This window comes from Kluyvera sp. CHPC 1.251 (genome assembly GCF_036759945.1).
GTDB classification, from domain to species: Bacteria; Pseudomonadota; Gammaproteobacteria; order Enterobacterales; family Enterobacteriaceae; genus Kluyvera; species Kluyvera sichuanensis.
On sequence record NZ_JAPKIC010000003.1, the window covers coordinates 228,543 to 286,213 of the forward strand.

The 57,671-nt window shown below is 55.3% G+C and carries 47 protein-coding genes and 1 tRNA gene (1 of these 48 only partly in view); 32 read left to right on the top strand and 16 right to left on the bottom strand.

Features of this window, described 5'->3' with window-relative positions; genetic code table 11:
- Window positions 1–74: 74 nt before the first annotated feature.
- Window positions 75–929, top strand: coding sequence for a protein bax (locus V6940_RS07880; protein WP_333495472.1), 855 nt, complete (start codon window positions 75–77; stop codon window positions 927–929).
- 57 nt (window positions 930–986) lie between these two features.
- Here V6940_RS07880 and xylR read toward each other — a convergent pair whose 3' ends face one another.
- From xylR to xylF, 4 genes are all read right to left on the bottom strand, one after another.
- On the bottom strand, window positions 987–2,171 hold the full coding sequence (xylR, locus tag V6940_RS07885; RefSeq protein WP_185667445.1) for a D-xylose utilization transcriptional activator XylR: 1,185 nt from the start codon (window positions 2,169–2,171) through the stop codon (window positions 987–989).
- Between the two features lie 70 nt (window positions 2,172–2,241).
- Window positions 2,242–3,423 carry a xylose ABC transporter permease XylH gene (gene xylH, locus V6940_RS07890; protein WP_333495473.1) on the bottom strand — a complete coding sequence of 394 codons (1,182 nt, stop codon included), beginning with the start codon at window positions 3,421–3,423 and terminating at the stop codon, window positions 2,242–2,244.
- Window positions 3,401–4,942, bottom strand: coding sequence for a xylose ABC transporter ATP-binding protein (locus V6940_RS07895; RefSeq protein WP_333495474.1), 1,542 nt, complete (start codon window positions 4,940–4,942; stop codon window positions 3,401–3,403). The genes xylH and V6940_RS07895 overlap by 23 nt, the downstream gene beginning before the upstream one ends.
- A 57-nt stretch (window positions 4,943–4,999) precedes the next feature.
- Entirely contained in the window at window positions 5,000–5,992 is a 993-nt protein-coding gene (gene xylF, locus V6940_RS07900) for a D-xylose ABC transporter substrate-binding protein (RefSeq protein WP_333495475.1), read from the bottom strand.
- Between the two features lie 358 nt (window positions 5,993–6,350).
- Between xylF and xylA the strand changes: the two genes are divergently transcribed.
- The 3 genes from xylA to yiaB all read left to right on the top strand — a co-directional run bounded on the left by xylA (window position 6,351) and on the right by yiaB (window position 9,753).
- A complete protein-coding gene (xylA, locus tag V6940_RS07905; RefSeq protein ID WP_185667441.1) occupies window positions 6,351–7,673 on the top strand; it encodes a xylose isomerase in 1,323 nt (440 codons plus the stop codon).
- An 80-nt stretch (window positions 7,674–7,753) separates the two neighbouring features.
- Entirely contained in the window at window positions 7,754–9,208 is a 1,455-nt protein-coding gene (gene xylB / locus V6940_RS07910) for a xylulokinase (protein WP_333495476.1), read from the top strand.
- A gap of 167 nt (window positions 9,209–9,375) precedes the next feature.
- On the top strand, window positions 9,376–9,753 hold the full coding sequence (gene yiaB / locus V6940_RS07915) for an inner membrane protein YiaB (protein WP_333495477.1): 378 nt from the start codon (window positions 9,376–9,378) through the stop codon (window positions 9,751–9,753).
- Here yiaB and V6940_RS07920 read toward each other — a convergent pair.
- On the bottom strand, window positions 9,718–10,713 hold the full coding sequence (locus V6940_RS07920; protein ID WP_333495478.1) for an acyltransferase: 996 nt from the start codon (window positions 10,711–10,713) through the stop codon (window positions 9,718–9,720). The two genes, yiaB and V6940_RS07920, sit on opposite strands and share 36 nt — an antisense overlap.
- Before the next feature lie 170 nt (window positions 10,714–10,883).
- On the opposite strand from V6940_RS07920, the gene V6940_RS07925 reads away from it, so the two are divergent.
- The 5 genes from V6940_RS07925 to V6940_RS07945 all read left to right on the top strand — a co-directional run bounded on the left by V6940_RS07925 (window position 10,884) and on the right by V6940_RS07945 (window position 16,720).
- Complete coding sequence (locus V6940_RS07925; protein ID WP_333495479.1) at window positions 10,884–11,189, top strand: YsaB family lipoprotein; 306 nt, start codon at window positions 10,884–10,886, stop codon at window positions 11,187–11,189.
- A 138-nt stretch (window positions 11,190–11,327) separates the two neighbouring features.
- Window positions 11,328–12,239, top strand: a complete 912-nt coding sequence (gene glyQ / locus V6940_RS07930; RefSeq protein WP_035893112.1) for a glycine--tRNA ligase subunit alpha — start codon at window positions 11,328–11,330, stop codon at window positions 12,237–12,239.
- Between the two features lie 9 nt (window positions 12,240–12,248).
- Window positions 12,249–14,318 carry a glycine--tRNA ligase subunit beta gene (glyS, locus tag V6940_RS07935; RefSeq protein WP_185667436.1) on the top strand — a complete coding sequence of 690 codons (2,070 nt, stop codon included), beginning with the start codon at window positions 12,249–12,251 and terminating at the stop codon, window positions 14,316–14,318.
- A 328-nt stretch (window positions 14,319–14,646) separates the two neighbouring features.
- Entirely contained in the window at window positions 14,647–14,799 is a 153-nt protein-coding gene (gene hokA / locus V6940_RS07940; protein WP_333495480.1) for a type I toxin-antitoxin system toxin HokA, read from the top strand.
- 301 nt (window positions 14,800–15,100) lie between these two features.
- Window positions 15,101–16,720: an ABC-F family ATP-binding cassette domain-containing protein gene (locus V6940_RS07945; RefSeq protein ID WP_333495481.1), complete on the top strand. Its 1,620-nt coding sequence runs from the start codon at window positions 15,101–15,103 to the stop codon at window positions 16,718–16,720.
- A gap of 54 nt (window positions 16,721–16,774) precedes the next feature.
- Here the strand turns inward: V6940_RS07945 and cspE are convergent, their stop codons facing one another.
- On the bottom strand, window positions 16,775–16,987 hold the full coding sequence (gene cspE / locus V6940_RS07950; protein ID WP_035893107.1) for a transcription antiterminator/RNA stability regulator CspE: 213 nt from the start codon (window positions 16,985–16,987) through the stop codon (window positions 16,775–16,777).
- Between the two features lie 339 nt (window positions 16,988–17,326).
- Complete coding sequence (locus tag V6940_RS07955; RefSeq protein ID WP_333495482.1) at window positions 17,327–18,700, bottom strand: MFS transporter; 1,374 nt, start codon at window positions 18,698–18,700, stop codon at window positions 17,327–17,329.
- Window positions 18,701–19,120: 420 nt separating this feature from the next.
- Here V6940_RS07955 and V6940_RS07960 point away from each other — a divergent pair, with 420 nt between their 5' ends.
- A complete protein-coding gene (locus V6940_RS07960) occupies window positions 19,121–19,831 on the top strand; it encodes a DUF3053 domain-containing protein (RefSeq protein WP_333495483.1) in 711 nt (236 codons plus the stop codon).
- Window positions 19,832–19,869: 38 nt separating this feature from the next.
- Here the strand turns inward: V6940_RS07960 and ghrB are convergent, their stop codons facing one another.
- Both ghrB and V6940_RS07970 read right to left on the bottom strand, forming a co-directional pair.
- Entirely contained in the window at window positions 19,870–20,844 is a 975-nt protein-coding gene (gene ghrB / locus V6940_RS07965; protein WP_333495484.1) for a glyoxylate/hydroxypyruvate reductase GhrB, read from the bottom strand.
- Window positions 20,845–20,981: 137 nt separating this feature from the next.
- Entirely contained in the window at window positions 20,982–21,641 is a 660-nt protein-coding gene (locus tag V6940_RS07970) for an OmpA family lipoprotein (protein WP_035893103.1), read from the bottom strand.
- A gap of 166 nt (window positions 21,642–21,807) precedes the next feature.
- On the opposite strand from V6940_RS07970, the gene V6940_RS07975 reads away from it, so the two are divergent.
- Window positions 21,808–24,141 carry a molybdopterin guanine dinucleotide-containing S/N-oxide reductase gene (locus V6940_RS07975; protein ID WP_333495485.1) on the top strand — a complete coding sequence of 778 codons (2,334 nt, stop codon included), beginning with the start codon at window positions 21,808–21,810 and terminating at the stop codon, window positions 24,139–24,141.
- On the opposite strand, the gene V6940_RS07980 is transcribed toward V6940_RS07975, so the two are convergent.
- The 3 genes from V6940_RS07980 to V6940_RS07990 are packed head-to-tail and all read right to left on the bottom strand — an operon-like array spanning window position 24,104 to window position 25,345.
- Entirely contained in the window at window positions 24,104–24,550 is a 447-nt protein-coding gene (locus V6940_RS07980) for an N-acetyltransferase (RefSeq protein WP_333495486.1), read from the bottom strand. The genes V6940_RS07975 and V6940_RS07980 overlap by 38 nt on opposite strands.
- Entirely contained in the window at window positions 24,528–25,109 is a 582-nt protein-coding gene (gene tag / locus V6940_RS07985) for a DNA-3-methyladenine glycosylase I (RefSeq protein ID WP_333495487.1), read from the bottom strand. The genes V6940_RS07980 and tag overlap by 23 nt, the downstream gene beginning before the upstream one ends.
- The gene (locus V6940_RS07990) at window positions 25,088–25,345 is read right to left on the bottom strand and encodes a hypothetical protein (RefSeq protein WP_333495628.1); all 258 of its coding nucleotides are present in this window, start codon (window positions 25,343–25,345) and stop codon (window positions 25,088–25,090) included. Before V6940_RS07990 ends, tag begins: the two co-directional genes overlap by 22 nt.
- On the opposite strand from V6940_RS07990, the gene V6940_RS07995 reads away from it, so the two are divergent.
- The 11 genes from V6940_RS07995 (at window position 25,267) to V6940_RS08045 (ending at window position 36,764) form a co-directional block, all read left to right on the top strand.
- Window positions 25,267–25,974, top strand: a complete 708-nt coding sequence (locus tag V6940_RS07995; RefSeq protein ID WP_333495488.1) for an autotransporter outer membrane beta-barrel domain-containing protein — start codon at window positions 25,267–25,269, stop codon at window positions 25,972–25,974. The genes V6940_RS07990 and V6940_RS07995 overlap by 79 nt on opposite strands.
- Window positions 25,975–26,145: 171 nt before the next feature.
- Complete coding sequence (locus tag V6940_RS08000) at window positions 26,146–27,348, top strand: L-lactate MFS transporter (RefSeq protein ID WP_220440671.1); 1,203 nt, start codon at window positions 26,146–26,148, stop codon at window positions 27,346–27,348.
- Window positions 27,349–27,560: 212 nt separating this feature from the next.
- Window positions 27,561–29,252: a kdo(2)-lipid A phosphoethanolamine 7''-transferase gene (gene eptB, locus V6940_RS08005; RefSeq protein WP_333495489.1), complete on the top strand. Its 1,692-nt coding sequence runs from the start codon at window positions 27,561–27,563 to the stop codon at window positions 29,250–29,252.
- Window positions 29,253–29,332: 80 nt separating this feature from the next.
- Window positions 29,333–29,409, top strand: a tRNA-Pro gene (locus V6940_RS08010).
- Window positions 29,410–30,054: 645 nt separating this feature from the next.
- Window positions 30,055–31,662 (top strand): dipeptide ABC transporter periplasmic-binding protein DppA, encoded by a 1,608-nt coding sequence (gene dppA, locus V6940_RS08015; protein WP_333495490.1) that lies wholly within the window; start codon window positions 30,055–30,057, stop codon window positions 31,660–31,662.
- 160 nt (window positions 31,663–31,822) lie between these two features.
- Window positions 31,823–32,842, top strand: a complete 1,020-nt coding sequence (gene dppB / locus V6940_RS08020) for a dipeptide ABC transporter permease DppB (RefSeq protein WP_333495491.1) — start codon at window positions 31,823–31,825, stop codon at window positions 32,840–32,842.
- Between the two features lie 9 nt (window positions 32,843–32,851).
- Window positions 32,852–33,745: a dipeptide ABC transporter permease DppC gene (gene dppC / locus V6940_RS08025; protein WP_333495492.1), complete on the top strand. Its 894-nt coding sequence runs from the start codon at window positions 32,852–32,854 to the stop codon at window positions 33,743–33,745.
- Window positions 33,746–33,755: 10 nt separating this feature from the next.
- Window positions 33,756–34,739, top strand: coding sequence for a dipeptide ABC transporter ATP-binding protein (gene dppD, locus V6940_RS08030; protein WP_185667422.1), 984 nt, complete (start codon window positions 33,756–33,758; stop codon window positions 34,737–34,739).
- A complete protein-coding gene (dppF, locus tag V6940_RS08035; protein WP_333495493.1) occupies window positions 34,736–35,746 on the top strand; it encodes a dipeptide ABC transporter ATP-binding subunit DppF in 1,011 nt (336 codons plus the stop codon). Before dppD ends, dppF begins: the two co-directional genes overlap by 4 nt.
- Before the next feature lie 365 nt (window positions 35,747–36,111).
- Window positions 36,112–36,219, top strand: a complete 108-nt coding sequence (locus tag V6940_RS08040) for a type I toxin-antitoxin system toxin Ldr family protein (RefSeq protein WP_115073682.1) — start codon at window positions 36,112–36,114, stop codon at window positions 36,217–36,219.
- 437 nt (window positions 36,220–36,656) lie between these two features.
- Window positions 36,657–36,764, top strand: coding sequence for a type I toxin-antitoxin system toxin Ldr family protein (locus tag V6940_RS08045; RefSeq protein WP_115073682.1), 108 nt, complete (start codon window positions 36,657–36,659; stop codon window positions 36,762–36,764).
- 86 nt (window positions 36,765–36,850) lie between these two features.
- On the opposite strand, the gene bcsG is transcribed toward V6940_RS08045, so the two are convergent.
- From bcsG to bcsE, 3 genes are read right to left on the bottom strand one after another with little or no spacing between them, the layout of a single operon-like run.
- Window positions 36,851–38,524 (bottom strand): cellulose biosynthesis protein BcsG, encoded by a 1,674-nt coding sequence (gene bcsG, locus V6940_RS08050; protein ID WP_333495494.1) that lies wholly within the window; start codon window positions 38,522–38,524, stop codon window positions 36,851–36,853.
- The gene (gene bcsF, locus V6940_RS08055) at window positions 38,517–38,714 is read right to left on the bottom strand and encodes a cellulose biosynthesis protein BcsF (protein ID WP_185667419.1); all 198 of its coding nucleotides are present in this window, start codon (window positions 38,712–38,714) and stop codon (window positions 38,517–38,519) included. Before bcsF ends, bcsG begins: the two co-directional genes overlap by 8 nt.
- A complete protein-coding gene (gene bcsE, locus V6940_RS08060; RefSeq protein ID WP_333495495.1) occupies window positions 38,711–40,270 on the bottom strand; it encodes a cellulose biosynthesis protein BcsE in 1,560 nt (519 codons plus the stop codon). The genes bcsF and bcsE overlap by 4 nt, the downstream gene beginning before the upstream one ends.
- Before the next feature lie 300 nt (window positions 40,271–40,570).
- On the opposite strand from bcsE, the gene bcsR reads away from it, so the two are divergent.
- The 9 genes from bcsR to V6940_RS08105 all read left to right on the top strand — a co-directional run bounded on the left by bcsR (window position 40,571) and on the right by V6940_RS08105 (window position 56,218).
- Entirely contained in the window at window positions 40,571–40,771 is a 201-nt protein-coding gene (gene bcsR, locus V6940_RS08065) for a cellulose biosynthesis protein BcsR (RefSeq protein ID WP_185667417.1), read from the top strand.
- A 10-nt stretch (window positions 40,772–40,781) separates the two neighbouring features.
- Entirely contained in the window at window positions 40,782–41,534 is a 753-nt protein-coding gene (bcsQ, locus tag V6940_RS08070; RefSeq protein WP_333495496.1) for a cellulose biosynthesis protein BcsQ, read from the top strand.
- Window positions 41,531–44,149 (top strand): UDP-forming cellulose synthase catalytic subunit, encoded by a 2,619-nt coding sequence (gene bcsA, locus V6940_RS08075; RefSeq protein WP_333495497.1) that lies wholly within the window; start codon window positions 41,531–41,533, stop codon window positions 44,147–44,149. Before bcsQ ends, bcsA begins: the two co-directional genes overlap by 4 nt.
- A gap of 13 nt (window positions 44,150–44,162) precedes the next feature.
- A complete protein-coding gene (bcsB, locus tag V6940_RS08080) occupies window positions 44,163–46,478 on the top strand; it encodes a cellulose biosynthesis cyclic di-GMP-binding regulatory protein BcsB (protein WP_333495498.1) in 2,316 nt (771 codons plus the stop codon).
- A 3-nt stretch (window positions 46,479–46,481) separates the two neighbouring features.
- The gene (gene bcsZ, locus V6940_RS08085; protein ID WP_333495499.1) at window positions 46,482–47,582 is read left to right on the top strand and encodes a cellulose synthase complex periplasmic endoglucanase BcsZ; all 1,101 of its coding nucleotides are present in this window, start codon (window positions 46,482–46,484) and stop codon (window positions 47,580–47,582) included.
- Complete coding sequence (gene bcsC / locus V6940_RS08090) at window positions 47,564–50,872, top strand: cellulose synthase complex outer membrane protein BcsC (protein ID WP_333495500.1); 3,309 nt, start codon at window positions 47,564–47,566, stop codon at window positions 50,870–50,872. Before bcsZ ends, bcsC begins: the two co-directional genes overlap by 19 nt.
- A gap of 148 nt (window positions 50,873–51,020) precedes the next feature.
- A complete protein-coding gene (hmsP, locus tag V6940_RS08095; RefSeq protein ID WP_333495501.1) occupies window positions 51,021–53,036 on the top strand; it encodes a biofilm formation regulator HmsP in 2,016 nt (671 codons plus the stop codon).
- 145 nt (window positions 53,037–53,181) lie between these two features.
- On the top strand, window positions 53,182–54,468 hold the full coding sequence (locus tag V6940_RS08100; protein WP_185667410.1) for a dicarboxylate/amino acid:cation symporter: 1,287 nt from the start codon (window positions 53,182–53,184) through the stop codon (window positions 54,466–54,468).
- A gap of 259 nt (window positions 54,469–54,727) precedes the next feature.
- Window positions 54,728–56,218 (top strand): M16 family metallopeptidase, encoded by a 1,491-nt coding sequence (locus tag V6940_RS08105; protein WP_333495502.1) that lies wholly within the window; start codon window positions 54,728–54,730, stop codon window positions 56,216–56,218.
- A gap of 170 nt (window positions 56,219–56,388) precedes the next feature.
- Here the strand turns inward: V6940_RS08105 and V6940_RS08110 are convergent, their stop codons facing one another.
- Window positions 56,389–57,318: a sugar kinase gene (locus tag V6940_RS08110; RefSeq protein WP_333495503.1), complete on the bottom strand. Its 930-nt coding sequence runs from the start codon at window positions 57,316–57,318 to the stop codon at window positions 56,389–56,391.
- Between the two features lie 227 nt (window positions 57,319–57,545).
- Between V6940_RS08110 and pdeH the strand changes: the two genes are divergently transcribed.
- Window positions 57,546–57,671, top strand: the 5' portion of a protein-coding gene (gene pdeH / locus V6940_RS08115) for a cyclic-guanylate-specific phosphodiesterase (RefSeq protein ID WP_185667407.1). The gene runs 648 nt beyond the window's last position; 126 of the gene's 774 nt are visible here — the first part of the coding sequence; its start codon is at window positions 57,546–57,548; its stop codon lies beyond the right edge, outside the window.

The following is a 57,671-nucleotide window of genomic DNA, read 5'->3' on the forward strand; positions in this document are numbered from 1 at the left end:
ATAATTTGAGATTCAGCTCTCAATTTTTTGAAATAATAAGGCGTTGGAATGATTAAATCCGACCAGGAGACCTAATGATATCGACTCCCATTCGACGATATGGGGCCGCGATACTTATGTTACTCATCTGGACTTTTTCAGGTGGGGTGTTTGCAACAACACACACGGTAACGAAGCATCAAAAAGCCTCGGTAACAAAACATACGAAGGCGACGGCACCAAAAGCAACAAAGGCAAGTTATAGCAAGGCAAGCAGTAAACAAGAGTATTCTCGCAATAGTGTAAAGAGCAGTTCACTTCCTGATTTGCGAAAATACCCTTCCGGAACCCCAAGGAAAAGAGCGTTTCTCCGGACGGTAATGCCTTATATCACAAGCCAAAATGCGGCTATTACTGCCGATCGTAACTGGCTGGTTTCTAAGCAGTACGAAGGCCGTTGGTCGCCATCTGAACGTGCGCGCCTGAAAGATATCGCTGCACGCTACAAAGTCAGCTGGAACGGCAATACCCGTAAGGTGCCGTGGAACTCGCTGCTTGAGCGTGTCGACATTATTCCAGGCAGCATGGTCGCAACGATGGCAGCTGCAGAGAGCGGCTGGGGTACCTCCAAACTGGCGCGTGCCAATAACAACCTGTTCGGCATGAAATGCGGGAAAGGCTGTAAAAATGGCTCAGGTTCAGTGAATGGTTACACCAAGTTTGATTCCGTAAAGGAGTCTGTTCAGGCCTACGCAGCTAACCTGAATACGCACCCGGCTTATGCCTCGTTCCGTAAATCTCGCGCCCAGATGCGTAAGTCGGATCAGGAACTCACCGCCACGGCGATGATTCATAAGCTGAAAGGGTATTCGACCAAGGGTTCTAGCTATAACGATTACCTGTTCGCGATGTACCAGGACAACCAGCGTCTGATTGCTGCACATATGTAATCGATGCTGTATTGAAAAAAGGCCTTCCAGTGGAAGGCCTTTTTTTATGTCTTTGGCTTAGGTCTGAATCAAGGATTCACTGTGCTGCTCGCGATACTCTTTTGGCGTGGTGTCGTACTCTTTCTTAAACACCGAATAGAAGTACTGCAGCGAGGGATATCCGCACATCTGCGAGATTTCGTTAATGGATAGCGAGGTTGAAACCAGCAGGCTACGGGCTTTTTCCAGCTTTTCGCTGTGGATCACCGCATGAATCGTTTCCCCTACCTCTTCTTTAAAACGCTTCTCAAGGTTTGAACGAGAAATCCCCACCGAGTCCAGCACCTGTTCGACTTTAATGCCCTTACAGGCGTTATTGCGAATGTAGTGCATTGCCTGAATGACCGCCGGATCGTTCAATGAGCGGTAGTCGGTGGATCGTCGCTCCATCACCCGCATCGGAGGGACCAGCACGCGCTGAAGCGGCAGGACTTCGTTATCGAGCAGTCGCTGCATCAGTTTTGCTGCCTGATACCCCATTTGCCTGGCCCCTTGCGCCACGGAGGAGAGGGCCACGCGCGAGAGGTAGCGGGTCAACTCTTCGTTATCGATGCCAATCACGCACAGCTTCTCCGGTACCGGAATATGCAGATGCTCGCAGGCTTGCAGGACATGGCGGGCGCGGGAGTCGGTAACAGCAATAATGCCGGTTTGTGGCGGGAGGGTTTGCAGCCAATCGGCCAGCCGATTTTGCGCATGCTGCCAGTTTTCCGGCGCGGTCTGCTGGCCCTGGTAGATGACGCCGCGATATTTCTCTTTGGCGACAATCTGGCTAAAGGCATATTCACGCTCCTCGGCCCAGCGTTTACCGCTAGCGGAGGGCAGCCCGTAAAACGCAAAGCGATGCACCCCTTTTTCCTTCAGATGCAGAAAGGCGCTTTCAACCAGCGCATAGTTATCGGTGGCGATATAGTGAACGGGAGGATACTGCTCCTGACGGTGATAGGATCCGCCTACGCCGACGATGGGGACGTTGACGTCGGTCAGGAGCGCTTCGATGGTCGGGTCGTCGTAGTCGGCGATAACGCCATCGCCCAGCCACTCTTTGATGTTTTCGATACGTGCGCGGAAGTCTTCTTCTATGAAGATATCCCACTCAGATTGCGACGCCTGTAAGTATTCACCCACGCCTTCAACCACCTGACGGTCAAAGGCTTTATTGGCATTGAATAGCAGCGTCACGCGGTGACGTTTTCCAAACATGGTTCAGGGTTCCTCGTGAATCATGAGGGGTGTTGCCGTCATGGGGAACGGCAACACCACGGCTGGGCAATCAAGCACGCCGTTTGGTTGCGGAATCCATCCAGACGGCAAGTAATAAAATTGCACCTTTGACGATATATTGCCAGAAAGTGGGCACGTCCATCATACTCATTCCGTTGTCGAGTGAAGCCATAATAAATGCCCCCATCACCGCGCCGGCAACGCTGCCGACACCACCCGCCAGGCTGGTTCCACCGATAACGCAGGCGGCAATGGCATCCAGTTCGGCAATGTTCCCGGCAGAGGGCGAACCCGCGCCCAGACGTGAGCTAAGGATCAGCCCGGCAATCGCGACCATCAGGCCATTAATGGCGAAGACCGCAAGCTTGTTGCGCTCAACGTTAATACCGGAGAGTCGCGCCGCTTCGATATTGCCGCCGATGGCGTAAATGCGCCGACCAAAGGCGGTGCGGGTTGCCATAAACATCCCTGCTAATAGCAGCAGTGTGAGCAGAAGTACCGGAGTTGGGACGCCGCGATAATCGTTGAGCAACCAGATGGCACCCAGCACAATCACCGCTGTCAGCGCCTGACGCCCCACCACGCCGCTGGATGCTGGTGTACCGAGCCCCATCGACTGGCGGCGCATCCGCCCGCGCCATTGCCAGGCAACAAACGCCATCAGCCCGATGGCGCCAAAGGTAAAGCCGATGCCGTTTGGCAGGTAGCTTTGACCTATCTGCGACATCGCCGAACTGGTGGGGGAAACGGTGGTACCGTTAGTGATGCCAATCAGAATGCCGCGGAAGGCGAGCATCCCGGCCAGGGTGACAATAAACGACGGCACTTTGCGATAGGCCACCCACCACCCGTTCCAGGCGCCGAGCACCAGGCCCATCGCCAGCGTAACGACAATGGTCAGCGGCAGCGGCCAGCCCAGCCAGACGTCAAAGATGGCGGCAGCTCCACCCAGTAAGCCCATCATGGAGCCGACGGAGAGGTCGATTTCGGCGGAGATAATCACAAACACCATGCCGACGGCGAGAATGCCGGTGATGGCAGTCTGGCGCAGCAGGTTTGAGACGTTTCGCGCACTGAGGTAAGCGCCCTCGGTGGTCCAGGTGAAGAACAGCATAATCACAATAATGGCCGCGATCATGACGAAGACCTGCAGGTTAAGCGATTTTAGCCGCAATGCAGGGGCGGATGTAGGGGCCGCCAGTTTGATTTCAGACGGGTTGTTTTTCGACATGACGTTCACTCCTTAAGGCGGCTTCCATCACTTGTTCCTGGGTCAGGTTGTCATTGACCAGGTTGGCTTTTAACTTCCCTTCATGCATCACCAGCACCCGGTCGCTCAGACCCAGCACCTCCGGCAGTTCAGAAGAGATAACGATGACGGCAATCCCTTGCTGCACCAGTTGATTGATTAGCTTGTAGATTTCGTATTTGGCGCCGATATCGATACCGCGCGTGGGTTCATCCAGAATGAGGATGCGTGGATTGAGCAGCAGACAGCGCGCCAGAATGGCTTTTTGTTGGTTGCCGCCGCTAAGGCGACCAATGGCGAGATCCGGTGAAGAGGTTTTGACCTTCAGGCGTTGAATGGATTGCAAAATGCACTGCTGCTCTTTGGCATCATCCAGGCTGCTGAGCGCGCCGCTGAAGTCGCCTAGCGCTGCGAGCGTAATGTTTTTACCGACCGCCATCACCGGTACGATACCGTCTTTTTTGCGGTCTTCTGGCACCATCGCAATGCCGTGGGCGATGGCCTGCTGGCAGTTGCGGATATCTACCTGCATGCCATCAATAAAGATTTTTCCCTCCCAGCGCCCGCGCCATACGCCAAATAGACACTGTACTGCCTCGGTTCTGCCGGCGCCGACCAGACCAGCGATACCGAGGATCTCTCCGCGTTTGAGGCTAAAGGAGATGTCGTTAACGCGTTTAATGTGACGGTTCACGGGGTGCCAGGCGGTGAGGTGTTCCACACGCAGAATTTCATTGCCGGCGGTGTGAGGTTCGCTAGGGTAAAGCGCGGTGAGTTCGCGCCCAACCATCATGGTGATGATGTCATCTTCGGTCATGTTGGTGGCATCGCGGGTGCCAATGTGCTGGCCGTCGCGGATCACGCAGATGGTGTCTGAGATGGCTTTGACTTCGTTGAGTTTGTGGGAGATGTAGACGCAGGCGATGCCGTGGTTTTGCAGATCGCGAATAATCCCCAGCAGCACGCCGGTTTCCTGTTCGGTTAACGACGCGGTGGGTTCGTCGAGGATCAGCAGTCGCACCTGTTTATTCAGCGCTTTGGCAATTTCAACCAGTTGCTGTTGCCCGAGACCTAAATCTCCCACTCGCGTATCCGGCGAAATGGCCAGGTTAACCTGCGCGAGCAGCTTTTCGCAGCGCAGCGTCATGGTGTCGTAATCCAGCACGCCGTGGCGGCTAATTTCCGCACCGAGGAAAATGTTCTCCAGCACGGTCAGATGCTTAACCAGCGCCAGCTCCTGGTGAATAATGGCAATGCCTTTACGCTCGGTGTCGCGAATATGCGTCGGCCGTAGCGTCTCACCGGCAAAAACGATTTCCCCTTCATAACTGCCATGCGGGTAAATACCGCATAACACCTTCATTAAAGTCGATTTCCCTGAGCCATTTTCGCCGCACAGGGAAACCACCTCGCCGGGGTTTAATCGCAGGCTGACATGATCAATCGCCTTCACCACCCCGAAGGTTTTGGTGATGTTTTTCATTTCGAGTAAATACGGCATAAGTGCTTGTGCTCCGAGTAAGCCAGGCTGCCCCAGCGCAAGGCCGGGGCGGGCCGTTTAGAGTTCGCTCTTCTTATGGAAACCGTCTTTCACTACGGTCTCGTCAATATTGGTTTTATTGACTTCAATCGGGGTCAGCAGGCGGGATGGCACATCTTTCAGCCCGTTATTCAGCGTGGCGTCGGCTTTAGGCTGCTTTCCGTTACCGAGTTCGACGGCAATCTCTGCCGCACTGTTGGCCAGTAGCGTAATCGGCTTATACACGGTCATGGTCTGTGTGCCGTTGATAATGCGCTTCACGCCTGCCAGATCGGCATCCTGGCCTGAAATGGCCACTTTGCCAGCCAGACCCTGGGCGCTAAGTGCCTGAATGGCGCCGCCTGCGGTGGCATCGTTAGAGGCGACCACGGCATCCACTTTGTTATTGTTGGCGGTGAGGGCATTTTCCATAATTTTCAGCGCATTTTCCGGCAACCAGCCGTCAACCCATTGATCGCCGACGACTTTAATCTTGCCGTCATCAATATAAGGTTTTAATACTTTCATCTGTCCGGCACGGAACAACTTGGCATTATTATCAACCGGCGAGCCGCCCATCAGGAAATAATTTCCCTGAGGGACCTGGTTGACCAGACTTTGTGCCTGCATTTCACCGACTTTTTCATTGTCGAAGGAAATATAAAAATCAATGTCCGCGTTATTAATCATGCGGTCATATGCTAATACTTTAATGCCTTCTTGTTTGGCTTCTTTAATTACGTTGCTAAGTACTTGCCCGTTATAAGGAATAATAACAAGGACATCCACGCCGCGATTGATCATATTTTCAATCTGCGACATTTGCGTCTCTTCATTGCCGTTGGCGGACTGCACGAAGACCTGTGCGCCCAGCTGTTCGGCTTTGTTCACGAAGATATCGCGGTCTTTCTGCCAGCGCTCCAGGCGCAGGTCATCAATAGCCATACCGATTTTGACTTCTTTAGCACTGCTCACCATGCTGGTGAGAAGTAGCGATGCGCAGAGTGTGAGGCAAAGGTTCTTTATCTTCATAATCGTAATGCCTTCTGTAGGGATAGGAGATGAGATTGGCGATAAAAGAAACAGAGATGACTTAACACGCAGCAAATTTTTAACATGTATACGCCAACTGGCAATTACAGATTTTTATCTTCCCATTACGATATTTCGTTTAATTGTCAATTTTTGACCGCGATCTGATTTTAAAATTACCGTATGCAAAATTTACTCACATAAAGCGAGGCTGATTCCTATTTATTTTGCGAGCCAGCGCACATTTGTGGATTCTCTTAATAGCAGTGTGAAATAACGTAATTGAGCTACCGCAAATCAGAATTCAGTATTACAACACGAAGTATTCCTCGCCGCGTGTCAGATTATGGAGTTCATTATGCAAGCTTATTTCGACCAACTGGATCGTGTTCGTTTCGAAGGCCCAAAAACCGAAAACCCGCTGGCTTTCCGCCACTACAACCCAGATGAACTCGTGCTGGGCAAACGTATGGAAGACCACCTGCGCTTTGCAGCCTGCTACTGGCATACCTTCTGCTGGAACGGCGCGGATATGTTTGGTGTTGGCTCATTCGATCGCCCGTGGCAGCAGCCAGGCGAAGCCATTGAACGCGCGAAACGCAAAGCTGACGTGGCGTTTGAATTTTTCCACAAACTGAACGTGCCTTACTACTGCTTCCACGATGTGGATGTCTCTCCAGAAGGTGCCAACCTGAAAGAGTACCTGAATAACTTTGCTCAGATGGTGGACGTGCTGGCTGAAAAACAGCAGCAAAGCGGCGTGAAGTTGCTATGGGGTACCGCAAACTGCTTCACCAACCCACGCTACGGCGCGGGTGCAGCGACTAACCCAGACCCAGAAGTCTTTAGCTGGGCGGCGACTCAGGTGTTCACCGCCATGAATGCAACCCATAAACTGGGTGGCGAAAATTATGTGCTGTGGGGCGGACGTGAAGGCTATGAATCACTGTTGAATACCGACCTGCGTCAGGAACGTGAGCAGATTGGCCGTTTCATGCAGATGGTGGTTGAGCATAAACACAAAATTGGTTTCCAGGGGACGCTGCTTATCGAGCCGAAACCTCAGGAACCGACCAAGCACCAGTATGATTACGATGCATCAACGGTTTATGGCTTCCTGAAGCAGTTCGGTCTGGAAAAAGAGATTAAGCTCAACATTGAAGCGAACCACGCTACGCTGGCGGGTCACTCTTTCCATCACGAAATTGCGACTGCCATTGCGCTGGGCCTGTTTGGTTCCGTTGATGCAAACCGCGGCGACCCGCAGCTGGGTTGGGACACCGACCAGTTCCCGAACAGCGTAGAAGAAAATGCGCTGGTGATGTACGAAATCCTGAAAGCGGGCGGTTTCACTACCGGTGGCCTGAACTTCGATGCGAAAGTTCGTCGTCAAAGCACCGATAAATATGACCTGTTCTACGGCCATATTGGCGCGATGGACACGATGGCACTGTCCCTGAAAGTGGCGGCCCGTATGATTGAAGGCGGCGAGCTGGATAAACGTGTGGCAAAACGCTATGCGGGTTGGAACGGCGAACTGGGTCAGCAGATCCTCAAAGGTCAGATGTCACTGCAGGATCTGGCGAAATATGCTGAACAGCACCAACTGGCTCCGCAGCACCAGAGCGGCCATCAGGAACTGTTGGAAGGGCTGGTAAACCACTACCTGTTCGACAAGTAAGTTCATCACGCATTTCGCAGTATACCGTGCCCGGGAGCGCAAGCTTGCCGGGCATCGTACCACCTAAAGGAGCAGTCGCGATGTATATCGGCATAGATCTAGGCACGTCTGGCGTTAAGGCGATTCTGCTTGATGAGCAGGGTGCGGTCCTGGCGTCGCAGACGGAAAAACTGACGGTTTCCCGTCCGCATCCGCTATGGTCCGAACAGGATCCTGAGCAGTGGTGGCAGGCGACGGATCGTGCCATGAAGGGGCTTGGTCAGCAGCATAGCCTGCAAGGGGTGAAAGCGCTGGGGATCGCCGGGCAAATGCATGGTGCGACGCTGCTGGATAAACAACAGCGCGTGCTGCGTCCCGCGATTCTGTGGAACGATGGCCGCTGCGCGCAAGAGTGTGAACGGCTGGAAGCACAGGTTAAAACATCGCGGCAGATAACCGGCAATCTGATGATGCCGGGCTTTACCGCGCCGAAGCTGCTGTGGGTGCAGCGCCATGAGCCCGAAATCTTCCGTCAGGTTGATAAAGTGCTGTTACCAAAAGATTATCTCCGTCTACGGATGACCGGCGACTTTGCCAGCGACATGTCAGATGCTGCCGGTACCATGTGGATGGATGTGGCGAAGCGTGACTGGAGCGATGAGATGCTTGCCGCCTGTCATCTGAGCCGTGACAACATGCCTGCGCTGTATGAAGGCTGCGACATCACCGGGTACCTTCTGCCATCGGTGGCCAGCGCATGGAATATGCCCGCGGTGCCAGTTGTGGCCGGTGGCGGTGATAATGCTGCAGGCGCCGTCGGCGTCGGGATGGCGGATGCTGGCCAGGCGATGCTGTCGCTGGGGACATCAGGGGTCTACTTTGCGGTGAGCGAAGGTTTTCTGAGCAAGCCGGAAAGCGCGGTGCATAGCTTCTGCCATGCGCTGCCAGGACGCTGGCACCTGATGTCGGTGATGCTGAGCGCGGCCTCCTGTCTGGATTGGGCCGCCAGGCTGACTGGCCTGACGACCGTGCCTGCGCTGATTAGCGCGGCGGAATCTGCCGATAATCAGGCTGATCCTATCTGGTTCCTGCCTTATCTTTCCGGTGAACGCACGCCGCACAATAACCCGCAGGCCAAAGGCGTCTTCTTTGGTCTGACTCACCAGCATGGTCCTGCCGAGCTGGCGCGAGCGGTGCTTGAAGGCGTGGGCTACGCGCTGGCGGATGGAATGGATGTCGTGCATGCCTGCGGCGTGACGCCAAAGAGTATCACGCTTATCGGCGGCGGTGCGCGCAGCCCCTGGTGGCGACAGATGCTGGCGGATATTAGCGGCCTGCAACTGGATTACCGCACCGGGGGGGATGTTGGCCCGGCGCTGGGTGCGGCGCGACTGGCGCAAATTGCCGTTAATTCGGACAAGCCGCTTTCAGAGTTGCTGCCGCAACTGCAGTTGGAACAAACGCATTGCCCGGATGCTCAGCAGCATGCGGTTTATCAGCAGCGCCGTGAGACTTTCCGCAGGTTGTATCAGCAGCTTCTCCCGCTGATGTCCTGATGATAAATCCCTCCTGCGAACAGGAGGGATTTACTCTCGCAATTAAACCGTCGAAAACAATCAAAAAATCGCATGGTTTTATTCTGAAATACTCCCCTGACTCCCTTTTTCAGTATCGCCGGTCTCCCGTTTCCCATAATGTGCATTTGATGGATAAGGAGATTCCAATGAAACGTTCTGCGCTTATTGCATGGCTATTTATGCTTGTCGGAGCCCTGATTTACCTCATTGGTTTATGGCAGGCTTGTCCGTTATTAAGCGGCAAAGGCTATTTTCTAGGTGTGTTGATAACCAGCATGTTCATCATCTATGTCTATCTGCGTGAAGTGAAACGCGGGCTGCTTGACGATCGTTTTGCTGCTATCTGCCAGATAGTGGCGCTTATTACTAGCGGGTTGCTGCTGGTGGGATTATGGAATGCGCCGCTCTCGCTGGTCGAAAGAGGCGCATATCTTGCCGCATTCTGTCTTTGTATATCAGGTCAGTATCTTCTGATGCGGGTAGCGGTATTAACTGACCAGCCTACGGGTATCGACACGCTGTAGCATCATAGAAAGTACGAGGCTTCCGGCAAGCGTTGCGGTGAATATCCAGAGAATATCCAGGGCAGGCCAGCGTTTTAATTCCAGACCGCTGGTGCGTAAGGTGTAAATAATCAGCGCGTGAAAGCCATAAATACCCAGTGAATGCTTTGAAATAAATCCCAGCCCCGGAAGGACGCGCGCGTTCAGGGTGTTTTTAACCAATGTCAGCAACGATGCAGCGCAGATAAAGACCATAGGGCCGCAGTAGACGTACCAGGTGTCGGCGAAGTTGCCGCGCCATTGCAATTCGTGGAGCGTCCCGCGCGAAATAATCCACACCGCGGCTGCAAATAACAGCCCGCAGCACCACGTCAGCGATTTTTTATCGGTCTCCATCATGCCAATGGCGCGTCCAAGTAGCCCGTAAATAACGTAATAGAACGTATCGCCATTGATGTACAAATTGATCGGCAACCATTCAATGCCGTGCGTACTCAGCGAAACGGTGTTGGGGTTTGCCACCAGGCCAATCACCACCATTAAAGCCAGCAGCATCTTGCCGCTAATCGCTTTGACCTCAATCAGCGGCGAAACCAGATAAATGACGATGATGGCGAAGAAAAACCACAGGTGATAGAACACCGGTTTTTGCAGCACATGCTTCAGCGAGGCGGCAACGCTGATATGGGTAAAAGAGGCGATAAATAACAGCGCAACGGCGCTATAAAACAGCAGGCAGAGTGCAATGCGGAGAAAATGCCGCGGCTGTGCGCTGCGCGGACCGAAAAACAGGTAGCCGGAAATCATAAAAAAGAGCGGCACGCTGACGCGGGAAGCGGAGTTTAAGACGTTGGCAAAGTCCCAGCTGAGCGGACTCACGTCATGTGGGTGGGTGATATACCAGGTTGTGGTATGGATCATCACTACCATCAGGCAGGCAATTCCGCGTAAGTTCTCAATCCAGTTAATCTTTGCTTGCATCGGATACCTATTATTCCGCTATAAATAAGGTCAGACTCGCCCCAGTGCTAGCTATCTCACTGGATAATTCCGAGTTTCTCACCCTGCACTTGTGATGGCGTAGCAATCTTCGCACAATGCGGCGGTAAGAAAGGGGTAAAGCCTAAAATAACAGCCCGGTAAGATAAATAATGATGATGAAGTCTCTCTCTACTTTGCTGGCACTTATTGTCCTCGCAGGGTGCTCGTCGGCTGAACCGCCGACGGTGCAAAAATCGCAAAGCGCGCGGGTGAACTCTGAGCGTTCGCTCTCGATGGAGCAGTTGTGCAAAGACAACGCAGCAGAGCGTTATAATACGGCGGCGAAGAAAATCGACGTCACCGGTTTTGAACGTTTTCAGGGCAGCTACGAACTGCGTGGCTATACCATGCGAAATGAAAGTTTTGTCTGCTCTTTCGATGCCGATGGCCGATTTTTACATCTCTCCATGAGCTAAAACAGGTAGGTTCGCGGCAAAAACCGGCCTGTTTTTCCCAATTTAGTCTAAACAACCTCGTTTCATACTGTATATCTCGCAGCCAGCGGGTATACTGACTCCTTCCTTTAAATCCACACGTATCCAGCACGAAATCATATGCAAAAGTTTGATACCAGGACCTTCCAGGGCCTGATCCTGACCTTACAGGATTACTGGGCTCGCCAGGGCTGCACCATTGTTCAACCATTGGACATGGAAGTTGGCGCCGGCACCTCACACCCAATGACTAGCCTGCGTGCGTTGGGGCCAGAACCGATGGCAACTGCCTACGTGCAGCCTTCCCGTCGTCCAACCGATGGCCGCTATGGCGAAAACCCGAACCGTTTACAGCACTACTATCAGTTCCAGGTAGTGATTAAACCGTCTCCGGACAATATCCAGGAGCTGTACCTCGGATCGCTGAAAGAGCTGGGTATGGACCCGACCATTCACGACATTCGTTTCGTGGAAGACAACTGGGAAAACCCTACGCTGGGTGCCTGGGGGCTGGGTTGGGAAGTGTGGCTGAACGGCATGGAAGTGACCCAGTTCACTTACTTCCAGCAGGTTGGCGGTCTGGAATGTAAGCCTATCACCGGCGAGATCACCTATGGTCTGGAACGTCTGGCGATGTACATTCAGGGCGTAGACAGCGTTTACGACCTGGTCTGGAGCGATGGCCCGCTGGGTAAAACCACTTACGGCGACGTGTTCCATCAGAACGAAGTGGAGCAGTCCACCTACAACTTTGAATACGCGGACGTGGACTTCCTGTTCACCTGCTTCGAGCAGTACGAGAAAGAAGCGCAGCAGCTGCTGGCGCTGGAAACTCCGCTGCCGCTGCCTGCTTACGAGCGTATTCTGAAGGCCGCCCATAGCTTTAACCTGTTGGATGCGCGTAAAGCCATCTCTGTCACCGAGCGTCAGCGCTATATCCTGCGCATTCGCACCCTGACCAAAGCAGTGGCAGAAGCTTACTATGCTTCCCGTGAGGCCCTCGGCTTCCCGATGTGCAACAAGAATAAATAAGAGGCGGCCATGTCTGAAAATACTTTTCTGGTGGAAATCGGCACTGAAGAGCTGCCACCAAAAGCGCTGCGCAACCTGGCTGAATCCTTTGCTGCGAACGTCACGGCAGAGCTAGATAACGCGGGTCTCGCACACGGTAACGTTGAATGGTTTGCCGCCCCTCGCCGTCTGGCGCTGAAAGTGGCAAATCTGGCGGCTGCGCAAGCGGATCGTGAAGTTGAAAAACGCGGCCCGGCGATTGCCCAGGCATTTGACGCGGAAGGTAAACCAAGCAAAGCGGCTGAAGGCTGGGCGCGCGGCTGCGGTATTACCGTCGATCAGGCTGAGCGTCTGACCACCGATAAAGGCGAATGGCTGCTGTATCGCGCGCACGTAAAAGGTGAAAGCACCGAAGCGCTGCTGCCGAACATGATTGCCAACTCGCTGGCTAAGCTGCCAATTCCTAAGCTGATGCGCTGGGGCGCGTCTGACGTACACTTCGTGCGTCCGGTCCACACCGTGACCCTGCTGTTGGGTGATAAAGTCGTTCCGGCGACCATCCTCGGCGTGCAGTCCGATCGCATCATCCGCGGTCACCGCTTTATGGGCGAGCCTGAGTTCACCATCGACAATGCCGACCAGTACCCGCAGATTCTGCTGGAACGCGGCATGGTGATGGCTGACTACGAAATGCGTAAAGCCAAAATTAAAGCTGATGCTGAAGAAGCGGCGCGTAAGATTGGCGGCAACGCGGATCTCAGCGAAAGCTTGCTGGAAGAAGTCACCTCACTGGTGGAATGGCCGGTGGTGCTGACCGCGAAGTTCGAAGAGAAATTCCTCGCGGTACCAGCTGAAGCACTGGTTTACACCATGAAGGGTGACCAGAAGTACTTCCCGGTTTACGACAACGCGGGCAAGCTGCTGCCAAACTTCATCTTCGTGGCGAACATCGAGTCGAAAGACCCGCAGCAGATTATCTCCGGTAACGAGAAAGTGGTTCGTCCACGTCTGGCTGATGCAGAGTTCTTCTTCAATTCTGACCGTAAAAAACGTCTGGAAGATCATCTGCCGCGCCTGCAAACCGTGCTGTTCCAACAGCAACTGGGTACGCTGCGCGACAAAACTGACCGTATTCAGGCGCTGGCCGGCTGGATCGCGGGCCAGATTGGCGCTGACGTCAACCACGCAACGCGTGCAGGCCTGCTGTCCAAGTGCGACCTGATGACCAACATGGTCTTCGAGTTCACCGACACCCAGGGCGTGATGGGGATGCACTACGCACGCCACGATGGCGAAGCGGAAGACGTTGCCGTTGCGTTGAACGAACAGTATCAGCCGCGCTTTGCCGGCGACGATCTGCCGTCTAACCCGGTTGCCTGCGCACTGGCGATTGCTGACAAAATGGACACCCTGGCGGGTATCTTCGGTATTGGTCAGCATCCGAAAGGCGACAAAGACCCGTTTGCGCTGCGTCGTGCTGCGCTGGGCGTGCTGCGTATCATCGTTGAGAAGAACCTGCCGCTGGATCTGCAGACTCTCACCGAAGAAGCGGTGCGTCTGTACGGTGACAAGCTGACCAACGCGAAAGTGGTGGATGAAGTTATCGACTTCATGCTCGGTCGTTTCCGCGCCTGGTATCAGGACGAAGGCTACACCGTTGACACCATCCAGGCGGTGCTGGCACGTCGTCCGACGCGTCCGGCAGACTTCGATGCACGAATGAAGGCAGTGTCCCACTTCCGTACTCTGGAAGAGGCCTCTGCGCTGGCTGCGGCCAACAAGCGTGTATCCAACATCCTGGCGAAATCTGATGAGACGCTGAACGATATCGTTCACGCTTCCGTGCTGAAAGAAGCGGCGGAAATCAAGCTGGCGGGCAACCTGGTTGTGTTGCGCGACAAGCTGCAGCCGTACTTTGCAGAAGGTCGTTATCAGGAAGCGTTGGTTGAGCTGGCATCCCTGCGTGAGCCGGTGGATGAGTTCTTCGAGAACGTGATGGTTAACGCTGAAGACCAGAACGTTCGTGTGAACCGTCTGACGCTGCTGTCCAAACTGCGCGATCTGTTCCTGCAGGTAGCGGATATTTCTCTGCTGCAGTAATCAGTCTGCTCATAAATAAAAACCTGCTCTTGAGCAGGTTTTTTTATGGCCTGAATGTTATTACCAGAACTATTAATAATCCCAATATTAATATATATGCTTATAGGTATTCATGGCGGGGAATATTTTAGGAATACATCAAAGTAAGATGATGTGATATTTAGAGTAGAATAACTATGGGTGCTTGAGACTGTCTGTCTCAGGTGTTCGCCCGGTGATAGACAGAGAAAAGCCCCACCTGATGATAAATCAAAGTGAGGCCAACTCTATGCATGAACACCATAAGGTTAGCCTCTTACTTGTTGAAAATCAACACAGGAGGCAAAGGATGCCGCAAAAATCTATGTTGTGTAGTTTGATAGTGATATGTCTCACTATTCTATTATTTACCTGGATGGTTCGTGATTCATTATGTGAATTGCATATCAAGCAAGGAAACAATGAATTAGCGGCATCTTTAGCCTGCGATATTAGACAGTAAGGGCGTACGACGGGGAATATTCCCCGCCGCTATTGCGGCGTTATGCAGGCTCAATGCACCCTGTTTTATTTACCAAACAATATTAAGGTTTTCCGTTAGCGGAAGGCCTTTTTTTATGGATATGAAAATTGTGCAAAAAAGAACCTTGAAATGGCAGGCGCAATGCGTTTATGCTTTGCCGCGACGAATCCCTCGTCTCACTGAGGCACACTGAAAATGGACAAACACACCTGCTGAATTCGAATCCTTGCTGGGCGCTTGCCGCAAGCAGGGGAACTATTGATTTCATTCAGGAGTGCTTATGGCCCATTGTGCGCAATCCCCTTCTTTTGTTTTACATCAGGTTACCTGCCAGTTTGCGACGGGTGATACTCTTTTTAGCCCGCTGAACTTATCGCTGGAGCGTTCACTCTGCGGCCTTGTTGGGCGTAACGGTGTGGGCAAATCCCGACTGCTGCGCCTGTTGGCTGGCGTCGATGCCCCCTCAGACGGACATATCGAACGTTTTGTATCCTGCGCCTATGTCGCTCAGCAGCATGCAGCCTCAGCGGAGACCACGCTGGCGGAACTGTTGGGCTATGACGCAATTTTCGCCGCGTTGCAGCGTCTCGAGCAAGGCCAGCCCTACGATGACGACATCGAGAAGCTGGACGGTTTCTGGGATCTACCGGACCGGCTCCATGCCGCTTTTCAGGGCGCGGGGCTGGGGGAGTTTAATCCGTTAAGGCTGGCTGGTTCCTTAAGCGGCGGCGAGCGGGTGAAAGCGCTGCTATGCGCCGCGTTCACCTCCGGTACTCATTTTCTGCTGCTTGATGAACCCACCAACCATCTGGACCGCCCTGGACGTGAGTGGTTCTATCAACAGCTCGATGCCTGGCAGGGCGGGGCGCTTGTCGCGAGCCACGACCGGGAACTGCTGGCGCGGATGCCGCGAATTCTTGAACTGACCCCTGTCGCGCTACGCAGCTATGGCGGTAGCTACGAGCAGTATCAGCAGCAGCGTGATGCGGAACAGCAGGCGGCGCGAGCCGCGCTCGATCATGCCGCCACTGAACGTCGTCGCACGCGTGCCAGGCAGCACAAAGAGCATGATGACTGCCAAAGGCGCTCAGCAAAAACGCTGCGCACCGTCGATTCTCTCAATATCGCATCGTTCGAACGGGTGAAGTACAAAGGGGCGGCAAGAGAGCGGCCTGGCACCCTGTTGCGCCAGCATCGTGAGCAGCAGGGTGCATTGGACAGTGCGGTGAAGCTGGCGCGAGAGCGGGTGGAAGAGGATACGCCGATAATGTTTACTCTGCCCGGTAGCGTAGTGCCGTGCGGAAAGCAGGTACTGGTGCTGGAGGCGTTACAGCTGGTACATCAGGAACACCCGGCTTTCGACTGGCGCATGGATGGCCCGATGCGGGTTGCGCTGCGTGGCCCCAATGGCTGCGGAAAAACGACGTTGCTTAAAACGTTAGTTGGGCTTGAGGCGCCGTCTGCCGGACACTGCCAGCTGTCGGTCGCTGCTGCCTGGCTGGATCAGCATCTTAGCCAGTTCGACCTGGCGTTATCGGTAATGGCCCATCTGCGAGCAGGTGATACGCCGCTGGAGGAAGGGGCACTGCGTACCAGGTTGGCGCAGTTGCAGCTTGGGGCGGATAAAGTGAATCTGCCGTTATCGGCGCTCAGCGGTGGCGAACGGTTGAAGGCGGCGCTGGCCTGCGTACTGTGGCGGCGAGAATCTACACAGCTCTTATTGCTGGATGAGCCGACCAACCATCTCGATCTGGCATCGGTTCAGGCCATTGAGACGGCGCTGGCTGATTTCCCGGGGGCGATGCTGGTGGTGTCTCACGATGAGGCGTTCTTACAGGGGTTGAAACTGACGCATGTGCTGGAGTGGCGCGAGTCCGGCTGGCATTTTACCGCGTTATAGATAAAAAAAATCCCCGCCATAAGGCAGGGATTTTCAATTCTTAGCGGCGTTAACTTACAGGGAAGTTACGTTGCCAGCTGCTGGGCCTTTAGCGCCGTTCTCGATGGTGAAGGAAACTTTCTGACCTTCGTCCAGAGATTTGTAGCCATCGTTCTGGATAGCAGAGAAGTGTACGAACACGTCTTTAGAACCATCGTCAGGAGTGATGAAGCCGAAACCTTTATCAGCGTTGAACCATTTTACGATACCAGTCATTTTACCGGACATAGAAATTACCTTTAAAAATTAATTGAGCCTTACGGCGATATGGCATGCTTTACAGAATTTAAAGCGTAAAGGAATGTCGCTACGAGGGGTACCAATGGATAACCTTGAAGGGAACTGCTTTACTCAACTGCTTTGTGGTCTGTATGTCAAACCGTGGATGTATTAACGCATACTTCTTATCGCAAAAGCAAACGTTATCTACGGATAAATTACAGAGCTCCTGAGGTTTGAGCATTGGTGATGATTAGTAATTAATTGATAAATAATGATTATTTGTGTTTGTGAGTGGTTTGTAAAAAACGTTATTTGACCCCGGCAGCGCACTGCCGGGGCGAAATATCAGATCTTTTGCGCCGATTCAGGCAGCGTTGCCGCTGCGTTGTCGCTTTTATTCTGCTGATTTTTACTGGCCGCGTACTTCACCATCAATGCGATGGCAGACAGTACTGCTGGAATCGCCAGCAGGGCAAAAATGGTCTTAAACGACAGCTCCGCCTGCATCAGGAAGGCACCGCTGAAGGCACCGAGGATCCCGCCAAAGCGCCCCAGGCCCAGCATCCAGGCCACGCCAGTTGCACGTCCCTGGGTTGGATAAAAGCCGGCCGCCAGCGCTGGCATTGAGGACTGAGCACCGTTCATAATCGTCCCTGCGATAAACACCATCACGCCCATTAGCACCAGGTTGCTGGTTGAGAAGCCCACCAGGCAGACAAAAATACCGGTTAGCAGATAGCCTACCGCTACCACTTTGTTCGGGTTGATTTTGTCCATCAGCGCGCCGAGCACCAGCACGCCAATTCCCCCGCCGAGCGGGAACAACGCGGTGATGACAGAAGCCTGGCTCAGCGTCGCGCCGGTCTCACGGATCAGCAGCGGTAACCAGCTGGTCAGCAGATAGAAGATCAGCAGGCCCATAAAGTAGGTCAGGCACAGCATGATGGTGCCCACCAGGTAGCGCGGGGAGAAAATGACCCCCAGCGCCGACTGCTCTTTGACCTGGCCCGCCTCCTGCAGAACAAAGCGGGTGTTCTCTGGCAGCGCGGCAATGCGGCGCAGAATATTGCCAATCTGTTGCTGAGAGCGGTTTTTAACCGCCAGATAGCGGGCCGACTCTGGCAGCAGGAAAATCAACGCGACCGCCAGTACTAGCGGCATCACGCCGCCCAGCACCAGTACGCTCTGCCAGCCGTAATGCGGGATCATCCATGCGGAGATAAAGCCGCCCATTGATGAACCAATCGGGAAGCCGACGAACATCAGGTTAACCAGCAGCGCGCGGCGGCGCTCCGGTGCGTATTCGCTCATTAACGTTGCGGCGTTTGGCATGGCGGCACCAAGCCCGAGGCCGGTTAAGAAACGCAGAACCGTCAGCTGCGTCAGCGAGGTAGCAAAGGCGGTAATCAGGCTGAAGCCGCCAAAGACCAGAATCGACAGCACCAGCACCTTCTTACGGCCAATGCGGTCAGCCATCGGCCCTGCGGTCAGCGCGCCAACGGCAAGGCCAACCAGCGCGGCGCTCATCACCGGACCAAGGTCAGATTTCTGCACGCCCCATTCCTGAACCAGGTCGGACGCAATAAAGCCGATAATGGCGGTATCAAAGCCGTCCAGCGCCACGGCCACAAAGCACAGTGCCAGAATCATCCACTGGTACTTTGAGAAGGGATGGCGATTGATAAAAGCCTGAATATCCGTTGTTGTCTGTGTTGTCATGCGGTAATTCCTGCTAATCGGTGCGAAGAAGTGGTTTTTACAACGCTTATCTTCTTCGTCGGTATTGAGGTGTTTGGGCGATTATCGAACGTTTTGTCGTTAATCGTTCGTTAAATAAAATCACTTATGCCGCAAGACAACAATCCGCCGTGGTCAGGAAGTGTGCGATTATCGCGCTATCCGTGATGAATTGGCTTATTTGTAGATGGAAAATAGCGATATATCAGTGCGTTATTTCTTTTTTTGTACCGAGTTTTCGCGATGATAAATGTGATGAATGCAACAGCTTATTAACATTTTACGATGACCGTCGGAGAACGTATGAAAAAGGTATCTTGCGGCGCGGCTCTGGACTATCCTTGTCACCGTTGGGCACGCGTGTGCCGGTTTGCGCTTTTTTTTGGCTGAAGGAGTATGAAAATGGCGACAGGAAAGTCCTGCTCTCGCTGGTTTGCGCCTGTTGCGGCGTTATTAATGGTGGTTAGCCTGAGTGGGTGTTTTGATAAGGAAGGCGATCAGCGTAAAGCATTCGTCGATTTCCTGCAGAATACCGTTATGCGCGGCGGTGAACGCCTGCCGACGCTGACCGCTGACCAGAAAAAACAGTTCGGTCCTTTTGTTTCCGACTACGCCGTTATTTATGGCTACTCGCAGCAGGTAAGCCAGGCGATGGATGCAGGTTTGCGTCCGGTTGTTGATAGCGTTAACGCGATTCGCGTGCCGCAGGATTACATGACCCAGCGCGAGCCGCTGCGTCAGGCTAATGGTTCACTGGGCGTTCTGAGCCAGCAGCTGCAGAATGCGAAAATGCAAGCTGATACCGCGCACGCTGCACTGAAGCAGGCAGATGACCTGAAGCCGGTGTTTGATCAGGTATACAGTAAAGTGGTGACCGGCCCGTCCGATGCGCTGCAACCGCTGATCCCGGCCGCGCAGGTGTTCACTCAGCAGCTGGTGCAGGTGGGTGATTTTATTGCGCAGCAGGGTACTCAGGTCAGCTTTGTGGCGAACGGCATCCAGTTCCCAACTTCGCAGCAGGCAAGCCAGTACAACTCGCTGATTGGCCCGCTGGCGGCACAGCACCAGGCGTTTAGCCAGGCGTGGACCGCAGCAGTTAACGCCACCAGATAAACATTATGGCTGCCCGGCGCGATGCCGGGCAGCGTCGTTTATCCCGCAACCTGCGGGTTCACGCAGTTCTTCTCCACGTTCCCCTGCAGCGCATCAATCAGGTTATCTACCGCACAGGCCGCCATGTTGTAGCGGGTTTCATGCGTCGCGGAACCGATATGCGGCAGTGCCACCACGTTAGGTAGCTTCAGCAGCGGGGAGTCTACCGGCAGCGGCTCTTGCTCAAATACGTCCAGCCCGGCGGCGTGGATCTCACCGTTTTGCAGCGCGGCAATCAGCGCCTGCTCGTCCACTACCGGGCCACGGCCGGCGTTGATAAAGATGGCGGAAGATTTCATTCGGGCAAACTGCTCGGCACCGAACAGGTGGTGCGTTTCTTCGCTCAGCGGCAGGATCAGGCAGACAAAATCGGCTTCTTCCAGCAGCGTATTTAAATCACAGTAGCGGGCGTTAAAGCGCTCTTCCGCCTGAGGATGGTGGCGTCGTGCATTGTAGAGAATCGGCATGTTGAAGCCGAAATGCGCGCGCTGGGCGAGGGCCATACCAATACGCCCCATCCCGACAATTCCCAGCGTCTTGTGGTGTACGTCGATGCCGAACCAGTCCGGGCCAATCCCCTGCTTCCACTCGCCTGCTTTGACACGCTCGGCCACTTCCACCACGCGACGGGCGGAGCTTAATACCAGCGTCATCAGCGTATCGGCCACGGTTTCGGTTAGCACCGTCGGCGTGTGCATCAGCAGAACGCGACGAGCGTTTAGCGCATCGACATCAAAATTGTCATAGCCCACGGAGATGGTGGAGGTGGCGCGCAGCTTCGGCATCTTCTCTAACAAAGCGGTATCAACGGTTTCACTGGAACCCAGCAGCCCTTCGGCATTGGCAAACGCTTCGGTGTGCTGTTGCACGGTCTCCGGGTGCAGGTTGGGTACGCGGGTGACGGTGAAATGAGTGTTCAGGCGCTGTAACAAATCGTCAGGCAGGGTTTTGTAGAGAATAACGGACGGCTTCATGGGTATCTCCATGGGTTGAAGAGGGAAGTGTTGATCGTTAGCAGGCTTAACAATCCCACAGCGGGGCGAAAAGTACCAGTCCAGAAAATGGGGTGGGAAGAAACCGGACAGGGAAAGCGCCCTGTCCGGTCAGGGCGTTACTGTGGGCTTAAGGTGATTTCTACGCGACGGTTCTGCGCTTTGCCTTCAGCGGTGCTGTTGCTGGCGATAGGATTCGCCGGTCCCATACCGGAAGTACGGATACGAGCAGCGGCCACGCCCTGGGTGATGAGCGAGCTGGCAACAGAGTCAGCACGTTGCTGCGACAGCGTCATGTTCAGCTGCTGACTGCCTGTGCTGTCGGTATAGCCGACCACGTTCACCGCGGTTTTCTCATACTCTTTCAGCACCATTGCCACACCGGTCAGCGTGTTGGCCCCTGCGGGTTTGAGGGTGGAAGAGGAGCTGTCGAAGGTGACGTTGTTTGGCATGTTCAGCACGATATTGTTGCCATTACGCGTGACGCTTACGCCGGTCCCTTGCATTTTCTGACGCAGCTTGGCTTCCTGTGCATCCATGTAATAACCCACGCCACCGCCAACGGCTGCACCGGCAGCCGCGCCAATCAGCGCGCCTTTGCCGCGATCGTGCTTAGACGAGGCCAGCGCGCCGATACCCGCGCCCACGAGTGTCCCGAGACCTGCGCCAATGCCGGTTTTGCTGGCTTCCTGTTCACCGGTATACGGGTTGGTGGTACAGCCGGAAACGGCCAGTGCGCCGCTAACCAGGGCTGCAATCATGAGCATGCGTTTTTTCATCTTATTTCCTTAATCCTTTTTATTCTTTGCCACGGCAGGTGTGGCGGTTGATTATGACGTGCAAAACCGGGGAAAATTCCCGGAAGATTTTGTCTTTTTGTAAAAAACATTGAGCGATGAACAAAACGTCGCCGAACCACCTGCATCAGCTATCCGGGAGCTCGCTTTGCCACATTCACCGACCACGAAAACTATCCTGACTGCCGCCCACTGGGGCCCCATGTGGGTTGAGACCGACGGCGAGCGCGTGCTCTCTTCACGCGGTGCGCTGAAAACGTCGTTCACCAATTCCCTGCAAAGCGTGGTCCGCGATCAGGTGCACAGTAAAACGCGCGTACGCTACCCGATGGTGCGTAAAGGCTTTCTGGCATCGCCAGGTCGCCCTCAAGGCGTTCGCGGCCAGGATGAGTTTGTGCGGGTGAGCTGGGAGGAGGCGCTGACGCTGATTGACCAGCAGCACCGCCGTATTCGTGAAAGCTACGGGCCGTCGTCCATTTTTGCAGGGTCGTACGGCTGGCGCTCAAACGGCGTATTGCACAAAGCGGCGACGCTGCTTCAGCGCTATATGAGCCTGGCGGGGGGTTATACGGGGCATCTGGGTGATTACTCTACCGGCGCGGCGCAGGCGATCATGCCGCACGTGGTGGGCGGCAACGAGGTCTATCAGCAGCAGACCAGCTGGCCGATGGTGCTGGAGCACACCGACGTGGTGGTGCTGTGGAGCGCCAACCCAATGAATACGCTGAAAATTGCCTGGAACGCTTCTGACGAACAGGGGCTGCCCTATTTTGAACAGCTGCGAAAAAGCGGTAAACGCCTGATCTGTATCGATCCGATGCGATCGGAAACCGTTGCCTTCTTCGGCGAGTCGATGGAGTGGATTGCGCCGCATATGGGCACGGACGTGGCGCTGATGCTGGGCATCGCCCATACGCTTGTCGTCAATAACTGGCACGATACCGACTTTTTATGGCGCTGTACTACCGGTTTCCCGACGTTTGCCGATTACCTGCTGGGTAAAAATGACAATGAGGCGAAGTCTGCTGAATGGGCGGCAGCGATTTGCGGCATTAGCGCAGATAAAATTCGCGAACTGGCAGATATCTTCCATAAAAATACCACCATGCTGATGTCAGGCTGGGGAATGCAGCGCCAGCAGTTTGGCGAACAAAAGCACTGGATGCTGGTGACACTCGCCGCCATGCTGGGGCAGATTGGCACGCCGGGTGGCGGCTTTGGCCTCTCTTATCACTTTGCGAACGGCGGTAACCCGACGCGTCGCGCGGCGGTGCTGGCATCTATGCAGGGCACGGTGAAAGATGGCGTTGATGCTGTCGATAAAATCCCGGTAGCACGAATCGTTGAGGCGCTGGAAAACCCCGGTGCGCCGTACCAGCATAACGGATTGGATCGCCATTTCCCGGATATTCGCTTTGTCTGGTGGGCGGGCGGCGCCAACTTTACCCATCATCAGGACACTAACCGACTGATTCGCGCCTGGCAAAAGCCCGAACTGGTCGTCATTTCCGAATGCAACTGGACGGCAGCGGCGCGTCACGCTGATATTGTGCTGCCCGCTACCACCTCGTTTGAACGTAACGACCTCACCATGACCGGCGATTACAGCAACCAACATCTGGTGCCGATGATGCGGGTGGTGATGCCGCGTGATGAAGCGCGCGATGATTTTGAGGTATTTTCTGACCTCAGCGAGCGCTGGGAAACCGGTGGGCGCGCGCGCTTTACCGAAGGAAAAAGCGATCTGCAGTGGCTGGAGACCTTCTATCACATTGCCGGGCAGCGCGGAGCCAGCCAGCAGGTGACGCTGCCGCCGTTTGCTGAATTCTGGCAGGCCAACGAATTGATTGAGATGCCGGAGAGCGAGCAGAACGCCGCCTTCGTACGCTTCGGCGCGTTTCGTGCCGATCCACAGGCAAACCCGCTGAAAACGCCAAGTGGTAAAATTGAGATCTACTCCGAGCGGATTGCCAGCTTCCAGTATCCCGACTGCCCGCCGCACCCGATGTGGCTGGAGCCAGACGAGTGGCATGGCAATGCGCAACCGGGCCAGCTTCAGCTGCTGTCCGCCCATCCGGCACATCGCCTGCACAGCCAGCTTAACCATACGACGCTGCGTGAACGCTATGCGGTTGCCGGGCGTGAGCCGCTAACGCTGCACCCGCAGGATGCGCAGGCACGGCAGATTAACGATGGCGATCTGGTACGCGTCTGGAACCATCGCGGGCAGGTGCTGGCAGGGGCGGTAGTGAGTGAAGACATCAAGCCCGGCGTTATTTGCCTGCATGAAGGGGCGTGGCCGGATTTAGATCTTCAGGCGGACGGTATCTGTAAAAACGGCGCGGTGAATGTCCTCACCAAAGATATCCCCAGCTCGCGGCTGGGGAACGGGTGCGCGGGGAATACGGCGCTGGCCTGGATTGAAAAATATGCGGGGCCAGCGCTTACGCTAACGGCGTTTGATCCGCCTGCCAATGCATAATCCAGGTCGGATGCCGGGTTTCATCTTGCCACGCGCTGTCCTGAATACGGAAACCCTGCGCGTGATAGAAATTCACCGCCCGGCTGTTCTTCTGATACACCTCCAGGCTGAGCTCGGAGAAGCGCTGCTTCACGACGCTCAGCAGCGCGCTACCAATGCCGTGGTGGAGCAGGTTCGGCGCGACAAACAGCGCGCCAACGAACCTTGCTTCAATCACGCTGACAAACCCCTGTAGTCGCTGTTCCTCCTCAAAGACCCAGGTTTCTGCCGCGGGGAGGTAGGTGTCGCGCACGATGGGCAGGCTCTCCTGCCAGTACTGGGGGGCGATAAACGGGTGTGCGTAGGTGGTGCTTTCCAGCCAGAGCCCCAGCAGCGGTTCAAACTGGCTAGTGTTCCATTTTCTTATCATGCTGAGCTCCAGGATGGCAGAAGCAGTGGGTGACGTGGTCGTTGACCAGCCCACAGGCTTGCATGAAGGAATAACAAATCGTGGTGCCAACAAACTTAAAGCCACGTTTTTTCAGTGCTTTAGATAGCGCGTCAGAGGCTGGCGTTGAGGTGGCAATACCGCTTAGTTCGGCGGCCTGGGTGACGATTGGGGTGTTATCAACAAACGACCAGACAAAGTCATTAAACGATTCACCGTTGGCTTCCATCGCCAGGAAGGCGCGAGCGTTGCCGATAATGGCCTGAATTTTTCCCCGATGGCGAATGATACCGGCATCCAGCACCAGTCGCTCCACGTCGGCTTCGGTCATCGCGGCGACCTTGGCCGGGTCGAAATGGTGAAAGGCATGGCGATAGTTTTCGCGTTTTTTCAGTACGGTAATCCAGGAAAGTCCGGCCTGCTGTCCTTCCAGACAAATCATCTCAAACAGCTCCTGGTTATCCCTTTGGGGCACGCCCCATTCAGTGTCGTGATACGCGATGTACAGCGGATCCTGACTTACCCAACCGCAGCGTTGCATTTGATTCTCCCTGTTTTTGTTGATGGATCACGCCTGATAATAAAACCCTGCACTTCTCTTGACGCTGATAAGAAAATAGCAATAGTTAGTACAGGGGAGTTCCCCTCTAAAAACATAACAATAATTGCCGAATCTGGCTCTTTAGTGGAGTCAATTAATGAATAATAAGAAATGCAATGGCCTTTGGCGATGTGCTGTTCTGGCATCGGGCTTTGTGTGGATGTTACTTTCGCCACATGCAAATGCCTGGCAACAGGAATATATCGTGTCTGATGGGCAAAGTAATACTGCCGAGCGCTATACATGGGATAGCGATCACCAACCGCGATATGACGACATCCTTGCTGAACGCATTGAGGCGCTGCAGGCGGGGGCCGGGGTCAATATGAATTTGCCGGATAACACCCCACTGGATGCGACTAAAACCATGAGCATCGGCTTGAATATTCCGCTCACGGAAAATATGACGATGGGCCCCGTCGCCGCCTGGCACTATGACGGCTCGCCGGGCTTCATGTGGAATGAGTTCGGCGATACGGTGAACAGCGTTTCGCAGTCCGATGCGCTGTGGCACGCGAGCGTCAGTACGCTGGGCTGGCGCGTCGATACCCATCCGTGGCTAGGGATCCGTCCGTGGGCGCAGGTGAGCTACAACCAACAATTTGGTGAAAACCAATGGAAAGCGCAGTCCGGGCTTAACCGTACGCCAACCTCAACGCAGGATGGCAACTGGGTTGATGTGACTCTGGGGGCAGATATGTTATTAAATTCACATCTGGCCGCCTATGCCGCGCTCTCGCAGGCCGATAACATGTCTGCTGGCACCAACTATTCCTACATGATGGGCGTGAGCGCGCGCTTCTGATCTACGATGTTTCTTTGAAAAATTCAGCGGCAGGTGATTTTTCGCAATGCCATTCATTCCGCCGCTGATGCATTTCATTCCGTCCTGAATGCACTTCATGCCTTTTAAAACCCGCAAAAATGCTAACTTCGTTATCGTTGGCAGCAGTTAATTTAAGAAGGCATCATCATCATGAACGCTGCAACCAAAAATCATACCCGCTGGCTGACATTATTCGGCACCATCATTACCCAATTCGCATTAGGTTCCGTTTATACCTGGAGCCTGTTTAACAGCGCGTTGTCCACTAAGCTGGATGCATCCGTTAGCCAGGTGGCGTTCTCCTTCGGTTTATTAAGTTTAGGTCTGGCGCTCTCTTCTTCCGTCGCCGGTAAATTACAGGAACGCTTCGGCGTAAAACGCGTCACGATGGCTTCCGGTATTCTGCTGGGCATCGGTTTCTTTATGACGGCTCATGCGAACAATCTGATGATGCTGTGGCTGAGCGCGGGGGTTATTGTGGGTCTGGCGGACGGCGCGGGCTACTTGCTGACGCTCTCCAACTGCGTGAAATGGTTCCCGGAGCGTAAAGGCCTGATCTCCGCCTTTGCGATCGGTTCATATGGTTTAGGTAGTCTCGGTTTTAAATTCATCGATAGCCAGCTGCTGGCGACGGTAGGTCTGGAAAAAACCTTCATGATCTGGGGCGCTATCGTACTGGTGATGATTGTCTTCGGTTCCATGCTGATGACCGATGCACCTAACCAGAAAGTCACCACCACCAACGGCGTTGTCGCGAACGATTTCACCCTGGCAGAATCCATGCGTAAACCGCAGTACTGGATGCTGGCCGTGATGTTCCTGACTGCCTGCATGAGCGGCCTGTACGTTATCGGTGTGGCGAAAGACATCGCGCAGGGTATGGTACATCTGGATCTGGCAACCGCAGCGAACGCCGTGACCGTTATCTCCATTGCTAACCTGGGCGGTCGTCTGGTACTGGGTATTCTGTCTGATAAAATTGCGCGTATCCGTGTTATCACCATCGGTCAGGTTATCTCGCTGGTGGGTATGGCGGCGCTGCTGTTCGCTCCGCTGAATGAAGTGACCTTCTTTGCGGCGATTGCCTGTGTGGCCTTTAACTTCGGCGGCACTATCACTGTCTTCCCATCGCTGGTCAGCGAATTCTTTGGCCTGAACAACCTGGCGAAAAACTACGGTGTGATTTATCTGGGCTTCGGTATCGGCAGCATCTGTGGCTCCCTGATTGCGTCGATGTTCGGCGGGTTCTACATCACCTTCTGCGTCATCTTCGCACTGCTGATTCTCTCTCTGGCACTGTCTACAACAATTCGTCAGCCAAAAACAGAAGTTCTGCAGGAAGCTCACGCTTAATTATTACCTTTCCTCTTAAGTTGATTCTGACCAAATATTGTAAATGTTTGGTCAGATCACACTCTCTCCGAATACTTTTCCCCTTTCTTGTTGTCTACTTATCGCGCTTGCATGTGATGCCTGTAATGGCATAACGCATATATTAATTGGTTCGCTAATAATGTGATTTGGCACCAGTTTTTCTTTTTCCCTTTTCTCCAGGGTTTTGTTGAATGCGATATATAAAAGCGATGTCCCAGCAGACGTTGAGTCTTCTGCTGGCGGTCTACATCGGCTGGTTTATGAACTTCTCCGTATTGTCCCGTCGGTTTGAGGGGTATTTACAGGACTTCAGTTTCGAGAAAGGTCTGTTCATCATTATTGAGCTGGTCGGTACGCTGCTGGTGAGTTTCTTCTTATTCCGCGTGCTTTCTATTGGGGGCCGTCGGTTGTGGAAGGTGCTGGCAACGCTGGTGGTGCTGATTTCTGCTGGTGCCAGCTATTATATGACCAACCTGAACGTCGTGATTGGCTATGGCATTGTGGCTTCGGTCATGACCACTGATGTCGATCTTTCGAAGGAGGTCGTAGGCTGGCACTTTATCAGCTGGCTGGCGCTGACCAGTATCCTGCCGCTGGCCTGCATCTGGATTAACCAGGCGCGCGATACGCTGCTTTATCAACTGTGCACGTCGGGGCAGCGCCTTCGCGGTATTGCGATTGTGCTGCTGTCGGCGCTGCTGGTTTGGGGGCCGATTCGTCTGATGGAGGTCCATCTTAAGGAAACCGAGCGGCTGTCGCAGGTGGATCTGCCTAGCTATGGCGGCGTGCTGGCAAACTCTTACCTGCCGAGCAACTGGGTGGCGGCGCTGGGGCTTTACGGCTGGACGCAGGTTGATGAGTCGACAGATACCCGTGAGCTGTTCGACCCGGCGAAGAAATTCACCTATGTCGCGCCGAAGGATATCGATGACACCTACATGGTGTTTATCATCGGCGAAACTACCCGCTGGGATCATATGGGCCTGTTCGGCTATGAGCGCAATACCACACCGGGGCTGGCAAAAGAGAAAAACCTGGTCGCGTTCCGCGGTTACTCCTGTGATACCGCCACCAAGCTTTCACTGCGCTGTATGTTTGTCCGCCAGGGCGGAGCGAGCGATAACCCGCAGCGCACGCTGAAAGAGCAGAACGTCTTTGCGGTGCTGCATCAATTGGGCTTCACCGGTGACCTGCTGGCGATGCAGAGCGAGCTGTGGTTCTACAGCAACACGATGGCGAACAATATTGCCTATCGCGAGCAGATTGGCGCGGAGCCGCGTAACCGTGGCAAGAGCGTGGACGATATGCTGCTGGCCGACGAACTGCAAAACGTGATCGCCCGTCAAAGTGAGAAGGGCAAGCACCTCATTATCATCCACACCAAAGGCTCGCACTTTAACTACACCCAACGTTACCCGCGCAACTTTGCGCAGTGGAAACCGGAGTGTGTGAACGTGGACGACAAGTGCAGCAAGGCGGAGCTGATCAACTCTTACGATAACTCCATTACCTATGTCGATCACTTCCTGGTGAACGTCTTTGATCAGCTGCGCGATAAGAAGGCGATTGTCTTCTTTGCCGCAGATCACGGCGAGTCGATTAACGAGCACGAACGCCTGCACGGCACGCCGCGTAAGATGGCGCCACCGGAGCAGTTCCGCGTGCCGATGATGGTCTGGATGTCGGATAAATATCTGCAAAATCCGGACCACGCGAAGTCGTTCGCCTACCTGCAACAGCAGGCGGCGATGAAGCAGCCTAAGCGCCACGTGGAGCTGTACGATACGATCATGGGTTGCCTCGGCTACACCTCGCCAGACGGTGGTATCAATGAGTTCAACAACTGGTGCCACGTGCCGGAAACGAAAAGAACGGCGCAGTGACGCGTTCTTCATCGAACAAAAGGCATGGGTTTAATAAGGGATTGACGACCAAAAAACGCAGCAGTAAGATCTGCTGCGTACGGTGATTGGCGCAGCCTGGTAGCGCACTTCGTTCGGGACGAAGGGGTCGGAGGTTCAAATCCTCTATCACCGACCAGTTTGGAAAGCCTGCTTAATAAGCAGGCTTTTTGCGTTTATAGCGCCAGGTAGCCGGACGAGGCGTTTATGCCGATTCCGGGGAGATCCCGGCGGCGCTTCGCTTGACCGGGCTACATGCTACCTGTTCACAATTTTGTGACATATTCCATTGTATTTTCGTATGCATAGGCGAATCTTTTTTTTCGCTGCTTATGACTAAGCTCAGCATTTTCCCCTGTGCGTTTTAACGTTCGCGGCATTAATCGCTCAGATTATCATCATATCGAAATAAATTTTTCACATAACGGCTAAATGTTAATCGCTGAATGTTGCAAAATATTAAGTGAATTACTCTGCCTTCTTGCCCATAGCATAAATTTCTCTGCTGAAAATAGTGCTTCGGGGTTTTTTTAATCTTTGCCCATCCATTCTCACCTTCAATACAAATCCCGGTTAACTGTATTGACGTTTTCACATTCTGTTGACAGATTGTAGGGCATGAGGGGCATTTCATGGAGAATCCGCACTGCAACTCAGATGTTCCAGTGAAAGGAATCCCTCGCCTCTATATGCACCGACCAAGCCGGGTAAAAAATAAATAAGGTCAGGCGGTGTAACCCAATGCAAAGGGTAAAAACAACACATATCACATTGGAGCAGAATAATGAGTATTTCCTTGAAGAAGTCAGGGATGCTGAAGCTGGGTCTCAGCCTGGTCGCTATGACCGTTGCAGCCAGCGTACAGGCAAAAACCCTGGTTTATTGTTCAGAAGGCTCGCCGGAAGGCTTTAACCCACAGCTCTTTACGTCTGGTACCACCTATGATGCCAGCTCCGTACCTATCTATAACCGTCTGGTTGAATTCAAAACCGGCACCACGGAAGTGATTCCGGGTCTGGCTGAGAAATGGGACATCAGCCCGGACGGCAAAACCTACACCTTCCACCTGCGTCAGGGTGTGAAGTGGCAGGACAATAAAGATTTCAAACCAACGCGTGACGTGAACGCCGACGATATCGTCTTCTCCTTCGACCGTCAGAAAAACGCGCAGAACCCGTACCACAAAGTCTCTGGCGGCAGCTACGAATACTTTGAAGGCATGGGCCTGCAGGACCTGATTAGCGAAGTGAAAAAAGTCGACGATAATACCGTCCAGTTCGTGCTGACTCGTCCAGAAGCGCCGTTCCTGGCTGACCTGGCGATGGACTTCGCGTCTATTCTGTCAAAAGAATATGCTGATAACATGCTGAAAGCCGGCACGCCGGAGAAAGTTGACCTGAACCCAATCGGTACCGGTCCATTCCAGCTTGTTCAGTACCAGAAAGACTCCCGTATTCTGTACAAAGCCTTCCCGGGTTACTGGGGCACCAAGCCGCAGATCGACCGTCTGGTCTTCTCCATCACGCCTGACGCATCCGTGCGTTACGCCAAGCTGCAGAAGAATGAGTGCCAGGTCATGCCGTACCCGAACCCGGCTGACATCGCACGCATGAAAGAAGACAAGAGCATCAACCTGATGGAACAGGCTGGCCTGAACGTGGGTTACCTCTCCTTCAACACCGAGAAAAAACCGTTTGATGACGTGAAAGTGCGTCAGGCGCTGACCTACGCGGTCAACAAAGAAGCGATTATCAAAGCCGTTTATCAGGGTGCAGGCGTTGCGGCTAAAAACCTGATCCCGCCAACCATGTGGGGCTATAACGACGACGTCAAAGACTACAGCTACGATCCGGAAAAAGCCAAGGCGCTGCTGAAAGAAGCGGGCCAGGATAAAGGCTTCACCGTTGAGCTGTGGGCGATGCCGGTACAGCGTCCATACAACCCGAACGCTCGCCGTATGGCTGAGATGATTCAGGCTGACTGGGCGAAGATTGGCGTGCAGGCGAAAATCGTGACCTACGAGTGGGGCGAGTACCTCAAACGTGCGAAAGCCGGTGAGCACCAGGCTGTGATGATGGGCTGGACCGGCGACAACGGGGATCCGGATAACTTCTTCGCGACCCTGTTCAGCTGCGCGGCGGCGAAAGACGGTTCCAACTACTCTCGCTGGTGCTACAAGCCGTTTGAAGATCTGATTCAACCGGCACGTGCTACCGACGACCACAACAAACGCGTTGAGCTGTACAAACAGGCTCAGGTGGTAATGCACGATCAGGCTCCAGCGCTGATCATCGCTCACTCCACTGTATACGAGCCGGTGCGTAAAGAAGTCAAAGGCTATGTGGTTGATCCATTAGGTAAGCACCACTTCGACAACGTATCTATCGAATAATAAAGACGATGCCTTAACCGGCAGCGCAACGCTTCCTGCCCCCCTTGGGGTGGGAAGCTGCGCCGTATCTGCGCCTCTTGCGTTTAAGAAAGGCGGCAGATTTGTGAGCAATACAGACGACCTGTGACCAGGCGGGCCGTCATTAGAGAGAATCAGGGTTATGTTGCAGTTCATCCTCAAACGATTGGGTCTGGTGATCCCGACGTTTATCGGTATCACCCTCCTCACGTTTGCCTTCGTGCATATGATCCCCGGCGATCCGGTGATGATTATGGCGGGCGAGCGTGGTATTTCCCCTGAGCGCCATGCCCAGCTTCTGGCCGAACTCGGTCTGGATAAGCCAATGTGGCAACAGTACCTCCACTATATCTGGGGCGTACTGCACGGTGACTTAGGCATTTCATTGAAAAGCCGACTCCCGGTGTGGGACGAGTTCGTGCCGCGTTTTAAAGCGACGCTGGAACTCGGTATCTGCGCCATGATTTTCGCCATCGCCGTGGGCATCCCGGTGGGCGTGCTGGCCGCCGTTAAACGCGGTTCTATCTTCGATCACACCGCCGTTGGCCTGGCGCTGACCGGCTACTCCATGCCAATTTTCTGGTGGGGCATGATGCTGATCATGCTGGTGTCGGTGCACTGGAACCTGACCCCGGTCTCCGGGCGCGTCAGCGATATGGTGTTCCTTGACGACTCCAACCCGCTAACCGGCTTTATGCTGATTGATACCGCCATCTGGGGCGACCCGGGCAACTTTATTGATGCGCTGGCGCACATGATTCTGCCGGCCATCGTGCTCGGAACTATTCCGCTGGCGGTGATCGTGCGTATGACCCGTTCCTCCATGCTGGAAGTGCTGGGTGAAGACTATATCCGTACCGCGCGCGCCAAGGGGTTAACCCGTATGCGCGTGATCATCGTTCACGCCCTGCGTAACGCTATGCTGCCGGTGGTGACCGTTATCGGCCTGCAGGTGGGGACGCTGCTGGCAGGTGCGATTCTGACGGAAACCATCTTCTCCTGGCCGGGTCTCGGACGCTGGCTGATTGACGCGCTGCAACGCCGTGATTATCCGGTAGTGCAGGGTGGGGTGCTGCTGGTGGCGACGATGATTATCCTCGTCAACCTGCTGGTTGACCTGCTGTACGGCGTGGTGAACCCGCGCATTCGTCATAAGAAGTAAGGGGCCATCATGTCACAAGTTACTGAGAATAAAGCACCGGTGCCGATGACCCCGTTCCAGGAATTCTGGCACTACTTTAAGCGCAATAAGGGCGCGGTTATCGGCCTGGTTTACGTGGTTATCGTGCTGTTTATCGCTATCTTCGCCAACTGGATTGCGCCGTACAACCCGGCCGATCAGTTCCGCGATACGCTGCTCGCGCCGCCGGCGTGGCAGGAAGGTGGCACCTGGGCGCATCTGTTTGGTACCGATGATGTTGGCCGTGATGTGCTGTCCCGTCTGATGTACGGTGCGCGCCTGTCGCTGCTGGTCGGCTGTCTGGTCGTTGTGCTGTCGCTGGTCATGGGCATTGTGCTGGGGCTGATTGCTGGTTACTTCGGCGGCCTCGTCGATAACATCATCATGCGCGTCGTCGACATCATGCTGGCCTTGCCAAGCCTGCTGCTGGCGCTGGTGCTGGTGGCTATCTTTGGTCCGTCAATCGGCAACGCCGCACTGGCGCTGACCTTTGTCGCCTTGCCGCACTACGTCCGTTTAACCCGTGCCGCCGTGCTGGTGGAGGTGAACCGCGACTACGTGACCGCTTCCCGCGTGGCGGGTGCCGGGGCGATGCGTCAGATGTTCGTCAATATTTTCCCAAACTGCCTTGCGCCGCTGATTGTTCAGGCATCGCTTGGTTTCTCTAACGCCATTCTCGATATGGCTGCCCTCGGCTTCCTGGGGATGGGCGCACAGCCGCCTACGCCGGAGTGGGGCACCATGCTCTCTGACGTGTTGCAGTTCGCACAAAGCGCCTGGTGGGTCGTGACCTTCCCTGGGCTGGCGATCCTGCTGACAGTACTGGCGTTTAACCTGATGGGTGACGGTCTGCGTGACGCGCTCGATCCCAAACTGAAGCAGTAAGGGGACCGAGATGGCGTTATTAAATGTAGATAAATTATCGGTGCACTTCGGCGACGAAGGCACACCGTTCAAAGCCGTAGACCGCGTGAGCTACAGCGTAAATCAGGGCGAGGTTGTCGGCATTGTCGGCGAATCTGGTTCGGGTAAGTCCGTTAGCTCGCTGGCGATTATGGGGCTGATTGATTATCCCGGTCGCGTGATGGCCGAAAGCCTGCTGTTTAACGGTCAGGATCTGAAGCGCATTTCTGAGAAAGAGCGTCGCAATCTGGTGGGCGCCGAAGTGGCGATGATCTTCCAGGACCCGATGACCAGCCTTAACCCGTGCTACACCGTGGGCTTCCAAATCATGGAAGCCATCAAGGTGCACCAGGGCGGTAACAAAAGTACGCGGCGTCAGCGGGCGATCGACCTGTTAAACCAGGTGGGTATTCCGGACCCGGCTTCGCGTCTGGACGTTTACCCACACCAGCTTTCCGGTGGGATGAGCCAGCGTGTGATGATCGCTATGGCGATTGCCTGTCGTCCGAAGCTGCTGATTGCCGATGAACCAACCACTGCTCTGGATGTGACCATTCAGGCGCAGATTATCGAGCTGCTGCTGGAGCTTCAGCAAAAAGAGAACATGGCGCTGATCCTGATCACGCACGATCTGGCGCTGGTGGCCGAAGCCGCGCACAAAATCATCGTGATGTACGCCGGTCAGGTGGTGGAAACGGGCGCTGCGGGCGATATCTTCCGTGCTCCACGTCATCCGTACACCCAGGCGCTGCTGCGCGCGCTGCCGGAATTTGCTCAGGATAAAGCGCGTCTGGCTTCGCTGCCGGGCGTGGTTCCAGGTAAATACGACCGCCCGAACGGCTGCCTGCTGAACCCGCGTTGCCCGTATGCGACGGATAAATGCCGCAGCGTAGAGCCTGAGCTGAATACCGTTGACGGTGCTCGCCAGTCGAAATGTCACTACCCACTCGATGATGCCGGGAGGCCCACACTATGAGTACGCACGAGGCCACCTCGCAACAGCCGCTGTTGCAGGCAATTGACCTGAAAAAACACTACCCGGTGAAGAAGGGGATGTTCGCCCCGGAACGCCTGGTGAAAGCGCTGGACGGCGTGTCATTTACCCTCGAGCGCGGCAAAACGCTGGCGGTGGTCGGGGAATCTGGCTGCGGTAAATCGACGCTGGGCCGTTTGCTGACGATGATCGAAACGCCGAGCGGCGGTGAGCTTTACTATCAGGGGCAGGATCTGCTCAAACATGATCCGCACGCGCAGAAACTGCGTCGGCAGAAAATTCAGATTGTGTTCCAGAACCCGTATGGTTCTCTGAACCCGCGTAAAAAAGTGGGACAAATTCTGGAAGAGCCGCTGCAGATTAACACCTCGCTCAGCAAAGAGCAGCGCCGCGAAAAAGCGCTGGCGATGATGGCGAAAGTGGGTTTGAAAACCGAGCACTATGACCGCTATCCGCATATGTTCTCCGGCGGCCAGCGTCAGCGTATTGCAATCGCCCGTGGGCTGATGCTCGACCCGGACGTAGTGATTGCCGATGAACCGGTCTCCGCGCTAGACGTTTCCGTGCGCGCGCAGGTGCTGAACCTGATGATGGATTTGCAGCAGGAGCTGGGGCTTTCTTACGTCTTTATCTCCCACGACCTGTCAGTCGTAGAGCACATTGCTGATGAAGTGATGGTGATGTACCTGGGACGTTGCGTGGAGAAAGGGACGAAGGACCAGATCTTCAACAATCCACGTCATCCGTACACTCAAGCGCTGCTCTCCGCGACACCGCGTCTGAATCCGGACGATCGCCGTGAGCGCATCAAGCTGACCGGGGAGCTGCCAAGCCCGCTGAATCCACCGCCGGGCTGCGCCTTCAACGCCCGCTGCCGCCGTCGCTTTGGCCAGTGCACCCAGCTGCAGCCGCAGTTGAAAGAGTATGGTGGCCAGCTGGTGGCGTGTTTCGCGGTCGATCAGGATGAGAATCCAGAGAAAACGGTGTAACCCGATAACCCGAGCCGCAGAAGGAAAACTCTGCGGCTTTTTTGTATTGGTTGCTCGGGCAAGGCGTTTACGCCGCCCCCTGGAGTGCTCGGTGCATATCCCGGGCTACTCGCTGGCCGGGCGCAATTCTGAAAATGGGGTCGCTACGGCGAGTTGAAGGGCGGATTGCAGTAGTATCGTCGGCAAGCCGGGACTCCCGGTGAGGCGCAATGTTGCGGGGGCTTGATCCCCAGCGGCATAGGTTGCTGGAAAGAGAAAACCCCCGCACGTTGTTTGGAATAAACCAGCAACATAACGGGGGCCATTCTTTGACTCGCAAACAAAGAATAGCCGCGAACTGTTGCTATTGCAACCAAGGCGGCTACATGACGCTCGCAGAGCTTGGCGTGCTTTTCTGGCACGATCTGGCAGCTCCGATTGCGGTGGGAATTATCACCAGCGCTATTCTGAGCTGGTGGCGTAACCGGAAGTAACGCCCGCTAAGGGGCGTCTGTCCGCCGCAGTGGCAGCATGCGCCCGAACCGGGCCGCAGGGGTAAAATCCTGCGGCCTTTTTCGTCTTTGTAGCCCGGGCGAGGCGTTTACGCTGACCCCGGGACAGCTCGATGCTGATATTGATATCAGACCCGGCGTCGCTGTGCTCGGCCGGGCTACGTTCAGGTCGGGCGCAATTCTGAAAATGGGCTTGCTGCGGCGAGTTGAAGGGCGGATTGCAGTAGTATCGTCGTCAAGCCGGGACACCCGGTGAGGCGCAATGTTGCGGGGGCTTGATCCCCGGCGGCATAGGTTGCTGGAAAGAGAAAACCCCCGCACGTTGTTTGGTATAAACCAGCAACATAACGGGGGCTATCACTTGACCAGACATCAAGAGAATAGCCGCGAACTGTTGCTATTGCAACCAAGGCGGCTACATGACGCTCGCAGAGCTTGGCGTGCTTTTCTGGCACGATCTGGCAGCTCCGATTGCGGTGGGGATTATCACCAGCGCCATTCTGAGCTGGTGGCGTAACCGGAAGTAACGCCCGCTGAGGGGCGTCTGTCCGCCGCAGTGGCAGCATGCGCCCGAACCGGGCCGCAGGGGTGAAACCCTGCGGCCTTTTTCGTTTTACTGCGGGTATGGCACCCAGGAGCCGCCGTTCAGACGAACGTACGGTTTGCCCTGGTACTGAACGACGACGGCGTTGGAGTTTTCCGACACCGCGGCGGTCTGCGGCAGGTTGCCGGTGAAGGCCGACCAGTCGACGCTATCTTCGGTAAAGATTTTGCCGTCTACCGCGCGGGCCACTAGTTCGGAAATCGCCAGGTAACTGCTTGGCTGATTGATATCAATAGCGGCGCCCTGGTGCGGTGCTTTCATGCCAAAGAATTTAATCGCTGCCGGTACGTGAGTAATCGACGGGCTTGGGATATCGCGCAGGCCGGAGACCTGCATTTTATCGCCCTGCAGCGCCGCACCATGCTCCGGCACTACGACAACCATCACACGGCGGCCTGACTTCTCAAGTTCGGTAAAGAAAGCGTCCAGCTCATCAAACAGTTTCTGCGCGCGGGTCTTGTAGTCCGCCGTTTTGCTCTGCCCCTGGAAGTGGTTACCGTCGTGCAGCGGCAGGATGTTATAGAAGGTTGCCGAGCGGCCACCGGCTGGCATATCCGGCGACTGCAGCCAGCGGTCGAGCACCGCCAGATCGTCATATACCGGGGAACCGTCGAAGGAGAGCAGGTTAACCGGGAGCTTGCTTTGATCCATCAGCGGGCTCTGCATGCCGCCATTCTCACGTACTTCTTTGAGGAAATCGCCGAACACGCCGTTATGGTCGAGCATCAGGTGCTGCGTGAAGCCGAGTTTGGACAGGTTATCAAACAGGTAACACTGGTTGCCCGCAGGCTGATACAGATTGGTATGTGACGGTTGACCGCAGCTTGCGCGCAGCAAACGAATCGCTGCCGGGCCGCTGTACGACGTCGCAGAGTTGAAGTTGCTAAAACGAATATCAAAGTGCGACCACAGCGGATGCTGCATCAGACCCGCCGCTTCGATATCGGAGTTAGCCAGCGAACAGATGTTGATAACCAACAGGTCAAACGGCTGTGCATCTTCCGGTAACTGAGCCGGGAAGGTGGTGGTGCGTTTGCTTTCCGACGCGTAGAAGCTGTTTAACCAGGCGTTCAGGTTATCTGACGTTGGTGCAGCGGTTTGCGCGGGAAGGTCGCCGCTTGTCGTCGCGCTGCCTGCCGCTGTGGCGGGTGCCGAGGAGGTTGTGGCGGCGGTCGCGTTGGTTGCTTGCCCGGTTGACCACAGGTTAATGGAAGGGAGCAGCGGGCCGACGTTAACCCATACCATCGCGGCGACCACAAAAACGGTAACGCGAATCCACTGGTTCAAGAACAGCCAGGCGACCACGAGCACGAAGAAGGCGCCAACCATCTGCCAGTTAATAAAGCGGGTAACGAGATCCCAGATGTAATCCGCGCTAAAGCCCGCAATCTGCGAGCCCTGACTCATAATACTCTCCGGGCCTGGTAGCCAGGTATCGTGCCAGAACAGCCCTATACCGAGCGGGATGGCAATCCAGTGGCGCCAGCGGTGCAGTCGGCTATTTGGCAACGGGAAAAGCAGGAATGCCATGAACACCAGGTTCATCATGGGATGGAAGTTGAGGTATCCCGCCCACAGCAGGCCAAATTTGACCAGGAAATAGAGGTTCCAGCCAGAGAGGCCCCGCCAGTAGTGCCAAAGCGGAGAAGGAGTAACGGTGGCGTTTTTCGTCGAATTAGTCATTTTTTGATTTTGCCCTGACGGCCTGATCACGGCGTATCACGCCGACGGGTTTAACAAAGCGCGGTTTTAGAAACATCAGACGGAACGCGTTCTCAATGCGGCGCTGGTGATGACGCGCCAGATAACCCAGCGGGAAAAAGATCAGCGCGCAGAGAATCACGAGTTGAATAATATCGCTTATCGACATCATGACGATGTTCCTTCGGTATCCGTAGACAGGCGGCACGGCTCGGGATAACGGCGCCAGCTGTTATCTTCATAGGTCGCATTAATCACGTTTTTCGGTTTCGGTGAGATACGCAGTGGCTGAGTCCACAGCTCTGGCTTCACGCTACGCATATCAATCAACTCGGCGGAAATCTGTTTATCTTCAAACCACATCATACGGTTAGAGAAAATATCCCCGGTTGGCAGGGGAAAAATATGGTTGAGCGCTTTGTCGAGGTCGTTAACGCGGCAGAAGGGGAGAAACAGCACCAGGCGACGATCGGCGATGGTCACAATATCGCCCATGCGGTGCGGACGGCACAGCGTCAGCGCCTGCTCGACGCGTAACCCCGGCGCTGGTCGGAGCGCCACCATCACACCTTTACTGTCCGCGGGCAGCAGCGTGTTGTTGATGACCTTTTGCACCGCATCGCAGAACACATCCCACTTCTGGTAGCCCTTCAGCTTCAACGGTTCGGTGTTAGCGAGCAGAGTGGCTAAATCTTCCGGTACATGACGGTTAAATTGCTGCGTCTGTACGCTTTCTATCAGGGTCAGGCTACGAGAGAGCGGCGCGCTGGCGGAGATAACGATATTGGCCCCGCAGCTTAACAGCAGGCGCTCATCGGTGGCTCGCAGGCTAGGAGTAGTCTCTCGGACAATAAGTTTTAAAGCACTTCCGCGCTGTCGACGCAGAGTATGAATATATCGGGCAAGCTGCTCGACCTGGCTATTCTGGTTCAGCGAGAATATGACGGTTGCGGCCTGTGCAGTACGTGCAGCATTAAAAACAGCGTCATTGGTATCAAATAAAGTCCAGTGCTCTGAAAGTGCCGGCGCGCCTTCGAGAATATTGATATTACTGAGCACTTCTTTTTCATCGCTGCGCGGCTGGACGTTAGCAACTTCGTCCTGCGCCAGGTGCCAGCCGTGGTCATTTTGTTTAATTAACAGCTGCTGACGGGCGCTTACCCCTTTTTCATTTGACCAGTAAGATATATCCAGTAGTTGACTATCACCCTGGTAACGTAAACTTGCCAGGCCAGAAAGGGCTCGATATTCACCGAGCAAAACGGAGGTTTGAGCGTCGGCATTGTTGCCTGGATTCAGTACCAGAAGCGTACAGCCATAGTATTTAGCCCATTTTTGAGACTTGTTTACCCAATCATGAATTTTATCAGCAGGAATATTTTTCCAGGCGTTATGTGAGCATAACAGGATGACGAAATAATCGTTGGGTTCGAGCGTGCGCAGTAAATCGCGGCGCATAAAGTATAGACTGTCTACGCTATCCTGCATGGTAAACAGTGACACTTTTTTGGGGCCGGAATTTCCCTTTAATTCTATAAGGTTATTTGGGTTTTCACCCATGCAAACCACCGCCACTTTCGCCGCATCTTGCTGCACTGAAAGCGTCTGATTTAGCAAGCTGACGGCATCCTCATGGCGATCGGTATTAACCCACCACACGCCGCCCGCAGGCATATGGCTCACTTCATCCCACAGCGCCTGGATACCAATAGAAAATATGGGGTTCATCGTGTCCCTCTTATCGACGATAATCCTGCGTATAAGTTTACTAGTGTAAACGTCAGAATAAACCTAATATTGAAATTAAATAGCATCAGATTTAGCATGTATACTCTGATTTATTAGCGTTATCGTCAGGCGATAAGTGAGCCAATCCCCTGAAACCTGCATAACTATGTGGTTGAAATGAGTAAAAGCCAAACTACTCATCTGCAATCTGAAGTATGACGAGTATAAACGAATTTCATGGAAAGGTTGCCCTTCGAATGATGGGCGCATTTGTACTTTGATTTCAGAGGGAGCAAAAAAATGTCAGATAATGAACCGGTGACATCAGCTGATTCTCAACTTGGCTACACTTTCCAGAATGATTTTCTCGCACTGAGCCGGGCTTTCTCTCTACCCAATATAGATTACACTGATATTTCCCAGCGTGAAAAATTAGCTGCGGCGTTTAAACGCTGGCCGCTGCTGGCAGAGTTTGCAGAACAAAAAGCCGAACAAAAATAAGGAAGCCATAATGGCTATTCTGGGATTACAGGGCGTTCGCGGTGGCGTGGGTACGACGTCCATCACGGCGGCATTAGCGTGGTCGTTACAGCTGCTCGGGGAATCGGTGTTGGTCATCGATGCTGGCCCTGACAATATGCTGCGTCTGTCGTTTAACGATGAGATCGGACGACAGAGCGGCTGGGCGCGCGCAGTGCTAGACGGTCAGGATTGGCGTGACGCGGGATTACGTTACACTTCACTGATTGATGTGCTGCCGTTTGGTCGCCTCCAGCCGGGTGAGTTGCAAAACGCGGCCGCGTTGGGCGATACGTTATCGGCCATTGCCGATATCGCCGAAACCTTAGAACGCAAAGGACGCTACCAGTGGATCCTGTTGGATCTCCCGCACGGCTTTTATCCCTGGACCGCGCCTCTGGTCGAAGCCAGCCACTTTACGCTGACGATTCTGAAACCGGATGCCAACTGCCACATTCGCCTGCATCAACAGCCACTACCGTCTGATACCCACCTTTTGATCAATGGGTTACGCATGAGCAGCCCGCTGCAGGAAGACCTTTATCAGGTCTGGCTGCAAACTCAGCGTCGCCTTCTGCCGGTAGTCATCCATCTGGATGAAGCGATGGCCGAAAGCCTGGCGAACAAGCAGCCGCTTGGCGAATATCGCCATGATTCCCTTGCTGCCGAAGAGATGATTACGCTCGCCAACTGGTGCCTGATGCACTACGCGGGGCGTCGCCCGGCCGCGGAGCGCGAAGCATGATTCGCCTCGGCAGCTGGATATTCGTCCCGCCGGTCTACGCTCGCCTGCGCGAGCGCTATCTTGGTTATCGGAAGGCGGGATCGTCCTGGCTTTCCGCGACACTGACCTGCCTGTGGGTGGGGCTGGCGTGGCTCTTTCTGCCGTTGGAAAATGCCCGCTGGCAGGCGCTGACTGACCGTCACGACGCACTGTTCCCGCACATTAATTTCTCGCGACCACGCCCACTGGACCCGCTGCGCTTTGCGCTACAGGCGGTCTGGCTCATTGCCACCAAGCCAGCAGAACAACGCAGCGCTCGCCCCTGGCGACCGCTGGCTGGGATCGATCGTCTGCGCGAGCGCTACAACCGCTGGGCCGATGAACTGCCAGGCCGGATGAATGCGCAAACCGGTCATCTTGATGAGAAGAAAGAGCTGGCGCACCTGAATCCAAAGCTGCGTCGCCTGGTCCTTGGCGTAGTGGTCACGCTGTCCTTAATTCTGGCGCTAGTCTGCATTACCCAACCGTTTAACCCGCTCTCGCAGTTTATCTTCTTGCTGCTGCTCTGGGGCGTGGCGCTGCTGGTGCGGCGCATTCCGGGGCGCTTCTCAGCGCTAATGCTTATCGTGCTCTCGCTGACGGTCTCCTGTCGCTACATCTGGTGGCGCTATACCTCAACGCTCAACTGGAACGACCCGGTAAGCCTGGTGTGTGGCCTGATCCTGCTGTTTGCCGAAACCTACGCGTGGATTGTGCTGGTGCTGGGTTACTTCCAGGTAGTCTGGCCCCTGAACCGTCATCCGGTGCCGCTGCCGAAGGACATGAACGAATGGCCTTCGGTCGATATCTTCGTACCGACCTATAACGAAGATTTGAACGTCGTCAAAAACACCGTTTACGCTTCGCTCGGTATCGACTGGCCAAAAGATAAGATTGAAATCTGGATCCTCGATGACGGCGGCCGCGAAGAGTTTAAGCAGTTTGCCAAAGATGTGGGTGTCCACTACATCGCGCGTACATCGCATGAACATGCAAAAGCCGGGAACATCAACAACGCGCTGAAGTATGCCAAAGGCGAGTTCGTGTCGATTTTCGACTGCGACCACGTGCCGACGCGCTCGTTCCTGCAGATGACCATGGGCTGGTTCCTGAAGGATAAGAAGCTGGCGATGATGCAGACGCCGCACCACTTCTTCTCACCTGACCCATTCGAACGTAACCTGGGCCGATTCCGTAAAACGCCAAACGAAGGCACGCTGTTCTACGGGCTGGTGCAGGACGGTAACGACATGTGGGATGCGACCTTCTTCTGCGGTTCGTGCGCTGTGATTCGTCGTAAACCGTTGGATGAAATTGGCGGTATCGCCGTGGAAACTGTGACCGAAGATGCGCACACCTCGCTGCGCCTGCACCGTCGCGGCTACACCTCTGCCTATATGCGCCTGCCGCAGGCGGCGGGGTTGGCGACGGAGAGCCTGTCGGCGCATATCGGCCAGCGTATCCGCTGGGCGCGCGGTATGGTGCAGATCTTCCGTATGGATAACCCGTTGTTTGGTAAAGGGCTGAAGCTACCGCAGCGGCTTTGCTACCTCAACGCCATGTTCCACTTCTTGTCGGGCGTTCCGCGGCTTATCTTCCTCACCGCGCCGTTGGCCTTCCTGCTGCTGCACGCCTATATCATCTACGCCCCGGCGCTGATGATTGCGCTGTTCGTGCTGCCGCACATGATCCACGCCAGCCTGACCAACTCAAAAATTCAGGGCAAATACCGCCACTCCTTCTGGAGTGAAATCTATGAAACGGTGCTCGCGTGGTACATCGCGCCGCCGACGATGGTGGCGCTGTTTAACCCGCACAAAGGCAAATTCAACGTCACCGCTAAGGGTGGCCTGGTGGAAGAGGAGTACGTCGACTGGGTTATCTCCCGCCCGTATATCTTCCTCGTGCTGTTGAACCTGGTGGGTGTGGCGTTTGGTATCTGGCGCTATATGTACGGCCCGGCGGATGAAACCCTCACCGTGTGGATAAGCCTGGTGTGGGTGTTCTATAACCTGATTATCCTCGGCGGCGCGGTGGCGGTGTCGGTGGAAAGTAAACAGGTGCGTCGTTCGCACCGCGTTGAAATCAAAATGCCGGGGGCGATCTCCCGTGAAGACGGGCATCTATTCTCCTGCACGGTACATGACTTCTCTGATGGCGGCGTGGGTATTCATATCAACGGCGACGCTCAGGTGCTGGAAGAGCAGAAGGTCAATCTGCTGCTCAAACGCGGCCAGCAGGAATACGTCTTCCCAACCCAGGTAGTGCGCGTACTGGGCAGTGAAGTGGGGCTCAAGCTGTTGCCGATGAGCACCCGTCAACATATCGATTTTGTACAGTGTACGTTTGCGCGTGCGGATACGTGGGCGCTCTGGCAGGACAGCTTCCCGGAAGATAAACCGCTGGAAAGCCTGATGGATATCCTGAAGCTGGGGTTCCGTGGCTATCGTCACCTGGCCGAGTTTGCGCCACCGGTGGCAAAAGAGATTTTCCGGTCGCTCACCATGCTGGTGGCGTGGGTGGCTTCGTTCATTCCGCGCCGTCCAGAACGTGAGGCGGTAATCGAGCATCCGCTATCGGCTATGGCTCAACAATAATGATGATGAACCGATGAAAAGAAAACTTTCCTGGATTTGTGCAGTGGCGGTGGGCATGGGCAGTTTACTGCCGCTCACGACGCATTCAGAACCGACGACAGAGGTGGCCGTAGCGCCGACTGTTCAGGACAACGCGACGCCGGCTGCTTCTGCCGACGCGGCAACCACGACGCCGGTGGTGGTGGAAGATGCGCCGTCGCGTGACGTGAAGCTTTCTTTTGCCCAGATTGCGCCGCCGCCGGGCAGCATGGTGCTGCGCGGATCTAACCCGGACGGTGGGATTGAGTTTGGCATGCGCAGTGACGAAGTGGTGTCGAAGGCGCTGCTGAACCTGACCTATACGCCGTCACCGTCGCTGTTACCGGTGACCTCTCAGCTGAAGGTCTATCTTAACGACGAGTTGATGGGCGTACTGCCGGTCACCAAAGAGCAACTGGGTAAAAAGGTCTCGACGCAGCTCCCCATCGACCCGCTCTATATCACCGACTTTAACCGCGTGCGCCTTGAGTTTATTGGCCACTACCGCGACGTCTGTGAAAACCCGGCGAACACCACCGTCTGGCTGGACGTGGCGCGCAACAGCTCGCTGGATTTAACCTATCAGTCGCTGAAAGTGCGTAACGATCTGTCGCACTTCCCGGTACCGTTCTTTGACGCTCGCGATAACCGCGCGCTGAACCTGCCTATCGTCTTTGCCGGCTCGCCGGATTTGCCGCAGCAGCAGGCGGCCGCCATTGTGGCTTCGTGGTTTGGCGCTAAGGCGGGTTGGCGTGGGCAGACCTTCCCGGTGATGTTTAATAAGTTGCCGGATCGTAATGCCATCGTCTTTGCCACTAACGATCGTCGCCCGGACTTCCTGCGCGATCATCCGGCGGTGAAGGCACCAACGATCGAAATGATCAACCATCCGAACAACCCGTATATGAAACTGCTGGTGGTGTTTGGTCGTGACGATAACGACCTGCTGAAAGCAGCCCAGGGCATCGCGGCGGGCAACATTCTGTTCCGCGGCGATAGCGTGACGGTGGATGACGTGAAACCGCTGTTGGCCCGCGCGCCGTACGACGCGCCAAACTGGGTGCGTACCGATCGTCCGGTCACCTTCGGCGAGCTGAAAACCTATGAACAGCAGTTGCAGTCTAGCGGGTTGGAACCGGCTTCCATCAACCTGTCGCTGAACCTGCCGCCGGATCTCTATCTGATGCGCAGTACCGGCATCGATATGGACCTCAAGTACCGTTACACCATGCCGCCGGTCAAAGACAGCTCACGGATGGACATCAGCCTGAATGACCAGTTCCTGCAGTCGTTTAACCTCAACAGTACCCAGGATGTGAACAAGCTGATGCTGCGTCTGCCGGTGCTGCAGGGCCTGCTGGACGGTAAAAACGACGTCAGCATTCCGGCGCTGCGTCTGGGCGCAATGAACCAGCTGCGCTTTGATTTCCAGTATATGAACCCGATGCCGGGCGGCTCAGTGGATAACTGCGTGACCTTCCAGCCGGTGCAGAACCACGTAGTGATTGGCGACGACTCGACCATCGACTTCTCGAACTACTATCACTTCCTGCCGATGCCGGATCTGCGCACCTTTGCCAATGCAGGCTTCCCGTTCACCCGTATGGCGGATCTCTCCGACACGGTTATCGTGATGCCAAAACAGCCGTCTGAAGCGCAGGTGAGCACGCTGCTGAACGCCGTTGGCGTGATTGGCGGCCAGACCGGCCTGGCGGGGTCGAAGATGACCATCGCCGATGATGGTAGCAAGATTCAGGACCAGGATGCTGACCTGCTGTTGATTGGCTCTATCCCGCAAAAACTGAAGGACGATAAGCACATCGACCTGCTGGTGGACGCCACCCAGAGCTGGGTGAAAACGCCAATGCGCCATACTGACCTGCCGAGTATCTATCTTGATGAAGATGACCGTCAGGCAGGCGTGCAGACCGGAATTACCTCTTCCGGCCCGATGGCTGCCGTCGTTGGTTTCGAATCGCCATACCACAAACAGCGCAGCGTCGTGGCGCTGCTCGCCGACAGTGCCAGCGGTTATGACCTGCTGAACAACGCGCTGAACGACAGCGGCAAGCGCGCGGCGATGTTTGGCTCAGTATCGGTTATTCGTGAGTCCGGTGTGAGCAGCCTGCGCGTGGGCGACATCTACTATGTCGGCCATCTGCCGTGGTTCGAACGCGTGTGGTTCGCGCTCTCTAACCATCCGGTTCTGCTGGCTATCTTTGCCGCCATCAGCATCGTGCTGCTGGCTTGGGTGCTGTGGCGTCTGCTGCGTATCATCAGCCGTCGTCGTCTGAACCCGGAAGACGAGTAAGCCGTGATGAAGATGCTTCGCTGGATCGTACTGCTGTGTGCCCTGGGCGGTCAGGCGCAGGCCGCCTGTAGCTGGCCTGCCTGGGAGCAGTTCAAGCAGGATTACGTCAGCGCGGAAGGGCGCGTTATCGATCCTGGTGATGCGCGCAAAATTACCACCTCCGAGGGGCAAAGCTACGCGCTGTTCTTTGCCCTCGCCGCGAACGATCGTCAGGCCTTCGCAAGCCTGCTGGGCTGGACGCAGAACAACCTCGCGCAGGGCTCGCTGCGTGAGCATCTTCCCGCCTGGCTATGGGGGAAAAAGAGCGATGACGAGTGGACGGTGCTGGACAGCAACTCCGCCTCTGATTCGGATATCTGGATCGCCTGGACGCTACTGGAAGCCGGTCGCCTGTGGAAAAATGACGATTACACGGCAACGGGTAAAGCGCTGCTGGCGAAAATTGCCGATGGTGAAACAGTGAAAGTTCCCGGTCTGGGGCTGATGCTGTTGCCTGGTCGCGTTGGCTTTGCGGAAGAGACGCGCTGGCGCTTCAATCCAAGCTATCTCCCACCGCAGGTGGCGCAGTATTTCAGTCAATTTGGCGCACCGTGGACCACCCTTCGCGATACCAACCTGAAGTTGCTGCTTGATACCGCGCCGAAAGGTTTCTCGCCGGACTGGGTGAGCTACGACAAAAAGCAGGGCTGGTTGCTGAAAGAGGCCAGCGTGGTGGGCAGTTACGATGCCATTCGCGTCTATTTATGGGTAGGCATGATGCATGACGCCGACCCACAAAAAGCACGACTGCTTAAACGCTTTAACGCGATGGCGGCACAGACCGTGAAGCAGGGCGTTCCCCCGGAAAAAGTGGCGATTGCCACCGGGGCAGTGACCGGCGACGGCCCGGTCGGTTTTTCAGCTTCGCTGATTCCATTCCTACAAAATCGCGATGCGCAGGCCATTCAGCGCCAGCGCGTGGCCGATCATTTTCCCAGCGCGGATGCTTATTACAATTATGTTCTGACCCTCTTTGGTCAGGGCTGGGATCAACACCGTTTTCGCTTCAGCGCCCGCGGCGAATTACTACCTGACTGGGGCCAGGAATGCGCAAGTTCACACTAAGTTTAATCACCCTCTCTCTGGGCCTGACGCTGGTACAGCCGGGCTATGCGGACACCTCGGCAGAAGAACAGCTGCTCAACCAGGTGCGTCTTGGAGAAGCCAGCAAACGGGATGATTTGGTGCAGCAGTCGCTGTATCGGCTGGAGCTGATTAATCCCAACAATCCACAGGTACTGGCGGCGCGTCTGCGCTATCTGCTGCGTCAGGGTGACACCGCCGGAGCGCAAAAGCAGCTGCAAAAGCTGGCGCAGGTGGCACCCAATTCAACGGAATATAACGCCTCTCGCATTGAGATTGGCCTGAACACCGACGCCGGACGTCAGGCGCTGCAACAGGCGCGACTGCTGGCCACCACCGGGCACGTCCCGGAAGCGCTGGCCGACTACGAAAAAGCCTTCAACGGCCCGCCGCCGGACGGCGACTACGCGGTAGAGTACTGGAGTGCGGTAGCGAAAATCCCCGCCCGACGCGATGAAGCGGTTAAACACCTGCAAACGCTGAACAAGCAGAACCCTGGCAACGTTGGCCTGCAGATGACGCTTGCCAATATGCTGCTCGCGGCGAATCAGCGCGATGAGGCGTTTAACGTGCTGGAGCAAATGGCGAAATCGGCGGGCGGGCGTGGCCCGGCGAGCGATCTGTGGTTTAAAGCTATCAAAGACCAGCCAGCCAGCCCTTCCAGCGTACAGGCGTTGCAGCGCTATCTGATGATTTTCAACAGCGGTGAATCGGCTGACAGCGCCCGTGCGATGCTGGCAGACCAGCAAAAACAGATGGCGGATCCGGTTCTGCGCGCCAAAGCGGTAGAACAGGAAAAAGTGGCGCAGGCAGCCGATAACACGCCGCAGACCTGGCAACTCTACTGGCCGTTGATCCGCAAAGGCGACGCGGCGCTGAAGGCTAATAATCTGGCGCAGGCAGAGAGCTTCTACCAGCAGGCGCGCAAACTTGATGGCACCGACAGCTATGCGGTGCTGGGGCTCGGCGATGTGGCAATGGCGCGTAAAGATAGCGCCTCAGCGGAGCGTTTCTACCAGCAGGCGCTGCGCCTCGATCGTGGCAATAGCAGCGCGGTGCGCGGTCTGGCAAATATCTACCGCGCCGAGTCGCCGGAGAAAGCCACCGCCTTTATCAACAGTCTGTCTGCCAGCCAGCGTCGCAGCATTGACGATATTGAACGTAGCCTGACCAACGACCGACTCTCCCAGCAGGCAGAAGCGCTGGAGAATAAGGGCAATTGGGCGCAGGCAGCGGAAGTTCAACGTCGTCGACTGGCGCTCTCGCCGGACGATGTGTGGATAACCTATCGCCTCTCCCGTGACCTGGTCAGCGCCGGGCAGCGAGGCGAAGCCGACAACCTGATGCTCAATCTGGCGCGTAAAAAGCCGACCGATGCCGACCAGGTTTACGCCAACGGACTCTATCTTTCCGGTAACGGTCAGGATCAGGCGGCGCTGACACACCTGGCCGCACTGCCGACAGCGCAGTGGACCGATAATATTCGCGAACTGGACCAGCGTCTGCGCAGCGATCAGCTGATTGCTCAGGCCAACCGCCTGCGTGATAGCGGGCAGGAAGCGCAGGCAATTGCGCTACTGAAACAGCAGCCGGAATCCTCTCGTATTCATTCGACGCTTGCCGACTGGGCGCAGCAGCGGGGCGATAATGTCACGGCGCTGGCTGAATACAATGCCGTGCTGGCAAAAGACCCGCATGACGAAGACGCCCATCTGGGCATGGCGGAAGTGTATGCCGCTGACGGCAACGCGCTGGCAGCACGCCAGCAGCTGGCACAGTTGCCTGCCGAAGGCCAACGTTCGCTCAATACTCAGCGGCGTATTGCGCTGGTTAGCGCCAGACTGGGTGATACGGCGGCGGCGCAGCAAATGATGACCGCCCTGATCCCTCAGGCCAAAGCCCAGCCGCCGTCTATGGATACGGCGATGGTACTGCGCGATGCCGCGCGCTATCAGGCGCAGGACGGTAACCCGAAACAGGCGCTGGAGACCTACAAAGACGCGATGGTCGCTACGCAGATTACCCCAACGCGTCCAGCGGATAACGACACCTTTACCCGCCTGACGCGCAATGACGAAAAAGATGACTGGCTCAAGCGCGGCGTGCGCAGCGACGCGGCGGATCTCTACCGCCAGCAGGATCTGAACGTCACCTTGCAGCATGACTACTGGGGCTCCAGCGGTACGGGCGGTTATTCCGACCTGAAAGCGCATACCACCATGTTCCAGGTCGATGCGCCGCTGGCCGACGGTCGGATGTTCTTCCGCTCGGATCTGGTCAACATGGATGCGGGGAGTTTCTCCACCGATCAAAATGATCAGTATAAGAAACAGTGGGGTACCTGTGATTTATCCCCCTGTAAGGGGTCAACGCACCAAAGCGACAGCGGTGCTAGCGTAGCCATTGGCTGGAAAAATGACACCTGGAACGCGGATATCGGCACCACCCCGATGGGCTTTAACGTGGTGGATGTGGTTGGTGGGCTGAGCTATAGCAGCGATGTCGGTCCGCTGGGCTATACGGTTAATGCACACCGTCGTCCGATCTCCAGTTCGTTACTGGCATTTGGTGGGCAGAAAGATAATGACAAGGATGCGCACACAGGCACGACCTGGGGTGGCGTCCGCGCTAACGGCGGCGGTATTAGCCTGAGCTACGACAAAGGTGAAGCCAATGGCGTATGGGCTTCACTCGGTGGCGACCAGCTGTCGGGTAAAAACGTAGACGACAACTGGCGCGTACGCTGGATGACCGGGTATTACTACAAGGTTATTAACGAGAATAACCGCCGGGTGACCGTCGGGCTAAATAACATGATTTGGCACTACCAGAGGGATCTGAGCGGCTATACCCTCGGTCAGGGCGGCTATTACAGTCCGCAGGAATATGTATCGTTTGCCGTGCCGGTTAACTGGCGTGAACGTACGGAAAACTGGTCCTGGGAGCTGGGTGGTTCGGTCTCCTGGTCGCATTCGCGCACCAGTACGGAGCCGCGCTATCCGCTGATGAACCTGATTCCACAAACCTGGAAGAAAAAGGCCCACGAGGATGTAAACCACGGGGGAAGCAGCCAGGGCTTTGGTTATACCGCACGGGCGATTATCGAACGGCGCGTCAGTTCCAACTGGTTCGTGGGGGCGGGCGTCGATATCCAGCAGGCGAAGGATTACACCCCAAGCCACGCGCTGCTCTACGTTCGTTATTCCGCCGCTGGCTGGCAGGGCGACCTCGACATGCCGCCGCAGCCGCTCACACCATACGCAGACTGGTAATTTCACCGCTCCGAATATAGGTATTCGTCTTATATAACCCGGCACCCTGCCGGGTTATAATTATCGCGGCAGAGTCCCTTTTGACTTTGCCGCCAGCCTCGTTATTCTCAATGCCTGAGCAATACGTTCGTATTAGTGGAGAGCTCTTTTGCGCGTTAGCCGTTCCCTTACAATAAAACAAATGGCCATGGTTGCAGTTGTTACCATGCTGTTTTTATTTGTCTTTTGCTTCATTTTACTGTTCCACTTTGTACAGCAGGATCGCTATAACACTGGGGCGCAATTAGAGAGCATTGCCCGCTCGGTTCGTCAGCCGTTGTCGGCTGCCATCCTCAAAGCCGATATTCCCGAGGCCGAGGCCATTCTTGGACGCATTCAACCCGCCGGCATTGTCAGCCGGGCGGATGTCGTGCTGCCTAATCAGTTTCAGGCGCTACGCATGAGTTTTATTCCGGAACGTCCGGTTCCGGTCAATATCACGCGTATTTTTGAACTCCCGGTACAGATTTCACTGCCGCTCTATTCGCTGGAACGGCCTGCTAACCCGCAGCCGCTGGCCTACCTGGTGCTGCAGGCTGACCCTTATCGTATGTATAAGTTCGTGATGAGCGCGCTGGCAACGATAGTGACCGCTTACTTTTTGCTCGTTTTAATGCTGACCGTCGCGCTGACCTGGTGTATCAACCGGCTGGTTGTCAGGCCGCTGCGCAGCATTGCCTATGAAATTCACGACCTGCCGGGGGCGGATCGCATTGGGCATCAGCTCTCCTTGCCGCGCCTGCATCACGACGATGAAATCGGTACGCTGGTGCGCAGTTACAACCGCAATCAGCAGGCGCTACTACGTCAATATGACGAACTGAGCAATCAGTCGACCCGTTTCCCGGTCTCTGACCTGCCTAACAAAGCCTTCCTGTTAGGGCTGCTCGAACAGAGCCTGGTGCGCAAAACGCCGGTGGCGCTGCTGACGATTGCCTGCGAAACCTTGCAGGACACCGCCGGCGTACTGAAAGAAGAGCAGCGTGAAATGCTGCTGCTGACGCTGGCAGAGAAGATTAAGCAGGTGATCTCGCCGCGCATGGTGCTGGCGCAGATCAGTGGCTACGACTTCGCGATTCTGGCCTATGACGTCAAAGAGCCGTGGCATGCCATTACATTAGGTCAGCAAGTACTCACTATCATTAATGAACGTCTGCCGCTGCAGGGCATTCAGCTGCGTCCGAGCGCCAGCGTGGGTATTGCGATGTATAACGACGGGTTAACGGCGGAGCAGTTCTATCGCCGTTCGCTCTCGGCGGCGTTTACCGCACGGCGGAAAGGGAAAAACCAGATTGAGTTTTTCGACCCGGAGCAGATGGTAAAAGCGCAAAAGCGCCTGACCGAAGAGAGCGATATTCTGACCGCACTGGACAACGAGCAGTTCTCCGTCTGGCTCCAGCCGCAGGTGGAAACCAGCACCGGCAAGGTGTGCAGCGCGGAAGTGCTGCTGCGCCAGCGCCAGCCGGACGGTAGCTGGGCGCTGCCGAACGATCTGATCGACAGTATTGAATCCTGCGGCCTGATGGTGACCGTGGGGCACTGGGTGCTGGAAGAGTCGTGCCGACAGCTTGCCGCCTGGCAGTCGCGCGGCATTATGCTGCCGCTGTCGGTGAATATCTCGGCGCTGCAGCTTCTGCATCACGACATGGTGTCGGATATGCTGGCCCTGCTCAACCGCTACCGCATTGCGCCGGGTACGCTGGTTCTGGAAGTGACAGAGAGCCGACGCATTGATGACCCGAAAGCCGCCGTCGCCATTTTACGGCCGCTGCGCAACGCCGGTGTGCGCATTGCGCTGGATGATTTTGGTATGGGTTACGCGGGGTTGCGCCAGCTACAGCATATGAAATCTGTGCCGGTGGATATTCTGAAGATCGACAAAATCTTTATCGACAGCCTGCCGGAAGACACCAGCATGGTGGCGGCCATCATTCAGCTTGGGCGCAGCCTGGACCTGAAAATGGTTGCTGAAGGTGTTGAAAATAAAGAGCAATATGCATGGCTACGGGCGGCGAATGTCGATATTTTGCAGGGCTTCCTGTTTGCCCGCGCGGTACCGATGGAGACTTTTGAGCAGGATTATCTCGGTAAGGACAAATCACTGCTACCGGGAGATCGGAGTTAGCGATTGTGCGTGTCAGCTCAAAGTTTTAACAATTAAGTATCAAATTAACGTACATATATTTCGATAATGTTTCTTGGATGTTATTTTGTGCCAACAGGTAAAAATAATCCCTACATTTCCTGTGGCTATAGCTTAAGGACATCCTATGAAAACCTCTTTCTTCAAAAGCCTCTATTTCCAGGTGTTGACGGCGATAGTGATCGGTGTGCTACTCGGTCACTATTACCCGGAATTAGGCGCGCAAATGAAACCGCTCGGCGATGCCTTCGTCAAACTGATTAAAATGGTTATCGCGCCGGTTATTTTTTGTACGGTAGTGACCGGCATCGCCGGTATGGAAAGCATGAAAGCCGTGGGGCGTACCGGTGCCGTGGCGCTGCTCTACTTTGAAGTGGTCAGCACCCTCGCGCTGATTATCGGCCTGGTGATTGTGAACGTGGTGCAACCCGGTGCGGGGATGAACGTTGACCCGGCAACGCTGGATGCGAAAGCGGTAGCGATGTACGCCGAGCAGGCAAAAGATCAGGGGATTATCGCCTTCCTGATGGATATCATTCCTTCCAGCGTGATCGGTGCCTTTGCCAGCGGCAACATCCTGCAGGTGCTGCTGTTTGCGGTGATGTTTGGCTTTGCGCTGCACCGCCTGGGCAGCAAGGGTCAGCTGATTTTCAACGTTATTGAAAGCTTCTCGCAGGTTATCTTCGGCATCATCAACATGATCATGCGCCTGGCGCCGATTGGTGCGTTCGGGGCAATGGCCTTTACTATCGGCAAATACGGCGTGGGTACACTGGTGCAGTTGGGCCAGCTTATCATCTGCTTCTACATCACCTGTATCCTGTTTGTGGTGGTGGTGCTGGGTACGATTGCGCGTGCGACCGGGTTCAGCATTTTCAAATTTATCCGCTATATCCGCGAAGAGCTGTTGATTGTGCTGGGGACCTCCTCTTCCGAATCCGCGCTGCCGCGTATGCTCGACAAGATGGAAAAGCTGGGCTGCCGGAAGTCGGTGGTGGGGCTGGTTATCCCGACCGGCTACTCGTTTAACCTCGACGGCACCTCGATTTATCTGACGATGGCGGCGGTGTTTATCGCTCAGGCGACCAACAGCCATATGGATATCTTCCATCAGGTGACGCTGCTGGTGGTGCTGCTGCTCTCCTCGAAAGGGGCCGCAGGCGTGACCGGTAGTGGCTTTATCGTCCTGGCGGCAACCATCTCGGCGGTGGGACATCTGCCGGTTGCTGGTCTGGCGCTGATTCTGGGGATCGACCGGTTTATGTCGGAAGCGCGTGCGCTGACTAACCTTATCGGTAACGGCGTGGCGACCATTGTCGTGGCGAAACGAGTGAAACAACTGGACGCTAAACAGCTGGACGATGTGCTCAATAACCGTCCGACGGCGAAAGAACCGCACGAATTATCCTCTTAATCACCTCACTTAAGCCCGTACTCCCTTGCTGGAGTGCGGGCTCCTGCGCATAATTAGGCGGCGTCATTATTTGGCTGCTATAGTCCGAATTTTATTTTCCTTAGCCATGTGACGTTTTTGCGATTGTGTGGTCTAACTGACGTATTTACTTCATTATTTTAGGCAATCGCCCGCGGCGGTTGTCTTTTATACCCTAAAGCCTCCGCGCCCGCGCCCGGAGGCCGGTGGGGATAACCAGGAACGTTCATCAGGGGTTCACATGCAGGGCACAACAATTCGACTTTTAGCCGGTGGTTTGCTGATGATGGCAGCAGCCAGCTATGTGCAGGCAGAAGCGCTCCAGCCGGACCCGGCCTGGCAACAAGGCACGTTGTCTAATGGCTTTCAGTGGCAAGTGCTTGCCACTCCGCAGCGCCCGAGCGACCGTGTAGAAATCCGGCTCTCGATTGATATTGGTTCACTGAACGAAAGCGCCCAACAAACGGGTTATAGCCACCTTATTCCTCGAATCGCCCTAACCCAGAACGGCGGTCTACAAACGATGCAGGCTCGCTCAATGTGGCAGCAGAGCATTGACCCGAAGCGCCCGCTGCCGCCGGCGATTGTCTCTTATGACTACACCCGCTTTAACCTGAGTCTGCCGAACAACCGCAACGATCTGCAGAAAGAGGCGCTGAACTGGCTCGCGACCTCAATTGGCAAACTGAGCATTACGCCGGACACCGTCAGCTACGCGCTGGGCGTGCAGGATATGGTGGCAACCTGGCCGCAGGATACCAAAGAGGGCTGGTGGCGCTATCGCCTGAAGGGTTCCACCATGCTGGGTCACGATCCGGCTGAGCCGCTGAAACTGCCGGTGGATGCTAAACACGTCGCCGAGTTCTATCAGAAATGGTACACCCCGGATGCGATGACGCTGATTATCGTCGGCAACGTCGATAGCCGTGCCACCATTGAGCAAATCAGCAAAACCTTCGGTGGGCTGAAGGGGAAACGTGAAACGCCTGCGGCGGTGCCAACGCTGTCGCCGCTTCCCCCGGAAACGGTAAGCATCATGACCAACGCGGTGCGGCAGGATCGTCTCTCTATTATGTGGGACACGCCATGGCAGCCGATTCGTGAGTCTTCGGCGCTGCAGCGCTACTGGCGCGCCGACCTGGCGCGTGAAGCGCTGTTCTGGCATATCCAGCAGAAACTGAGCCGCACCAACATGAAGGATATCGGCCTGGGCTTTGACTGCCGGGTGTTGTATCTGCGCGCCCAGTGCGGCATCAATCTGGAATCACCGGGCGAGAAGCTGGAAAGCAACCTGGGGCTGGTTGCCCGCGAGCTGGCGGCCATTCGTGAAAAGGGTCTGCCGGAAGATGAGTTTGATTCGCTGATTGCGCAGAAGAAGCTGGAGCTGCAAAAACTGTTCGCCACCTACGCGCGGATGGATACCGATATGCTGATTAGCCAGCGCATGCGTTCGTTGCAGAACCAGGTGGTGGATATCGCGCCGGAACAGTATCAGAAGCTGCGTCAGAGCTTCCTCGAGTCTCTGACGCCGGACATGCTCAACCAGGATCTGCGTCAGCAGCTTTCGCAGGATATGGCGCTCGTCCTCCAGCAGCCAACCGGTGAGCCGGAGTTCAATATGAAGGATCTGCAGGAGGTGTGGGGCAAGATTATGCTGGCACCGACGGCAGAAGCCGCCACGGCGACGGAAGAGAGTCATCAGGATGTGACGGATATTCCTCCGGCGCAGTAGCGTGGTTTCCCCGCTCACCCTAACCCTCTCCCAGAGGGGCGGGAACCGCTTGGTTTTCTCCCTCGCCCCTATGGGGAGAGGGCCGGGGTGAGGGGGAAACCCAGCACCTAACGTGCAGACGAAAAAAAACCTCTCCCAGCTGGAAGAGGTTTTTTTATACCCGCGAAACCTTACGCAGGCATCGCGTCGCGGGGAATAATCGCCCCACGGTGCTGAATCACGGTGCTTGCCGTCTGGTGACCGCGCTTCGCTGCTGCTGCCGCGTCGCCGCCGGTTAAGCGGACGGACAGGTAGCCGGCGCTGAAGGAGTCACCCGCTGCGGTGGTATCCACCACTTTCTCTTTTGGCAACTTAACCGCCGGTACGTCAACCAGCGCTTCGCCGGTAATCGCCACCAGGCAAGAGTCGGCGCCGCGCTTCACTACCACTTCACTCACGCCAGCGGCCTGAGTGCGAGCAATAACCTCTTCGACCGGCTTCTCGCCCCACAGCGCGTCTTCATCGTCCAGCGTCAGGAAGGCAATGTCGGTGCACTGCAGCATCTGCTGATAAACCTGCTGAGTTTCTGCTTTGCTGGCCCACAGGCGCGGACGGTAGTTGTTGTCAAAGATGACTTTACCGCCGTTCGCGCGACACTGTTTCAGCAGCGCAATCAGCTTCTCACGGCTGGCCGGGCTGAGGATAGCAAGGCTAATGCCGCTCAGGTAGAGGTAGTCAAAACCTGCCAGCTGTTCGCAGATAGCGGCAGACTGCTCGCTCTCCAGCCAGAACTTCGCAGCGGCTTCGTTACGCCAGTAGTAGAAGGTACGCTCGCCGGTCTCATCGGTTTCGATGTAGTACAGGCCTGGCATACGGTCGCTCATGCGCTGAATCAGGTCGGTGTTGACGTTCTCTGCCTGCCAGGCGTCCATCATTTGCTGGCTGAAGGTGTCAGTGCCGAGTGCGGTGACGTAGTTGACGCTGAGTTCAGCAGGAGAGACCTGGCGAGCAATATAGACGGACGTATTTAAGGTGTCGCCGCCAAAGCCGCGGTTAACTTGTGCGCCCTTCTCGGACAGCTCAATCATGCATTCGCCAATCACGGCAATTTTTTTGGACATAGTCATCAACCTGATTCGGTAAATTTTTCGTAGTGTGCGCTGTGGCTATTCGTTGGTCAACCATATTAAAACAACGTTCCATTATTTTTTTTGAGCTAGCGCGTGTTACGGCCGATTTATCCTCTTTAGTGAAAATAAAATGGCTCAAACTGAACATAAAGTTCTCACTTGCCCCGCCGATAACTTTATCACTAGACCCTCTGACCCTCTCTTCACAGGAAGCTTAAATGACGTTAAAGCAGGTGAACCAGCGGGCGAGAGTACCCGATGCGGAGCTGGAAAGCCTACAGCAGCTGCGTTACTGGCAAGAGTGTGAGCGCGTCTATACCTACCAGCCTATCTACACCATTCAG

Excerpts from the sequence above, each read along its gene's own strand:
- dppF (WP_333495493.1), top strand. The coding sequence starts at position 34,736 with ATGAGTACGCACGAGGCCACCTCGCAACAGCCGCTGTTGCAGGCAATT.
- V6940_RS07995 (WP_333495488.1), top strand. The coding sequence starts at position 25,267 with ATGAATAATAAGAAATGCAATGGCCTTTGGCGATGTGCTGTTCTGGCA.
- xylR (WP_185667445.1), bottom strand. The coding sequence starts at position 2,171 with ATGTTTGGAAAACGTCACCGCGTGACGCTGCTATTCAATGCCAATAAA.
- dppB (WP_333495491.1), top strand. The coding sequence starts at position 31,823 with ATGTTGCAGTTCATCCTCAAACGATTGGGTCTGGTGATCCCGACGTTT.
- bcsE (WP_333495495.1), bottom strand. The coding sequence starts at position 40,270 with ATGAACCCCATATTTTCTATTGGTATCCAGGCGCTGTGGGATGAAGTG.
- V6940_RS07920 (WP_333495478.1), bottom strand. The coding sequence starts at position 10,713 with ATGCAAGCAAAGATTAACTGGATTGAGAACTTACGCGGAATTGCCTGC.
- bcsA (WP_333495497.1), top strand. The coding sequence starts at position 41,531 with ATGATTCGCCTCGGCAGCTGGATATTCGTCCCGCCGGTCTACGCTCGC.
- V6940_RS08100 (WP_185667410.1), top strand. The coding sequence starts at position 53,182 with ATGAAAACCTCTTTCTTCAAAAGCCTCTATTTCCAGGTGTTGACGGCG.
- glyQ (WP_035893112.1), top strand. The coding sequence starts at position 11,328 with ATGCAAAAGTTTGATACCAGGACCTTCCAGGGCCTGATCCTGACCTTA.
- V6940_RS07960 (WP_333495483.1), top strand. The coding sequence starts at position 19,121 with ATGGCGACAGGAAAGTCCTGCTCTCGCTGGTTTGCGCCTGTTGCGGCG.
- V6940_RS08040 (WP_115073682.1), top strand. The coding sequence starts at position 36,112 with ATGACGCTCGCAGAGCTTGGCGTGCTTTTCTGGCACGATCTGGCAGCT.
- V6940_RS07970 (WP_035893103.1), bottom strand. The coding sequence starts at position 21,641 with ATGAAAAAACGCATGCTCATGATTGCAGCCCTGGTTAGCGGCGCACTG.
- xylB (WP_333495476.1), top strand. The coding sequence starts at position 7,754 with ATGTATATCGGCATAGATCTAGGCACGTCTGGCGTTAAGGCGATTCTG.
- bcsF (WP_185667419.1), bottom strand. The coding sequence starts at position 38,714 with ATGATGTCGATAAGCGATATTATTCAACTCGTGATTCTCTGCGCGCTG.
- bcsR (WP_185667417.1), top strand. The coding sequence starts at position 40,571 with ATGTCAGATAATGAACCGGTGACATCAGCTGATTCTCAACTTGGCTAC.
- dppA (WP_333495490.1), top strand. The coding sequence starts at position 30,055 with ATGAGTATTTCCTTGAAGAAGTCAGGGATGCTGAAGCTGGGTCTCAGC.
- bcsQ (WP_333495496.1), top strand. The coding sequence starts at position 40,782 with ATGGCTATTCTGGGATTACAGGGCGTTCGCGGTGGCGTGGGTACGACG.
- dppD (WP_185667422.1), top strand. The coding sequence starts at position 33,756 with ATGGCGTTATTAAATGTAGATAAATTATCGGTGCACTTCGGCGACGAA.
- dppC (WP_333495492.1), top strand. The coding sequence starts at position 32,852 with ATGTCACAAGTTACTGAGAATAAAGCACCGGTGCCGATGACCCCGTTC.
- V6940_RS08000 (WP_220440671.1), top strand. The coding sequence starts at position 26,146 with ATGAACGCTGCAACCAAAAATCATACCCGCTGGCTGACATTATTCGGC.
- V6940_RS07925 (WP_333495479.1), top strand. The coding sequence starts at position 10,884 with ATGATGATGAAGTCTCTCTCTACTTTGCTGGCACTTATTGTCCTCGCA.
- V6940_RS07895 (WP_333495474.1), bottom strand. The coding sequence starts at position 4,942 with ATGCCGTATTTACTCGAAATGAAAAACATCACCAAAACCTTCGGGGTG.
- xylH (WP_333495473.1), bottom strand. The coding sequence starts at position 3,423 with ATGTCGAAAAACAACCCGTCTGAAATCAAACTGGCGGCCCCTACATCC.
- bcsG (WP_333495494.1), bottom strand. The coding sequence starts at position 38,524 with ATGACTAATTCGACGAAAAACGCCACCGTTACTCCTTCTCCGCTTTGG.
- hokA (WP_333495480.1), top strand. The coding sequence starts at position 14,647 with ATGCCGCAAAAATCTATGTTGTGTAGTTTGATAGTGATATGTCTCACT.
- V6940_RS08105 (WP_333495502.1), top strand. The coding sequence starts at position 54,728 with ATGCAGGGCACAACAATTCGACTTTTAGCCGGTGGTTTGCTGATGATG.
- tag (WP_333495487.1), bottom strand. The coding sequence starts at position 25,109 with ATGCAACGCTGCGGTTGGGTAAGTCAGGATCCGCTGTACATCGCGTAT.
- glyS (WP_185667436.1), top strand. The coding sequence starts at position 12,249 with ATGTCTGAAAATACTTTTCTGGTGGAAATCGGCACTGAAGAGCTGCCA.
- yiaB (WP_333495477.1), top strand. The coding sequence starts at position 9,376 with ATGAAACGTTCTGCGCTTATTGCATGGCTATTTATGCTTGTCGGAGCC.
- xylF (WP_333495475.1), bottom strand. The coding sequence starts at position 5,992 with ATGAAGATAAAGAACCTTTGCCTCACACTCTGCGCATCGCTACTTCTC.
- eptB (WP_333495489.1), top strand. The coding sequence starts at position 27,561 with ATGCGATATATAAAAGCGATGTCCCAGCAGACGTTGAGTCTTCTGCTG.
- V6940_RS08110 (WP_333495503.1), bottom strand. The coding sequence starts at position 57,318 with ATGTCCAAAAAAATTGCCGTGATTGGCGAATGCATGATTGAGCTGTCC.
- ghrB (WP_333495484.1), bottom strand. The coding sequence starts at position 20,844 with ATGAAGCCGTCCGTTATTCTCTACAAAACCCTGCCTGACGATTTGTTA.
- bcsC (WP_333495500.1), top strand. The coding sequence starts at position 47,564 with ATGCGCAAGTTCACACTAAGTTTAATCACCCTCTCTCTGGGCCTGACG.
- V6940_RS07955 (WP_333495482.1), bottom strand. The coding sequence starts at position 18,700 with ATGACAACACAGACAACAACGGATATTCAGGCTTTTATCAATCGCCAT.
- V6940_RS07945 (WP_333495481.1), top strand. The coding sequence starts at position 15,101 with ATGGCCCATTGTGCGCAATCCCCTTCTTTTGTTTTACATCAGGTTACC.
- V6940_RS07980 (WP_333495486.1), bottom strand. The coding sequence starts at position 24,550 with ATGATAAGAAAATGGAACACTAGCCAGTTTGAACCGCTGCTGGGGCTC.
- V6940_RS07880 (WP_333495472.1), top strand. The coding sequence starts at position 75 with ATGATATCGACTCCCATTCGACGATATGGGGCCGCGATACTTATGTTA.
- xylA (WP_185667441.1), top strand. The coding sequence starts at position 6,351 with ATGCAAGCTTATTTCGACCAACTGGATCGTGTTCGTTTCGAAGGCCCA.
- bcsB (WP_333495498.1), top strand. The coding sequence starts at position 44,163 with ATGAAAAGAAAACTTTCCTGGATTTGTGCAGTGGCGGTGGGCATGGGC.
- cspE (WP_035893107.1), bottom strand. The coding sequence starts at position 16,987 with ATGTCCGGTAAAATGACTGGTATCGTAAAATGGTTCAACGCTGATAAA.
- V6940_RS08045 (WP_115073682.1), top strand. The coding sequence starts at position 36,657 with ATGACGCTCGCAGAGCTTGGCGTGCTTTTCTGGCACGATCTGGCAGCT.